Origin of the sequence: Tunturibacter psychrotolerans (assembly GCF_040359615.1) — a bacterium.
Taxonomy (GTDB): Bacteria; Acidobacteriota; Terriglobia; order Terriglobales; family Acidobacteriaceae; genus Edaphobacter; species Edaphobacter psychrotolerans.
The window spans coordinates 1671362-1729032 of sequence record NZ_CP132942.1 but is presented as its reverse complement, the minus strand read 5'-3'; the positions used below and the strand labels follow the sequence as shown (position 1 = coordinate 1729032).

The window sequence follows — 57671 nt, the reverse complement described above, 5'->3', positions numbered from 1 at the left end:
CGAGGGAGAGATCTCCCATGGCCATGGCGTGGGTGTGATACCAGCGGGTGCCGGAGGGATTGGGCGTGAGGTGATAGCGCAATGTTGCTCCTAGCGCGATTAATGGAGAGCCTTCTTCGACTGCGCCGTCATTGAGCGAATCGGTGGCGAGGCCGTGCCAGTGGACGAGGTCTTGGTTTTTCGTAGAGTTGGTGACGTCGATGGTGGTGGGCTTGCCTTTTTTCAGGCGAAGCAGGGGGCCAGGGATTTGGCCGTTGTACGCGATGGTTGAAATCTGCACGCCGTGGCCGATGTCCAGAGTGCAGGGCTCGATGCGCAGGCGAAGATCGGCGGCGTGGGCTGCTGGCGCTGGTGCCGCCAATGCTCGACCGTTTCGTGCGACGATCGCATTGGCCAGGGACGTGCCTGTTGCAACTAAGAAACTTCTCCGGTTCATTCGAACTCGCTGCGTGGTTGGGATCGTTCTATCGGTGTTTAAAAGTAATAAGCTTCAGGGGGTGGGTTGTCCAGAACATTGAACACGCGCAATCACTGCGGTGCGAAGATCGCGCATGTTTTCAGGATTGCAGAGACCATTCGTGCGAATATTGGATCACTGCCCACATATTTATTAGAAGGATCGTCCCTTGAGATCAATCGCCGCTTGTCTGGTTTCCGTTGCTTTGACGTCGTCGCTCTTTGCCCAGCCTACCCAGTTGCCTGATGCTGATAAGACGATTGCTCGTGACATCTTTCGAGAGTTGATTGAGACGAACACGACGGACTCGGTTGGGAGCACGACGGTCGCGTCGGATGCGATGCGGAAGCGGCTGCTGGATGCCGGTTTTGCGGAGTCGGATGTGGTGGTGATGGGGCCGAATGACAGGAAAGGCAATATGGTGGCGCGATATCGCGGGCGTGCGGGCTCGACGCTGAAACCAGTGCTGATTATCGGGCATATCGATGTGGTCGAAGCAAAGCGTTCGGACTGGACGACTGATCCGTTTCAGTTTGTCGAGAAGGATGGGTACTTTTACGGGCGCGGGACGCAGGATATGAAAGATAGCGATGCGGCTGCGGTTGAGAGCTTTATCAGAATGAAGCGTGAGGGATTTGTCCCTGATCGCGACATCATTCTGGCTTTGACTGCGGATGAAGAAGGAGGCAAGTCGAACGGCGTGGATTGGCTGCTGAAGAATCATCGCGAACTTGTCGATGCGGCGTTTGCGTTGAATCCTGATGCGGGTGGGCCTGAGTTGGAGAAGGGCAAGGCTGTGAGCATGGGGGTTGAGGCAACGGAAAAACTTTATGCCGACTATCGTGTGTCTGCGACAAACCCAGGAGGGCATAGTTCCCTGCCGCGGCCTGACAATGCGATTTATCAGGTTGCGGATGCGTTGGGCAGATTAGAGAAGGCGCAGTTCCCTTTGGAGACGAATGAGGTGACGCGCGCTTACTTTGCGAGTAGCGCGAAGACGAAAGAGGGACAGCTGGCGGGAGATCTGAAGGCTCTGTCGGACGCGGTGCCGAATGCAGAGGCTGCGCAGCGGTTGTCGAAGGACGCGATCTATAACTCGTTGCTGCATACGACCTGCGTAGCGACGATGATGTCGGCGGGACATGCGCCGAATGCATTGCCGGGAAGCGCGGTGGCAAACGTAAATTGCCGCATATTTCCTGGGCATTCGCAGGAGGAGATTCGACAGGAGCTGATTCGGATCTTTGCCGATCCGACGCTGAAGGTGCAGTATGTCGACAACAGTGGCGAGGTGTTTGAAAAGGGGTCTGATCGTAAGTCGATGGCGCCGCCGCCGCTGGATCCAGTGGTGTTTCGGCCGCTCGACGCTGTGGTGAAGGCGATGTGGCCTGGTATTCCGGTGATTCCTGAGATGGAGACAGGCGCTTCCGACAGCGTATACACGATGAGTGTGGGGATTCCGAGTTATGGCTTCTCGGGTATGGGTTTGGACCGCGACGATGTTCGTGCGCATGGGCGGGATGAACGTATTCGCGCCATCGATTTTTATACCGGAGTTGAGTTCGAGTATTTGTATCTGAAGGCGCTTACTTCGGAATAACTTTGTTCGTCTACTTTTTTCTAGGGCGTGACGGGAAGCCGGCGTGTCTGAGGAGCCAAGCCTCTTGTTGCCGATAGACGGGAGTCGAGAGAACCATGCTGGTGGTGGGCATTCCGTAGGGGAGAAGGCGTTCGATGAGGGGCTCGAGCTGGTCAATAGACGAGAGCCTGACTTTGATGAGGAAGGCTTCTCCGCCTGTGATGTGATGGCACTCCTGCACGGCATCGATGGTGGGGAGAAATTTTAGGAACGGGCGATAGTGGGTGTTGTCGCAGGTGAGGCGGATGAAGGCCATGACCGGATAACCGAAGGCTTTCTCGTCGAGCAGGGCGCGGTAGCCGAGGATGACCTTGTCGGCTTCGAGTTGGTGGATTCGTTCGGCCACGGCAGATGGCGAAAGACCGACCTTGCGGCCGAGTTCTGCGTAAGAGATTCTGGCGTCCTCGGCGAGCATACGCACGATGTTGTAGTCGATGGGGTCAAGATCTTTAGCCATAGATATCGCCTCTTTGCGTGTAGGTGCATGACGCTACCGAGGTATCAAGTGTAATACGTTTTTAGCTTGATGTTTTCATCTGAATAATGACGGGGATTTCAACGCTTCAACTGATTATTGCGTTGTTTTCCGATTGTTTCGCATGGCTTGCCTCGTCGTGCTCCTCTATCCTTGCTGATTATGGTTGAACTGAATGGAAGATCGTTGACGATTGATGAAGTTGTTCGAGTTGCACGAGGGGGCGAGTCTGCCTCGATTGCGGGGAGTGCTTTGGGGCGGATGAAGATCTCGCGCGGCAAGGTGGAAGAGGCGCTTCGTGGCGAGACCGCAGTCTATGCGCTGAACACGGGTGTTGGGCTGCTGGCGAATGTGCGGCTCGAGGCGGATGGGATTGAGCAGATGCAGTTGAATCTGGTGCGTTCGCACTGCTGTGGCGTGGGGGAGCCGCTGCCTGCGGACGTTGTTCGGGCGATGATGCTGATCAGGGCAAACATTCTTGCGATGGGATTGTCGGGGATTCGGCCCGTAGTTGCGGAGAGGCTGTGCGACCTGCTTAACTCGGGCATTACTCCGGTTGTGCCGATGCGTGGCAGCGTTGGCGCGAGTGGGGATCTGGCGCCGCTTGCGCATATGGCGCTGGTGTTGATTGGCGAGGGTGAGGCATTTCTGTCGGGGGAGCGGGGGGCGGCTGCGGAGTGCCTGCAGCGTGTTGGGCTGGAGCCGTTGAAGCTTCAGGCGAAGGAAGGGATCTCGCTGCTGAACGGGACGCAGGCGATGCTGGCGATCGGATGTTTACAGCTACATGATCTCAATGAGTTGTTTCAGTCAGCGCAGATTGCGGCGGCTCTGACTCTGCAGGCGTTGCGTGGCACGTCGGCGGCGTACGATGAACGGCTTCATGCGGCACGTCCGCATCCGGGGCAGGTTCATAGTGCGGCTTCGCTTCGTGAGTTGCTTGCGGGATCGACGCGGCATCGGTCGAGTACGAGCGTTCAGGACGCTTATTGTTTGCGCTGTGTTCCGCAGGTGCATGGAGCGGTGTGGGACTCGCTGCGTCAGGCGGAGAGGGTCTTCGCAATTGAGTTGAATAGTGCGACGGACAATCCTTTGCTGCTCGAGGATGACTTTGTTTCGGGCGGTAACTTTCATGGAGCTCCGCTTGCGCTGGTCTTGGACCAGTTGGCAATTGCGATGTGCCAGTTGGCTGGGATTTCGGAGCGCAGGACAGAGAGGCTGATGAATCCTAGTCTCAATGAAGGGCTCCCTGCGTTTCTGGCGACGAAGCCGGGGGTTGAGTCGGGATTGATGATGGCACAGGTGACCTCTGCCGCGCTGGTCGCCGAGATGCGGGTTCTGGCTACGCCGGCCTCTGCTTGTTCGATCCCAACGAGCGGGAACCAAGAGGACTTTGTGAGCATGGGAATGACGGCTGCTTTGAAGTTGATGCAATCGGTGACGCACTGCAGGATGGTGTTGGCGATTGAATGGCTGACCGCGACGCGTGCGCTCGACCTTCGCGGAGATCGTTCCGTGTCGCCTATGCTGGATGCAGCTCGCAGTGCATTTCGCGTTGCGTGTCCCGAGTGGGAGGGAGATTGCGTGTTGTCCGGAGTTATGGCTGATGCAGATGAGTTTCTTGCGAAGATCGAATGGGCGTCGGCCCTGAATGTGCCGGAGGTGGCGCACGCATGAGTCCCTATAGCCCGATTCGTGCACCACGCGGAAACACACGTACGGCGCAAGGCTGGATTCAGGAAGCGGCCAAACGTATGTTGATGAACAACCTCGATCCGGAGGTGGCGGAGAAGCCAGAGGAGTTGATTGTCTATGGTGGGCGCGGGAAGGCGGCTCGCAACTGGGAGGCTTACCATACGCTGGTCAACACGCTCGATCGGCTGAAGAATCATGAGACGATGCTGGTGCAGTCGGGAAAAGCGGTGGCAGTGCTCGAGACACACCCGCTGGCTCCGCGAGTCTTGATCGCCAATTCGAATCTTGTGCCGCACTGGGCGAACTGGAACGAGTTCGACAAGCTGGATCGTGCTGGGTTGATGATGTATGGACAGATGACTGCGGGTTCGTGGATCTACATTGGTACGCAGGGAATTCTTCAAGGAACGTACGAGACTTTTCTGGGTGCGGCGCAGAAATACTTCAACGGCTCTCTCAAAGGGACGATTACACTCACTGCCGGTCTGGGTGGCATGGGAGGCGCGCAGCCTCTTGCGGTAAAGCTGGCGGGCGGTGTCAGCATCTGTATTGAAGTGGACGAGAGCCGGATTCAGCGTCGCATCGCTACGCGATATCTGGATGAGGTAGCGAGTTCGCTCGAAGATGCGATTTCGCGAGCGACGGCGGCACGCAAAGAGGGCCGCGCTGTTTCGATCGGGCTGCTGGGAAATGCTGCTGCGATCCTGCCGCAGATTGTGCGGAGCGGTTTTGTGCCTGATGTAGTTACAGATCAAACGAGCGCGCATGACCCTCTGTATGGCTACTGGCCGGTTGCCAGGGAGGATGAGGACCTGGCGGCGCAACGGAGCCGTGAACCGGAGCGCTATCTGGAGCGGGTGCGCATGGATATTGCTCAGCACGTCCAGGCAATTCTGGAGTTACAGCGGCGTGGCGCAGTTTGCTTCGACTACGGCAACAATCTGCGTGCGCAGGCCAAAATCGCCGGTGTGGCCGATGCTTTTGACTATCCCGGATTTGTTCCTGCGTTTATTCGTGATTCTTTTTGCGAGGGGCGAGGACCTTTTCGATGGGTTGCGCTCTCGGGCGATCCTGCCGATATTGCGGCAACCGATGCGGCGCTGCTCAAGCTCTTCCCCGACGATGCACGGCTGAATCAATGGCTGCCATGGGCTGGAGAGCATGTTGCGTATCAAGGGTTGCCGGCGCGCATCTGCTGGTTGGGCTACAGGGAACGCGATCAAGCGGGTCTGCTGTTCAATCAGATGGTGCAGGATGGCCGGCTGAAGGCTCCGATTGTGATTGGTCGCGATCATCTGGATGCGGGTTCGGTTGCGAGTCCTTATCGCGAGACGGAGGCGATGCTGGATGGTTCGGACGCTGTGTCGGATTGGGCACTCCTCAACTTTGCTACGGGGATTGCCAGCGGAGCGGGTTGGATGAGCTTTCATCATGGGGGTGGCGTTGGCATGGGATACAGTCAGCACGCCGGGCTTGTCGCTGTGGCTGATGGCAGTGAAGAGGCGGAGCAGCGGTTGCGGCTGTGCCTAACGAATGATCCAGCTATGGGGGTGATTCGACATGCCGATGCGGGATACGAGAAGGCGCGTAGAGTTGCAGGTGAGCGCGGACTCGACATGCCGAGCATTCAGACAACGGACACCGCCGAGGCGAGATGAGCGAGTTGCTTTTGACTGGAATCTCTCAGGCTGTGACTCCATTTGGCATGGGACCGAAGCATGGGGCGGCGATGGGGCAACTGCGGATGATTCAGCAGGCAGCGATTGCTGTCGATGCGGGCGTGATCTCGTGGATTGGACCCGAGCGTGATTGGCGCGGCAATGCTGAGTCGGTCATCGATCTTGCGAATCGTGCGGTTGTTCCAGGGCTCATTGACCCTCACACTCATGCTATTTGGGCGGGTGATCGGCTGGCCGACTTTGAAGCCCGAAGCGCTGGTGCGACCTACGAAGAGATTCTCGCAGCAGGTGGAGGGATCTGGCATACGATTCGTGAGACCGCGAAGAAGAGCAGTGAGGAGATGGCAGCGCTGGCGTTGCCTCGTGTTCAGGCGCTGCAGCGTTCAGGCGCTACGACCATCGAGGTGAAGTCGGGGTACGGTTACACACTCGAAGCGGAGTTGCGGATGCTGGAGGCGGTTCGCTTGCTGCAGCAACAGACTCATTGTCAGTTGGTACCTACGTTGCTGATCCACCTCTGTCCTGTAGAGCGTGCTGAACGCGAGGCTTATCGCGAGATGGTTTGCGCTGAACTGATACCTGAGGTTGCTCGTCGCGGACTTGCGCACACGGTCGACATTTTCGTTGAGCATCACGCATGGAGCGCTGAGGACGCGAGGATCGTGCTGGGTTGCGCGAAGGCCGCGGGCTTGAGTATTAAGCTGCATACGGAGCAGTTTCAACGGGTTGGTGGGCTGGAGATGGGATTGGAGATGGAAGCGCTGAGTGTCGATCATCTTGAGGTGTGCTCGCTGGAGCAGTGTGAGCTGATCGCGAAATCGAAGACGATTGCGACGATCCTTCCGGGAGTGAGTCTTCACCTGGGTCTTCCGACTGCGCCGGGTCGTGCGCTCATCGATGCGGGGGCGGCCGTAGCACTCGGCACGGATCTGAATCCTGGTTCCAGTCCGCTCTTTTCTACTGCGGCAGCAATGGGCCTCGCAGTGAGGTTGAATGGACTGACTGCGCCTGAGGCGTTGAGCGCGTCGACGGTGAATGCAGCGGCGGCGCTTGGGTTGTCGAATGTGGGGCGGCTGGAGGTTGGGATGCAAGCGAATTTGCTTGTGCTTGAGAGTTCGGATTGGCGGGACCTTCCTTACACGCTCGGACATAATGTGGTTCGCGAGGTCTGGGTTGCCGGGCGAAAGCAGGCTGCATGAGTGTGTCGTATCAGCCTGAGCTCCTTTACGTCGACGGACGCTTTCGCAACGACTATGAATTGGTTGTGGGGGATGACGGAAGAATCGTTTCCGTTGGGCCGGTGGTGTCCATGAAGAATTTAGAAGGCGTGGGCGGGTCTGATGTTCGGCGGTTGCCGGGTCGCGCTTTGTTGCCTGGGATGATTGATATTCATTCGCACTCGTTTCAGCGTGCGCTGAGAGGTAAGGCGGAGTCGAGGCGTCGGAGCGGACCTGACTTCTGGTCGTGGCGCAACATCATGTACCGCTGTGCGCTCGCGCTGACACCGGAAGAGATCTACGATGTTGCACGAATGGCGTTTCTCGAGATGACGCTTGTGGGGATTACTACCGTTGGGGAGTTTCACTATCTTCATCGGACTCCGAAGGGTGAAGCTTATGCCGATCCTAACCTACTGGCGAAACAGGTGATTCGTGCGGCCGAGAGCGTAGGGACACGGATTGCTCTGCTTCGGTGTGCGTATGTTCGTGCGGGCTTTGAGCTTCCGCCCGATGCAGGGCAGATACGTTTTCTCGAACCGGATGCGGAGAGATTCCTGATTGATTCAGAGACTTTACGGAATGAGATTGCGAAGATGCCGGCAACTGTGAGCTTTGGTCTTGCGCCGCACAGTGTGCGGGCAGTTCCGCGGGAGTATCTGAAGACTATCTCGGCCTGGGCTCATACGCATGCGATGCCTTTGCACATGCATGTGGCTGAACAGCCTGCGGAGATTGAGGCTTGCGTCGCTGAGTATAAAGCGACGCCGTTTGAGTTTCTCGATCAGCTTGGCCTGATGACGCATGACTTCACCGCTATTCATGCGATCCATCTGCAGGACGGCGAGATCGAGCGGATGGGGCGCGGGAAGATTACGGTGGGTGCTTGTCCTACAACGGAACGCAATCTTGGGGACGGGATTCTCGCTGCGGACGAGTTGATTGATGCGGGTGTGTCGATCGCCCTTGGGACGGATAGCCACACGCAGACGGATGCGCTGGAAAATGCGCGGGAGCTGGAATCTAATCTGCGCCTGCGCCACCTGCAGCGGGCGGTTCTCGATGGCCGGCAGGGTGAGGCTTTGCCGGCTCTTCTGTTCGACTTTGCGACTCGCGCTGGGGCACGATCGCTTCATGTAGAAGCTGGTGCGCTGGAGGTGGGGAAGGCTGCTGATTTCTTTACGGTGGACCTGTCGGATTCTTCCATCGCGGGAAGTCTGCCGGATGAGCTGCTGACGAACGTGGTCTTCAGCATGTCCCCGCGGGCTGTTTGTGATGTTGTCGTCGATGGCAAGGTCGTCATTGATGAGAGGCGGCATGTGCTCGAGGGTGAGATCATCGAGGCGTTTCGACGAGTGCAGACGCGGTTAGGGACGGAGTTATGATTCTGGCCGGAACATTGCTTCGGGAGCTGGTGGCTATTCCGAGCGTCTCCAGCATGAGCAATCGGGCGGTCGTTGAATGGATTCAGAGGGCACTTGAACCGCTTGGGTGGCATCATCGACTGTTTCGGTATGAGGATGCGGCTGGCGTGGAGAAGTTGAACCTTATTGTGTCGCCGGAACCGATGAGCGATGGGCGGATCGAGGCGGAACTTGCGATTGTGTGTCATACCGACACGGTTCCTTTTAGCGCGGAGTGGATAGAGGCAACCGACCTTCACGAAAAAGATGGGATGCTGCATGGGTGTGGGGCTTGCGATGTGAAAGGTTTTCTTGCGTGTATGCTGGCGGCAGTAGCCGGGATTAAGACGGATGAGCTGAATAAGCGACTATGTCTGGTGTTTACCTCGGATGAAGAGGTGGGTTGCCGGGGAGCGCGGCACCTTCTTTCGTGCGATGCAATTCACGCGAGATACGCGATCGTTGGAGAACCTACCTCACTCGCTCCTGCACGGGCGGGCAAAGGCTATTGTCTTGCTTCGATCAAGGTTACAGGGAGGGCCGCTCACAGTGCGTTCCCTGAGGCTGGGCGATCTGCGATCTTTGCTGCAGCGCGATTGCTGCGAGAGATTGAAGCACTGGCGCAGGAGCTAGTGCAGGATCGGAACTATGCCTTCTCGCCACCGTGGACGACCTTGAATGTTGGAGAGGTTCACGGAGGGACGGCCAAGAATGTTGTGCCGGCGGAGTGTTCCTTTTTATTGGAGTGGAGGCCCATTCCGACTCAGCGCCCGGAGGTTGTTCTTGAGCGGTTGCGAGGGATCATTGATCGGATGAAGGCAGAGGAGAGCCAGGAAGGAATTGAAATACAGGTTGAGGTCTTGAGGACGGATGAAGGGTTCGAGACCGGGGTCGATAGCGCTGTGATTCGTTCCGTTATGAGGGGATCCGATTCCGAAATCAAGACGATTGCCTTCGGGACCGAGGCTCCATGGCTGGCTCGAATGGGAGCTGAGGCTGTTGTGATTGGGCCGGGATCGATGCTCACCGCTCATAGTCCGCGGGAGTGTGTCCCGATCGCTGAACTTGACGCATGTGTGACGATGCTGCGCCGGGCCATTGGAGAGCTTTGCGGCTGAAAACAGAGCGTTGAGCCCGCTTGTGGATTCCTGAAGAGCTACGGGACTGCCTGAAGTAAAGCGGGACGTGTGGTGGCTACGTTTACTATCAGCTCGCCGAATAACGAGTTTGCCCAGGCGAACCAGCTTCTCGTGAATTTTGTGGCGTCGTCGCGATTGAAGCTCTCGTGCATGAAGCCTGATCCGGCGCTGGCATGTTTCAGCATGGCGAGGGCGTGAGCGATCTCTTTGTCCGATTGGCTTGTGAGTGCGTAGGTGGTGATGGCCATGGGCCAGATCATGTCTTTGCCTTCGTGAGGGCCACCGATTCCCTCACCTGCGCTTCCCTGAAAGAACCACGGATTGCGTTCGCTCCATACAAAACTTCTGGTGCGGGCGTAGAGAGCCTGATCGGGTGAACTTTGGATGTACGGAAGCGCGAGCAGACTTGGAATGTTGGCATCGTCCATCAAGAGCTGGCTACCGTAGCCGTCTACCTCGTAAGCCCAGATTGTGCCTTGGGGAGTTTGTGCCACGGCGTGTTTTTGCAACGCCTTGGCTACCTCAGATGATAAGGCGGTGGTTTCGTTTGCGAGAGCTGAATCGTGCAGAATCTCGTTGGCCATCTGCGCGACGTAGCCGAGGGTTGTGACGGCGAAGAGGTTGGATGGGACGAGGAACGGGAAGGTGCAGGCGTCATCTGACGGTCGGAAACCAGATGCGATGAGACCTACAGGCTGCACCGGAGCGCCGTATCCGCTGCAGGGCAATGTCTCGGTCGCGATCTTTGAGATTCGCTGGAAGTGGTAGGGTCCGAGACCTTGCTTCCGCTGTTGAACGCGCATAGTTTGGACTGCGAGCGTCATCGCGGAGCGCCAGGTCTCGTCGAAGGGAGAGGTATCTCCTGTTGCGCGCCAGTACCCGTAAGAGAGGCGCATTGGGTAGCAGAGCGAGTCAAGTTCCCACTTTCGCTCGCCTACGCCGCGCTTCATGTCGGTCGCGTCGGTCCTGCTCCACTCGAGCGGAGGTGCGTCGAGGTCGGCCATGAAGGCGTTTGCGTATGGGTCGATGAGGATGCACCTCGCTTGGCGACGAATGACGCCTTCGAGCATTCGGCGGAGTGCCACGTCTTTGGCAGCCAGCGGGAGATAGGGCCACACCTGAGCGGAAGAGTCGCGCAGCCACATCGCGGGAATATCGCCTGTGATGACTGCCGTGTCTGGTTTGCCTTCGAACGAGCCGAACTCGATGGTGGTATCCAGCGTGTTTGGGTAGCAGTTTTGAAAGAGCCACGCCAGTTCGGGGCCGCCGATTTTGCTGCTTACGTTTGTAAGGTAGGCTTCAACGGCTGTGCTGCGAAATTTTCTGTCCTGAGTGGCAGGGCGTTTGGAGGTGAAAGCAGGTGGCGCAGTGGTGGCCAAAGCTGTCGAAGGCCGTAGGGTGAGGGAGGCTGCGGCTCCTGCTGTCACTCGCAGCATCTCGCGGCGGCTGATTTCTTTATATGTCATTTTTGATCGACTGATTCTTGGATAATATAGGTGATCGAAGATACCGTGAGATCTAATATTTCACGAGGATGACTTTTTGATCGATAATTCGTCAATATTTTGATCATTACGTTCGATTCGGTTTAGTCTACGTCAATACACTGTTGCGAAGGCAGATACCGTCTGAGCAACTTCCACCTTTTGTGTTTGTGATTCAGTATCCACGGAGCTTCAGTGATTTCAAGAAGAACATTCCTCGGCGGCGTCTCGGCTGCCTGTGCGGTTAGTGCGACGGAGACAAGCGCATTCGGCAAAATCATTCCCGGTTCCAAAGCCACGAGTACCACGTTCGATGCGGCGTCGCTGGTTGATATCAGAATCGGGACCGGTGGGCATGGGCATACGTTTCCGGGAGCCACGGTGCCATTCGGTGCGGTTCAACTCAGTCCGGACACCTTCAACGATCAATGGGACTGGTGCTCGGGTTATCACATCTCAGACACCTCGATTATGGGCTTTAGCCACACCCATCTGAGCGGCACGGGTTGCGGGGATCTGCTCGATTTTCTTGTGATGCCCGGGACCGGTGAGTCGAAGATTGTGCCCGGTCCACGGAGTAATCCTGACGAGGGCTATAGGTCGCGGTTTGACCATGCGGACGAGCATGCCGAGCCTGGCTTCTATTCTGTGCTGCTGAAGGATTATGGGGTTCGCGCTGAGCTGACTGCGACGGAGCGCACGGGATTGCATCGTTACAGTTTTCCGGTTGGGGCGGATGCTCCGAAGTCTGGTCATATTATTGTCGACCTTGAACACAGTTACGCCTATAACGGGCAATCGGCCGTGGTCACGTCTTCGCTTGAGCGCACCGCACCGGATACGCTGGCTGGGGGGCGCACCACGAAGGCCTGGGGTGATGGGCGGCAGATCTACTTCACGATGAAGTTTTCTCAGCAGCCGACTCGGGTTGTCTTTTATCGGGAGGGGGTTGAAGTTCCGGCGGGGACACAGCCGCTGACGGGTAAATCACTGAAGTGCGTTCTGTTTTTCGATACGGCGAAGGATCCGGTGGTTTTGGTGAAGACTGGGATCTCCGGAGTGAGCGCTAAGTCAGCTGCGAACAATCTGAAAGTAGAGCTTCCGGGATGGGACTTCGAAAAAGTTCGCCGCGACGCACGCGAGAAGTGGAATCAACAACTCTCTCGCATCAGGATCAAGACGGAGCATGAGACGCATCAGAAAATTTTTTATGCGGCGCTATATCACGCTTGCGTTGGACCTTCGCTGTTCGATGATGCCGACGGGAGCTATCGCGGGATGGATAAACAAATCCATCAACTACAGAACGGCCAGCGGAACTATACCGCGTTTTCGCTGTGGGATACCTATCGCGCCGCTCATCCTCTGTATACGCTGATCGCGACGGATCGGGTGCCGGACTTTGCAAATGCTTTGATCCGCATGGCGGAAGAAAGTCCCGCCGGAATGCCGGTTTGGCCGCTGCAGGGCTGTGAGACCGGGACGATGACGGGCTATCACTCAGCCGCTGTGATCGCTGAGGCTTGCAATAAAGGCATCCCAGGTGTGGATTATGAACGCGCTTATAAGGTGATGATGAAACGTGCGATGGTGGATGACTATCGCGGTCTGGGTTATTACCGTTCGAAAGGCTACATCCCGTGCGATCTCGAAGAGGAGTCAGTCAGCAAGACGTTCGAGTATTGCTATGATGACTGGTCAATTGCGCACGTCGCGAAGAAGCTTGGCCATGCAGATGACGCGACGATGCTGGTTGAGCGCTCGCGCAACTATCGCAACTACTACGACCGCTCAATAAACTTTGCGCGGCCTAAGCTGGCGAATGGGGAATGGGCTGGGCCCTTCGATCCGATCGAGATGGGAACGACGAAGAAGTGGCGCGACTTTACTGAGTCGAACTCATGGCAGACTACGTTCGGGATTCAGCATGATGCGGCAGGGTTGATTGAAATACTCGGAGGACAGAAGCAGTTTCTCGAGAAGCTCGATGAGTTGTTCGATCAACCTTCGACACTGCCTGCAGATGCTCCGCCGGATATTGCGGGCCTAGTGGGCCAGTATGCGCACGGTAATGAGCCATCGCATCATATCGCCTATCTTTATTCGTATGCTGGCCAGCCGCACAAGACACAGGCACGGGTGCGTATGCTGATGGAGAAGATGTATGCCGCGCTTCCGGATGGATTGCAGGGCAACGAAGATGTGGGCCAGATGTCATCCTGGTACATTCTAAGTTCCCTGGGCTTTTATTCTGTTGACCCGGTGAGCGGCAACTATGTCTTCGGCACGCCGTTGTTCGATCAAGTGAGTGTGCAACTGGGCAAGGGCAAGCAGCTTGAGATTGTGGCGCGTCGCCATTCGCCGACAGATCAATACATTCAGTCCGTGACCTTCAATGGGAAACCGTATACAAAATCCTGGTTCAATCATCTGGATATTGTGAACGGGGCACGCATCGTCTTCGAGATGGGGGACAAGCCGAATCTCGCGTTTGGATCCCAACCAGCAGATGTGCCGCCATCTCTGACGCTTGAGAGCGCTTAATTTTATCAATCTTGTTCCAGCCCATTTGATGAGGCCTTGATGACGAAACTTCTGCTCTGCCTTCTTTTTATTGTGCCAACGGTTTTGGCACAGCCCAAGACGCTGTTCTACATGACTGATCATCCGGATTCGGTTCGCGATTTCATGGAGCATCAGACCAAGGTCGATATCATCGTCCCAACGTGGTACGGGGTGGATTCGAATGGACTGGTGTACGGCGAGCCAGATCCAGCTGTTATGCGCGTTGTGAAGCAGCGGCACATCGCTTCGTTTCCCATCATCGCTATCTTCGATAAGACCGGCGTCCACTCGTTGCTGACGAGCGATAAGGCACAGACGGCATTGATCGCATCGTTGATCTCTGAGTGCAAGCAGAATGGCTATGATGGCTTCCAGCTTGATTTCGAGAATATTTTGTGGACCGACCGTGATGCTCTGTCGGCAACTGTAAAACGCATCGCAGATGCCATGCACGGGGAACACCTGCAACTGCAGATTGCGGTAGTTCCCAACGCCCCCGGGCACCCGGGGCATAGCGCGTTCAGCAAATGGATCTTCGCGGACTGGCGTGGAGTGTTCGACCTAAAGGCGCTTAGTGACTCCGTCGATCTGATCTGCCTGATGACTTATGACCAACACACGCGATGGACTACACCTGGGCCAGTTGGGGGATGGGTGTGGACCAATGAGAACCTTGACTATGCGCTGAAGGTAGTACCGAGGGAGAAGTTGTCGCTCGGTATCGCACTCTATGGCTATCACTGGTATGCGGGTGATCCGGGGCTGAACGAGAAGGAACAGAAACCTAACATCACGGCGGATTACATTAGCGCGGCCGACGTACAGACACTCCGTGATACCTACGACGGCCATGAACAGTGGGATCCCGTGGATCACTCGGCTTATTTCTTCTTTTATCGGGACCAGATGCGCGAGTGGATCTTTTACACTGAAAAGCGCGGATTTTCCGATCGCTACAATCTGGCGAAGGAACAGCATCTACAGGGTATTTGTGCGTGGGTTCTCGGTCAGGAAGACAATGCTATTTGGAGTGTCCTGCCAGAGCGGCGATAACAATGAGTTCGGTATCGGTTAACTACTGCCGACACTTCCCTGTTCGTGTCCGCGATCTTCTAGATTTTCTTCCGACGAGGAGATTGATGTTGTTCTCTTCGTCGAAACAAAATCGATTACATTGACGATGCGGCTTGGTGATTGCGGCTCTAGTTTGTGGGGAGTTGAATGGAGTTCCAGCCTCCTCCGAGGGCCATCTGCAACTGGGTGCTTGCTACGATCCGCCGAGCAACCAAAGATGCGGCGGCTCTTTCATCTGTCAACTCGATGGTCTGATTTGTGAGCACTTCGAGGTAAGGGGCGAGTCCGCGCTTGTAGCGAAGCGTTGAGAGCTCTGTACTCTTTTTCGCTGCATCTACGGCTTTGTCCTGCACCGATGCCTCTTGTTCCAACACTCTCAAAGCCGAGAGTTGATCCTCTACATCGCGAAATGCGGAAAGCACCTGCTCGCGATAAAGAGCCGTGGCTTGCTCTCGCTGCGCAATTGCTAAGTCCATCTGGGCTCTTCTGCGACCCGCATCGAAGAGAATCTCATTGACCGATGGACCGGCGTTCCATTGCGTGCTGGTTGAGTTAAAGAGATTGCTGATGGTGGAGCTTTGTACGCCGCCTCCTGCGCCGAGAAAGACGGTGGGATAGTAGGCAGACTTCGCGACTCCAATGAGAGCATTCGCGGATGCAACGCGACGCTCGGCAGCCGCAATGTCCGGGCGGCGCTGCAGCAGCTCCGATGGGACGCCGGTGGGGATGCTAGGGGGATCGCCGACGACCGGGTGCTCTGCGATGTGAAAGCCAATCGCGGGTTCTCCTACGAGAACAGCGATTGCGTGTTCGAACTGTTCGCGCTGAACGCCGAGATCGATGAGCTGCGCCCTGGTCTCTTCCAGTTGTGCCTTTGCCTGCTGGACATCGCTGTCCGAGCTGAGGCCGCCTGTTAGCCTGTCCTCTGTGAGCTGAAGGGCCTCGGTATAGGCATCGATCGTTGATCGCAGAAGCTGCAATTGAAGATCAATTCCGCGAATCTGGAAGAAAGTGACAGCGAGGAGTCCCTGGAGGCTGAGCTGAGTGTTGGCGAGATCGGCAGAAGTAGCTTGTGCGCTTGCTGCGCTCGATTCGATCTGCCTGCGTATTCCTCCCCACAGGTCCGGCTCCCAAGAGATGCTCAGCGGAATGAGAAAATCCCAATAAGATTGGGCCGTATTTGCTAGTCTCAGAGGTGCGTTATTCGAGATTCGATTGCGTGATGCGCCGGCGCCTAGCGATACCGTCGGATAGAGCGCAGAACGATTTTCTCGAACAAGATCGTGAGCCTGATCGTATGCCTGGAGAGCGGCGGCGATGTTCTGGTTCGCAGTCGCGCATCGTTGCTCAAGATTGTTTAGTTCGTTGTCCTGATAGACTGCCCACCAAATTCCGCGGTCGACTCCATCGGCAGGCTTCGCGGAGGCCCAGTCGCCGTTGTGGCCTTCGTCCGAGAAAGCGGGAGGGGCCGGCATGGTTGGGACCTTATAGTTTGGCCCAACTTTGCAACCGCTTATCGCCATCGCGCCGAGCAGCGCACCAGGGACTAACAGATTGCGGACCTTCATCGTTTGCCCTCCGCAGCCTGATTCTGATTGCTGTTGGGGTTGACGACGCGAACTTCCTCTCCGTCGGTCAGCGAATCGGGTGGGTTGCCAATGATGTAGTCTCCAGGCTTGAGACCAGCTAAAACTTCGACAGTCGTACCGTAGTCACGGCCCGGCGTTATCCGCGCCATATGAACGTGATGATTTGTGTCGACGGTCGCGACGCGCAATCCGTCTGGTTCCAAGATCAATGCGCTCGCCGGAACGATCAGGACAGGCGCTGCGCTGGAAACGTTGAGATGCACCTCCGTATAACTTCCCGGCAACAGTTCGCCTGACCGGTTGTCCACATCTACTTCAGCGAGCAGCGTTCGCGTCGCGGGATCAACTGCGTCTGACGAACGCACCAGTTTGCCTTCAAAGGTGCGACCTGGGTACTGCGGCAGGGTCAGCTTCGCGATGATTCCGTTTTTTGCATCCGGCGAATAAATCTGCGGCACGTTGATAAATACGCGGAGCGTGCGTACCGCAGAGATATCGAAGATCTCCTTGTTTCCTGAGATTGCGCCGCCGGAAGTCGAGGTGCTTCCTGTCGCCGTGATGAGTTGTCCGATGTCTAGATTGCGTGCGGTAATCACGCCATCAAAGGGGGCTATGATGCGTTCGAAGGAGACTAGTTCTTCCAATCGCTGAACGTTCGCCGCAGCCGAAGCTACCTGAGTGTTTCTCGCCTCCAATGCCTGGGCTGCCGTGTCTGTGTCTTGTTGAGAGACAGCGTTGCGGCCTATGAGGTCGCCGTAGCGATCGGAGGTTACCTTTGCGATGCTGGCATTGCTCTTTGCCGTAGCGAGGTCTGCCTTCGCAGAGGCGAGCTCCTGATCCAACTCCGGAGTTTCAACTACCGCAAGCAACTCACCCTTGTGCACGGGCGTTCCGATGTCGTGATACCAAGCCTTTACATAGCCGGTTGTACGTGCGTAGATCGGCGCGAGGGTGAAGGCCTGCATATTGCCGGGAAGCACGATCTCGCGACCACCATGCTGCATGACGGGCTGCTCCAGAGTCACTGGAGGGGCTGAGGTGTTTTTGGTGTACGTCGTCAGCTCAGCGCTTGCATGCTTACGTGCGATGATTCCGAAGACCGCAACGACGATGGCTACAACCAGCAGGATCGCGACAAGAGAGAGTACCGACCCGCGCGAGACAGTTGGCGTCTCCTGTTTCGTCTGCTGAGCATCGCTGGCCGGCGCTCGCTCTTCGGCTGCGCTTCCGTCTCTGTTAATCCCTTGTATCTTCTGGTCATCGGCGTTCATTGCCATCTCTCCAAATGCGCTATTGGCGCGGTGTTCAGTAGGTTGAATGATCCCGGTTCACTCATATCGTCTCTTGCGTGTCTTCGATATCTTCCGCGACGGGGGGATCATTTCGATGCATAAACGAAAAGAAGACAGGAACGAAGGTTAGCGTTCCAAAGGTCGCCAGCAAGAGTCCGCCAATGACGGCTCGGCCAAGCGGCGCATTTTGTTCGCCTCCGTCTCCTAGCCCGAGTGCCATTGGTACCATGCCGATGATCATTGCAAGTGCCGTCATAATGACGGGGCGGAACCGCGTGAAACCAGCGGATAGAGCGGCGTCCAGAGGGCTCAGCCCAAGATCCATCTGCTCTTTTGCGAAGCTGACTACGAGAATCGAGTTTGCTGTCGCGACGCCAACGCACATGATTGCGCCAGTGAGCGCAGGGACGCTGATGTGGGTGCCGGTTAGAAACAGCAGCCATACGATTCCAGCCAGAGCACCAGGGAGCGCCGCGATGATGATGAACGGATCAAGCCAGCTCTGGAAGTTCACCACGATCAGCGCATAGACCAAGACGATCGAGAAGAGCAGCCCGAAGACCAATCCAGTAAAGGAGGTATGCATCGTCTGGATTTGTCCGCGAACATAGACTTCTGTTCCCCGAGGTAACTTGCCCTTGCTGTCTTTGACCAGCTGCTCAACTTTTGTTGAGACGCTTGCGAGGTCTGTTCCTTCGACCGCGCCATAGATGTCAATTACCGGCCGCGCGTTGTAGTGGCTTACAGTGCCTTGTTCGGTCCCTCTTCGAATTGAGGCAAGGTTTCCGAGAATCTGAGGTTGCTGTGTCGAGCCGTTTGTCGCAATTGGAAAGTTTTCAAGTTGCTGCAGATTCAGCACGTCGTATTGTGGGGTCTGTACAGCGACGTTATAGCTGACATGATTTTGAGGATTGAGATAAAACGTTGGATTGGTCTGGAAGCTGCCGCTAAGACTCGTAAGCACACTATTCGCGACGTCTCGCTGGCTGTAGCCGACCTGCTGCGCGCGGGTGCGGTCGACATCAATGGTCCATATTGGCAGATTGAACGGCTGTTGAATTCGCAGGTCGGTCGTTCCGGGGATACGGCTGATCTGCTGCATCATCTGTTCGGCCACAGCGCGATTTTGGACGACCTGCTGGCCGACTACCTGAATGTCAATCTGGGCCGGCAGACCGAAGTTCAGGATCTGGCTGACCATGTCGGTCGGCAGGTAGTAGAACTCTGTACCGGGAAACTGCTGCGTGAGCTTGTCACGCAGTTTATGAGTGTATTCGGCTGTCGGATGATGTTTTTCGTCAAGCGAGACCAGGATGTCTGCATCGGCGGTGCCGACGGGAGCTGAGTTCGAGTAAGAGAGATTTAAGCCGGAGTACGGGATGCCGATGTTATCGATGACCGAGGTTAGTTCGGCGGCGGGGATCTCCCGACGGATCACGTCTTCGATCTGGTCGCATAGCTTCGCGGTGTCTTCGATACGAGTGCCCGTGTGCGCACGAACGTGCAGTTTGAACTGCCCTCCGTCGACCGACGGGAAAAAGTCCTGCCCCAGCCACGGATAGAGAAGCACGAGAGAGCCGATCCAGAAAGCCGCGATCGAGAGAAGAAATGCAACCCGATACTCGAGACAGAAGCTCAATAAACCGTGATACCAGTTGCGCAGTTTTTCGAAGTAGCGCTCGAAGGCAAGTTGAAAGCGAACCAAAGGGTTGCGGCTGACGTGGGTCGAATGCGACTCCTCATGCGGCTTAAGCAGATATTTTGCCATCGTTGGAACGATGGTTCGCGAGAGAAAGTAGGACGCGAGCATTGCGAATACCACTGCCTCGGCTAGCGGAACAAACAGATATCGCGCCACTCCGCCCAGGAAGAACATGGGAACGAAGACGATGCATATCGAAATCGTCGAGACGAAAGCTGGAACTGCGATCTGAGCGGCTCCGTCGAGAATCGCTTGTTCGACCTCTTTGCCCTCTTCGAGATTTCGATTAATGTTCTCGATTTCGACGGTTGCGTCGTCGACGAGAATACCTACCGCCAGCGCCAGTCCACCGAGAGTCATAATGTTGATTGTTTCGCCAAGGGCGGCGAGCATCAGCAACGAACAGATCACCGACAACGGGATGGAGACGGCGATAATAATGGTGGAACGCCAGCTGCCGAGAAATATCAGGATCATCGCAGCTGTGAGACATGCGGCGATAAGGGCTTCGCGAACGACGCCGCTGATGGCACCACGAACAAAAACTGACTGGTCGGCGATCGGCTGTATTTTTAGAGCTGGGGGCAACTGAGCTGCTATCAGCGGAAGCTGAGCTCGCGTGTCGGAGATAATTTGTAACGTTGAGGCGTTCCCCGTTTTTTGCATCGTCATCAACGAGGCGCGCTGTCCGTCTACACGCACGATGTTGGTCTGAGGTGGAAACCCGTCGCGAACATTACCTACATCACGGATGTAAATAGTAGCGCCATTTACCGTCTTTATCGGCAGATTATTGAGAGCAGCGATGGAGCTTGGTGCACTGTTTGTTTCGATCTGGTAATCGATATGTCCCATCTTCATATCGCCGGCGGGCAAGATGATGTTCTGTGTAGAGATGGTGTTTACGATATCCGAAGCAGAGAGCCCATAGGCTTGCAGTTTTTGCGTATCGATATCTACCTGCACCTGGCGCTGCTTGCCTCCATAGGGGAAGGGCATGGAGGCGCCCTGAACCGTGGCCAGTTGTGTGCGGATGAAGTTGGTTCCGAAGTCGTACAGCTGTTGTTCACTGAGGCCACGGCCAGACAACCCAAGTTGCAAGATGGGTACGCTTGAGGCGCTGTATTGGATGACCAGAGGCGGCGTTGTGCCTTGCGGATACTGCCGAAGCGCTGTCTGTGAAATGGCGGTGACCTGCGCCACGGCCTGCGAGATATTTACCGACGGACGGAAGAAGATTTTTACGACAGAGACGCCACTCAGTGTTTGGGATTCGGTGTGTTCGATGTCGTTGACTACAGTCGTCAGGTTTCGTTCGAAGGGCAGCACAATTCTATCGCTCAGCTGCTCAGGCGACAGGCCCGCGTAGTTCCATACGACGGATACGACCGGAATATCGATGTTCGGAAAGATATCGACCGGCGTGCGCAGCATGACTACGGGCCCAATAATAAACAACAGCAGCGACAAGACGACAAAAGTGTAAGGTCTCCTAAGCGCGAGACGAACGATCCACATCAAAGCTCCTTGAGACGGTACTTTCTCGTGTCGCCGGTTGCAGGCTTGGCTCCACGAGAGTTGCTAATACAAACCAGCCGGCTGACACCATACACAGAACCGAGCGTTTAGAAATCTGATGCGGCCAAGCGATGCAGGACTCTAAAGATGCGCTTTAGGGCGTTTTGCGGAATGCCCTGTCTTCTTCTTTTTCGCGGGTTTCTGATAGTCCGATCGCCTCAGACCGCCGAATACGGCCTCTACGATTGCCTCGGACTCCGAGTCATTCAAGGAGCCGTGGCCGGCGAGCAGCCGAAAGATGATTGGTCCATAAATCATGTCGAGAACGACGTCTCCGTCGATAGTGCTCCGAATCTCGCCACGTTCCACGCCTCGCCGCCACATGATCTTCGCAGCGTCTCTTCGCGCGTAGAGGAATCGTTCTCGAAACGAGGCGAGAAATGCCGGATCACTCTGTCCTTCCGCAATAAACTGACAAAAAAGTCTTCCTAGCGTAGACGTGTAGAACGCGGTTAAAGACTTCAATTGCTCTGTAAAATCTTCTTCCGCAGATCCGGTATCCGGTACCGCTACCCGTTCCGTTGTGCCAGCCAGGTAGGCATCGAGGGCCACCATGCTCTTGTTGGGCCACCACTTATAGATCGTGGCCTTGCTAACCCCAGCCCGTCTTGCGATAGCCTCAGCTGTCACTTTGCGCAGTGACTCGCGTTCCAACAGCTGAAGCGTTGCTTTCAGGATGGCCGTCTTTGCCTCGAGACTGCGATGTCGGCCGCGCTTCTTTGGCTCATCCGCGTATTCGAGGTCTTGAAGTTGCCCCATGCTTGTTTTCTCGTAGGAAATTCGCAGGGCACAAATTCCAGATGTGCCAAGCCCATGTGCATCTTCGATTCAAATTCACCGATTCGAGACTCACAATGTTACGGCAATTATAAACTATACGTTCAGTATAGAAACAGGGCTATTTCGTTTGTCTTTGAGAATCGGCTGGCCGAAAGGCTGGTATATGTGGTGTCTATCGCAGACAAAAACTCCAGGGCTGTCCCCATTTTCGTCGCAAAAAGAACGAATGGAGACTGCCGCCTAACGGCGCCGCCCCGCAGGGAGCGGTCACCGAGTTGGTCGTCATGGATGCCTAGACGGTCAGCTTTTTCATGTAGTCAGCGTCGATCTTGAGAGATTCCATTGGCGGGAGGTCAAATTCCTCCTGCTCAACAAAGTAGTGCTTGATGTTTGCTTTCTTCGCCGCCTCGAAAACCGGGCGGTAATCGAGTGTTCCTCGCCCCAGCTCAGCAGCGGGAGGCGGTTCGAGTGCGGATGCTGGCTTCTCTGCGTGTTTGAAATCTTTGACGTGAAGCATTGAGATCCGAGAAGGATAACGGTGGAGATAATCCACTGGATTGGCGCCACCAACGATGACCCATCCGCAGTCCATTTCGAAAGTGACGAGTTCGGGATCGGTCAGGCGAACCATCTCGTCGAATGGGACAACCCCATCCTGTTTCGCAAACTCCATCGTGTGGTTGTGATAACCGAACTTCATGCCGGCGGCCTTCAGTTTTTCGCCGAACTTGTTGAATTGATCGGCGTTCCAGCGATAGTCGTCAAGGGTGAAGGAGGTGATCTGTGTTTGATACGACATGTCTTTCAGCCGTGATGGGTCTTTAATCCCCGGGAAGGCGCAGATGATGTACTGCACGCCAATCTCTTTGTTGAAAGCGACGATCTTGTCGAAGTCCTTTCTGAGACTCGTGTAGGGGTAGTGGGCGCTAACGCATTTCAGGCCCGCAGCCGACATCGCACTTTTGACTTGTTCTGACGAGTGGTCAAAGTAGCCCGCCGCCTCAACTTCCTGATAGCCGAGGGCGCCGATCTGTTTGAGTGTTCCCTCGTAATCCTTCGCCATCATCTCGCGAACGGAGTAGAGCTGAAGGCCGATCGGCAGACCAAAGGGCGATGCCATCAATCGATCACAGCGAAGGAGCGAGGAGCTATAGACCGCTGCGGCGGTGGCAGATTGGATAAAATTTCTACGTGTGTGACGAGTCATCGGGATCCTTTTTTCTGAAAGAAGTACGGTTGGCCTAGCTCGTTCGCTGTTGAGCTGTCCCATAACCTACTTTGTTCGATTCGCAGCGCAGTTCGGCTGCGTGTACGGCCAGCAAGGACCACGGTACATCAATATTTGATTTTCGGGTATCGTTCCCGAGACTACTGGCAGATCGAGGTACGAAAGAACGACGGCCGACCCTCCGAGTCCACCCTGAGGTCCCGGCCGCGAGTTAAGGTTACCGAAGACATCTCGTTTCGCCGGCGAGGTCTAACGGTTCTTACTGGAACAGATCATCGTCACTGGCTATGTATATTTTCTCCAAATGGAACTGCAATCTACAGGCTTTAGAACAATCAGAAGCCTGCTAGAGTCCTGTCATCGAAGTTATGCAGGCGCGGGAGAGAACACCAGTGCCACCTGATGAAAGTTTTTTATAGCCAATGCGTGCGATCCGATTCTGCAATCGACGATGAACTCCGTTACGTGAGGAAGGCGCCAGCGAGGCGTTGTGCTGCGAGTGCCAGATCGTTCTCGTTGACTGCAGCAAATGTGAAGACGAATTGCACGTGACCTGGGCGCTGGAGGTCAGAAGAGGCGGGCCAATAAAGGCGCTCTACCCGAACCCCGGCAGCAACCGCGCGGTCGAATGCATCTTGTTCAGAGAGTTCGATCTCGAAGTCAGCCAGGAAGTGCATACCTGCATTGTCTCCATAGACCGTGACTTTTCGCCCGAAGTGCTTTTGCAATGATTCGACAAGCACCGCGCGTCGGTTGCCGTAGATGATCCTCATCTTTCGGACGTAGGGTTCGAGATGTCCCTCGGTGAGGAAGTCCGTGAGGATGCGCTGGTCTATGGAAGAGCTTTGAAAGTCGCAGAGTAACTTGGCTCCTGTAAACATGTTCTGGAAGCCGGGGGGGACAACGAGATAGCCCAATCGCAAGGTGGGGAATAACAGTTTGGAAAAAGTTCCCACGTAGAGTACGGGGGCGTCCGGCACCATCCCCTGAATGGAGGGGAGGGGCCTTTCGTTGTACCGATACTCGCTATCGTAGTCGTCCTCCAAGATGAGAGCGCCGGTTTCTTTGGCCCATGCCAGAAGCTCCATCCGACGAGAGATGGAGAGGGAGACGCCTCGTGGATATTGATGCGAAGGCGTGACATAGACGAGTTTTATAGCTTTGTCGCTGTGCTTCTTGAGCTGCGATATTTGCATGCCGTTCCGGTCGACCGGGATCGGCAGCACCGTTGCTCCCTGGGAGGAGAAGATTCGTCCCGCGAAACGATACCCCGGAGCTTCCATCGCGGCGTAGTCCGATTGATCGAGGAAGATTCTTGCCGCAAAGTAAAGGGCCTGTTGCGATCCGCTGGTGATGATGATCTGACTGGGGTCGCATACGACGGCGCGCGACACACGCAGATAGTGAGCCACGGCTATCTTCAGGTCGGTACTGCCGCTCCACTCCTGCGTATATTGCAGAAGGCTTAGGGCACCCTCCTGCATGCGCCGAACCAAGAGTCGAGTCCAGAGCTTTATCGGAAAAGCGGCTACGTCGGGTCCGTGCGAATCCAACCGAATCATCTCGGGCGGGACGGGGGGACGGAGTGGCACGTCGAGGAGCTGGCCGTATCGGGAGAGCCGTTTGGGTATCTCACTCCGAATTTGCGGAACGAGAGCGATGTTCGAATTGGTGGCATACATGTCCCATTCCGGAAGTCTGGTAGAGACAAAGGTTCCGGAGCCGCGCCTGGTCTCGAGATATCCCTCCGAGATGAGTCGCTCGTAACACTCGGTGACGGTAATTCGCGAGACACCAAGGGATGCGGCGAGGGCCCTGGAGGCAGGTAGTTGGGTGCCAGCCTCAAACCGCCCCCCGATGATCCCATCGCGCAGGCCATCGTAGATCTGGCGATAGAGAGCTATCGGGGAGATCGGATCGAGTTTGAGAGCTACTTCCATGGCACAAGATTACCTGTCTTACGTCCTTGGCTGACAACTAGTTCCCGTCGACCGCCAGGTCCAGGCCGGATTTGGTGCGGGCCAGGGTACGGACAATTGACGCCGCGGCGGGCTCAATGGTTACCGAGCGGGCGTTGGTGGAGGCGAGTTGGAGGCCGTAGAGCAGGACTGCGGCGCGTTTTGAATCGATGCGGTTGCGAGCGAGGGCGGCGACGAGGAGGGAGATGGATACTTGGATGGACTCGACGTCTTCGAGGGGCGGGAGGTCGAGCTCGAGGGGAACGGCTTCGGGGAGATATTGGGGTGTTTCGGCTGCGGACGCCTGTGGCTTGGGGTGGTTTACGGGAAGAACTGTTGCATTTTCAACAAGATGCTTGTGTCGGCGGAGGAGGCGGGAGTGGAAGTAACAGAAGGCGGAGAGGCCTAAGGAGGGTGATTTGCAGCGGCGTCCGTTGGTTTTGATGTGGCGGCAGATGGCGGTTTCCATTTTTGCTCTCCTCGTCGTGCGGTTGTGTACCCCCCCTCCCCCACCCGGGTGTATTTTGGGGATAAGTGAAATGGATGCAATAACTTAGCGGCGGGGTATGCCGCTAAAATATTGCATCCATGTGGGTTACGGCTAAAATACTTGTTTTGTTGCAGTTAGGAAGAGGTCGTTTCACTTCCCTTCTCGTTGGGTCGCTGCAGGATGTGGAACGTTCGTGGTCCTTCCTGGTGTGTTGGTGGTTCGTTGTGAACGTTAAAAAGGAAGGGCTGCCACAGCTTTCGCCGCAGGCAGCCCTTGAATTCGATCTCTTATTTAATTGTAGCGAATTGGATATAACTCATACGCCAAATTTGGCAAAGATTTTTCAAATTATTTTTCGACGAGACTAAGGGCGCCGCGAGTGGTGCGATGATGGGTGCACCACAGCTCCAGGTGATCTCTCTTTTTTGGTAAGGGAAGCTTCGAAGACCTGGCTGACGAGGATTTCATGTTGCTAACACTGATGTCGCGCCATATTGGGAAAGTCTTTCTAATCCGATGCAAGGGCCGTATTGTCCTGGGCGAAGAGGTGAAGGCGCTGGAGGTAGCGCTGGAGGGTGGTGCGTGGGAGTTTTCGCAGCTGGTGGTGGAGCTGAGCGGAATAAGCCGGTTGGACAGTATTGGGCTGGGGCTACTGGTGCGCTACTCCGAACGGATGCGAAGACGCGGTGGGGATCTTCGGCTAGCTGGGTCGCCGCAGTTTCTTCTGGATCTGCTGAAGATGACAAAGGTATCAGCTTCTCTGGAGAGCTATGCGACGGAGGAGGAGGCGATCCAGTCTTATCTGAAGGAGCGGCCAGCTGAGGCGGCGAAGAAGAGAGAGGGGCCGCGGGTGGTGGTGGTGGATGAGTCGGTGGATCTTTGTGTGTTTGTGAGAGCCGTGCTGACGCAGCATGGCTACGATGTGAGAGCGACTTGCTCGTTTCGCGATGCAAAGACCCTGCTGCAGACGGATGGCGTGGAGTACATTCTGGTGGGACCGAGCACACCGCATCTGTCGGCTGAGACGGTCGTGGAGACTTTGACCGCATTGGCGCCGAGGGCGAAGGCGCTACGGCTCGACCCGGAGTTCAAGATCCGCGACGTGCAGGAGGCGAGCGACGCTCTGCTTCAGTTGTTTGCGGCTGATGGGGTGTGAGGGTTATTTGTAACTTAACGCGAAAAGCCCACATCTCAAAATCGATGTGGGCTTTCGTTGTGGGTCCGACGATTTGCGGCTACTGTTTGTCTTAGTTGCCGTTTGCAGAGTTTAGAGCGCTGTTTGAACATTCCGTCGGTGCGTTGATTGGATTGCAGCGAGCGATGGCGTTGTCGGGAAGACTGACGGAGTAGCTGGTCCACGTGGATGGCTCAGAGGCGGGATAGTCTGTGCTGAGCAGTTGAGCGCCACTGGTGAGTGCGGTCTCGCGACGCGTAGTGTCGCCAGTACGAGCCTCTTTGGTGTCGGCATCGGTACGAGTACGTACGATGTAGCCTTTGCGAACCAGAGCGGCGATGGTCTCCTGGGTTCCGTCGTTCTCTTCGGTGAAGGCGCAGTCAGGCTGGCCGGGAACTGCGTTGGTGAAGATGATGCGTCCGTGTAGCCCGTCATGTCCTTCGAGGTAGACGGGGCCGACGGGGCGCTGGTCCATTAAGAAGACCACTTTGCCGCGAGCTTTCTTGAGGGTGGGCCACTGGTTCTGAAGCACGGCCTCTTCGAGTGTTTTGTGCTTTCCTCTGACCTGATCGGGCGTGATGATTTCTTTAGGTGAGAAGACCGAGCGAATCTCCGCGTCGAGTGCGTCGAATGTTGCTGAGGTGAATTTTTCGATGGGAGTGGCGTGGTATTTTTCCGGGAGATCGCTCTGCTTGGTTTCGAGCAGGATGTAGACGGGGACGTGCTGTGGGTGAGCCTTCGACCAGGTGCGAACGATCTGGAGGCACGCGATGAAGGGCTGGCATGTGCTGCGGTAGTCGAAGTCCTGAACGTGCATGACCTTGAAGCCGGGCTTGCTCATGCGACCCTGCGGATCGAAGTCAGGATCGGCTGGCAGGCCAGCGGCGGCAACGTTCGTGGGGCCGCTGGGGTGCGCGTAGAGGCCGCCCTTGGTGTCGGCGTAGATATCGAGCTCGATCTGACGGATGCCTGAGTTGAGTTGTTGGTCGAGAGGACGGTGGCGGTACTCGAACCCCTGGTACAGCTTGGGATTATTTTCGCTCATGAGTTTGGACTCGCTGGGTGCGATTCCGGCGTGATAGCTGTTGTGAGAACCGATGACCTGAATCTGGTTCATGCGGATGTTGTTGTCGGAAGGTGTCTGCGAGTGGGCGAAGGTTTGCGCTCCCAAGGCAAGGACTGAGGCGCAGAGCAAGGTGTATCGAACGTTCATCAAAAGAGGATCTCCGAAGAAGTTGTTTTGCAGAAGGGCCTCTGGCCCGGCGGAGGTGGCTGCCGGACCAGAGTTTTCCTGGGGAGGAAGTTAGAAGGCAAGACGAAGTGCGAGCTGCACCTGTCGTGAAGGATAGACGACTGCTGAGCTGTAGGCTCCGAAGCTTCCACCGTCAGTGACGGCGCTATCGGGATACTGGAAGTTTGTGGAGTTGAGAGCGTTGAAGGCTTCGACCCGGAACTCGAGCTTGCTGACGTCGGACCAGAGGGGAATCGATTTGTGGAGTGCGAGATCCAACTGGGCGAAGGCAGGTCCGCGCAGGCTGTTGCGTCCCGAGTTGCCAAAGTACTGGCTGGCGGTTGGGACGGCAACTTGACTGGCGACCAGCGTTCCGGTGAGTGTGCTGCTTCCCTTCTTCCAGCTCGACTTCGGCGCGTAGACCGCGTTCGGCGTACTGACGAGATTTGGACGAACCGAATAAGTGGCGCTGGCGCTAGAGACGACGACGCCGGAGTTTGGAGTGTAGGTGAGGTTGATAGGGAGACCGCTGGTGACGACGTTGATTGCAGAAAGCTGCCAGCCGCCTAAGGTTGCCTGCTGCCAAGCGGGAGCACCTTGGCCGAACATTCTTCCCCTGCCGAAGGGAAGGTCGGCGATGATGGAGAGCGTGTCGTTGAAGGGCTGATCGTAGCTGGAGCGACCGCGATCGGCAGCGGGGTTGTAGAGATTGACGACGGCCGAGTCGCCGCCGAAGGTTTCGAGATCGGCTGATGCGTTGTTGATCGCTCGGGACCAGGTGAAGGAGTTGATGAGGTAGATTCCGTTGCTGTAGCGGCGCTCGAGTTTAGTTTGAAGCGAGTTGTAGATGAGGTAGCCCTGGGGAAGTGCGGTGAGGATGTTGGTGAAGTTCGCGATGGGGCGGCGCGCTTGTTGTGAGAGGCAGGTTGAGGCGATGGTGTCGCAACTTACGGGCTCAGTGGAACCCTGGTTGAAGTCGGCGAGAACGGGGACGTGAACGCCGTGGCTTCCGACGTAGGAGACTTCGAGGGTTGTGTCCTTCATCACTTCGCGCTGCACGGTGACGTGATACGCCTGGACATAGGCTGCCTCGAAGTTGCGTGGAATGTAGCGGGTTTGCGCAGCAAGCGTGGAGAAGTTTTGCGCGGAGGCGAAGTTGGTCTGGTATCCCGACTGTGTGGTGCGGAAGCAGGTGGCGGGGTTTTGGGTGAGTGAGGTGCAGAGGGGTTGAGTTGCGCCAGCGACAAGAGTTGGTGGGGTTTGGTTGATGGTTGCATCTACGATGTAGGGACCGTTGTAGCCAAGAGTGCTTTCGCCACCGAAGCGGAAGTAATGCGCGTAGCCGATGCCGTAGCCGCCACGGAAGACTGTCTTGGGATCGATCTGGTAGGCAAAGCCGAAGCGCGGTGCGAGATCTTTTTTGTCGAGATTGATGAGGGACCTGTTGTAGAGCGAACCGCTGGAGGCCTGGACGAGAGTGTTGTTTGTCGGGTCGAAGTTGGCGAGATGGTTGTTCTGTTCCCAGTTCGGAGTTACGAGTTCGTAGCGTAGACCGAGGTTGAAGGTGAGCTTGTTGTTGAACTTGTAGTCGTCTTGTATGTAGCCCATGTACCAGCGACGCTCGTACTCGATGGTGGCGAGATTGTTTAGCTGATAGCTGTTGCGCGCGCCGAAGAGGAAGTCGGCGAGATTGTAGGCCTGCTCGTGCAGGATGTCGGGGGCGGTGGGTTTGGCGGGATTGGCGGCGGTTCCGTTGGCAGTGCCGGGTGTGTTGCGGCTGAATTGGCCAGCATAGAAGTCTTCTCCGTCCTGGGGATGGAAGTCGGAGATGGACTCGTTGAGGTAGCCGTATTCGAAGCCTACCTTGATGCTGTTACGACCTTTGAGAAAGCCGTAGTTGACCTTGGGGTTGGCAACGTAGGGACTGGTGAACTGCGGGTTCGTGGTCTGGCGACCGAACTGCGAGAAGCCTGTAACGGCCTGGCTGTTGAGACCACCGTTGACGCTGGGATCGCTTGGAATGTTGGGGATGTTGAAGTCTGCGAGCAGATTGTCGGCGCCGATGTTTACGGGAGATTTGCCGCTCTGCGTCCAGGTGAGTCCGAGGCGAAGCTGAAGAATGGAGTTGGAGGTGGGGGTGAAGTTGTAGCCGCCGGCTATCTGGCGTGTGTAGGCGTAGAGAGTTCCGTTACTGTTGCCGCCAGCAAGTCCTGGAATGTTTGGCGCAAGGAAGACGACTGACGAGCTTTGGCTGTAGCGCGCGAAGGCTGTTGATCGGGGGCTTATGTACGCGTCGACGCGAATGTCACCCTTGTTGCCGTTGTTGGTGTTGGCTGGGGTGGAGGTGAAGTTTTGGCCGCCAGGCGCGACGTTGGTGTTTGGTGCGGCGTCTGCTTGAAGGATGCTCAACACTTTGGCTGCGAAGGGGCTTTGGTCTCCGGCGGGAATGATGCCGTTTGGGTATTTTACGCCGGTGATCGGGTTGGACAAGGCGATGGGATTTCCGGCTGCGTCGGTGAAGATTCCCTTTGCCTGCGCGGCGGTGGGAACGACGGCGGTCTGGATGGTGCGATTGACTACTCGCAGGCCTTCGTAGTCGGCGAAGAAGAACAGCTTGTCTTTCTTGATCGGGCCACCGAGCGTACCGCCGAACTGATTCTGTACCAGCGTTGGCTTTACGCCAGAGCCGATGAATGGGCCGTATGCGTTCAGATCGGTATTGCGGAGATAGTCGTAGACGACTCCGTGGAATTGGTTGGTTCCGCTACGGATGGTAGCGTTGACGATTGCGCCGCCAGCCCGACCATACTCCGCGCTGTAGTTGTCGGTCTGTACTTTGAACTCCTGCACGGCGTCGGGCGAGGGAATGACGGCCTCATTGGAGAAGCCCTGGTTGGCGGTCTGGTATGCGTTGTTGTCGACTCCGTCGAGTTGAAAGTTGTTGGTCATGGAGTTCTGACCGTTGACGTTGTAGGAAGCATCGCGGGGCGGAGCGGAGAGGGTTTCAAGGAGCGATTTGCGAACTCCTGGGACGAGGGTCGAGAGGTCGGCGTAGGAGCGTCCGTTCAGGGGGAGGGTGACCGCCTCGCGAGTTTGAATCGTCTCGCCGCGATCACTGGTGTCGGTCTCGAGCAATGTCGCAGCACCTGATACTGTGACTGTCTGGTTGTCTGAGCCGACCTTTAAGGCGAGATCGACGCGCTGTCTTGCGCCTACGGTGACAACAAAGCGGTCTGTGTCCGACTTCTCGAATCCGTTTGCTTGTACGGTGACGGTGTACTCTCCGGGCTGGACGTTCGTGAATTCGTAGTCGCCATTTGCGTCAGTCTGACGGACACTCTGTACGCCCTTAGCCGGACTCAGCAGAGTCACCGACGCCGAGCCGATGGCGGCTCCGCTGGGATCCTTGACAGTGCCAAGTACGCTGGCTGAGTCAAACTGCGCTTTTGCCGGAGCAACCGCGAGAGCGAAGAGGGCCATTAGAACGGTGCACAGTGTCACGACATTTGACAGGAGAGCTTTGTGAGAAGAGAAGGGCGGCCTTTGATCTTGAGTGACAGGAAAATTGGGAAACATGCGATTGCTCCTCCGAATGACACATCTGGCGTGGGCCTCATATTGCCGATGACCCAAACTCTAGCCATGTCTTCGCGTTCTCAGGAGTCAATTCGCCGCAACACGAATGTTAAACGGGCGCACGCGGAGTGTTTTGAGCGATTTACCCTGTGTTTACAGGCATGTTGCGATTGCAATCCGGTCATCGTTTAACAGGAATTCTGCCCGTTTACCCTCTGGATATTCGTTTACAGGATGTTCATCGGTTGCGTGTGTACTTGAGACTGCGCCTCATGCCGGAGCACACTCTTCAAGTCGACCCCGAGCCAGTAGTTGGAAGTGACCCACGTTGGGAGTTGGTGGAGCGCATCGTAGCGTCTCCGTCGTTTATTCGTTCGCCGCGGCTCTGCAGCCTGCTGATGCACCTCTGTGAGTTGGCGCTTGCTGGGAGGTCGGACGATATTAACGAGCAGAGTATCGGAGAGGCGCTCTTTGAACGAGCTCGCAACTATGACCCGTCGATCGACGGCATCGTGCGTTCGCATGCCAGCCGCCTTCGTCAGCGGCTTGAGCAATATTTCAGCGAAGAGGGCGCGCACGAAACGATCCGCCTGACAATTCCGAAGGGGGGCTACACGCCCCTCTTTGAGGCCCATTCACGGCCACTGTTACGGAGTGAGAGTGCAGTCTCCTCTCCTCAGCCTACTTCTGTCGAAGATCTTCCTGACACTAGAACGAGTGCTCCAGTTGCAAATACGTATCGTCATCTCTTCTGGGCTACCAGTATTGCCTTGATTGCTGCTTGCAGTTTCATCGGCTTTCTGCTGGTCCATGCACACTCTGCGCAATCGTCACCAGGCAGCGTAGCGAAGCACCCACTTTGGAGCATGCTCTTCGGTACGGATCACTCGACTCTGATTGTTGCATCGGACACGGGGCTTACGAGCCTGGAGGCGTTCACTGGTAAAAACGTTAGCTTGGCCGAATATCTGAGTGGAGATTATCGCACCCACGCCACTCCACTCACCGGAACGACACCTGAGATTGCTGAGAAGATTGCGTCGAGGCGATATACCTCTATTGTCGATTTAGATATAGTCACCAAGCTGTATCAGATTCCTGGCGTGCCAATCAATCGCATGCAACTTCGGTACGCGCGCGACCTTCGACCGAACGATCTAAAGGATGAACCGGTTATTCTGCTTGGTTCTGCCGAGGGCACTCCGTGGGTGGAGCTGTTCGAAGACAAGATGAACTTTGTGTTTGTGCATGATCATCAGAATCATCGGTTTGTCGTACTGAATCGTCTTCCGCACAGCAATGAACAAGCTCGCTACGAAGCAGACCTGAATGGTCCAGTTCACCGCGTGTACGGCGTGATCGCGCTGAGGCCAAATATGAAGGGTTCGGGAGATGTGCTGGTCCTTGAAGGGACCTCCATGGCAGGAACCGAATCGGCGGCGGACTTTGTCTTCGACGATTCGCGGTTGCTTCCTTTTCTTGCGACGATCAAGCAGAACAACGGTTCTCTTCCTTATTTCGAACTGCTTCTACAGTCGAATAACATGAATGGAAGTGCTTCGGGATCTGAGATCCTCTCCTATCGCACAACGGCGCGGTAGATCTCTTCTTAGCTGCCAGCCATCCATTCGCTAATGCGAGCGTGAAAGCTGCGGCTCATCGCGATTTTTTGGCCATCCACCAGCACAACCGTAAACTCCCCGCCGGGCTCGGTCCTCACTTCCTTTAGATACTGCAAATTAACGATGGCAGAACGATGCACACGCAGGAACATTTGTGGATCGAGCTTCTCCTCGAGATGGCTCATCGTCTCGCGCAGGAGGTGCTTCTCAGCTCCTGTGCAGATGCGCGCGTAGTTCTCTTCGGCTGCGATCCAACGGATATCCGAGACGGGAAGAAACAGGATGCGACCGCGAGATTTGAAGACGATGCGTGTCGTGTAAGCGGGAGGACTCTGTGTGCGGCCGTTGCTTCGCCCGGCATTTTGCTTTGAGAGGTTAATCTCATCACACGCACGTTGCACTGCCGAATGCAAACGCTCGGACGTGAAGGGCTTGAGTAGATAGTCGACTGCGTGTATCTCGAACGCACGCAACGCATAGCCGTCGTATGCGGTGGTGAAGATGATGCGAGGCACTACGGAGTCGCTGCCGACAGAGAGCTTGCCGATGATATCGAAGCCATCCATGCCAGGCATTCGAATATCGAGAAAAAGTAACTCCGGTCCAGTAGCACGCACCAAGTCGATCGTTTCGGAAGCTGTTGCTCCTTCACCGACAATTTCGATCTCAGGCTCGTCTCGAAGCAACTGGCGCAGCTTCTGCCTGGCCAAGACTTCATCGTCGGCTAAGATAGCGTGGATCATTATGCACCAAACCTTGTCAGCGTCTCTGCGGGGCTAACAGAGAACTGTAGTGGGAGGGTTATGGTTACTTCGACCTGATCTCTTGCGACCTCGCGTATGCGAAATGTGTGTTGATCTCCGTAGTGCAACTGGAGGCGGCTTTTAATGTTGGCCAGCCCAACGCCTTGACCTTCTGAAGGTTTAGACGAATTGGAATTCAGACCGGCGCCGTTGTTGAGAACACTCAGTGTCAGGCGCGAATCTTCGCGGGTTGCCTCGATGTGGAGGAGGCCATTGCGGTCTAGTCTGGAGAGGCCATGAGTGTAGGCGTTCTCGATGAGCGGCTGGAGGATCATTGCAGGCACAAGAGCATCGTGCAACTCAGGGTGTACCCATAGTTGCTGGTGGACACGGCCCGTGAATCTGCGCTCCTGCATCGCGAGATACATCTCCACAAACTCCATTTCGTCATTGAGACGAATGAATTGCACTTCGCCGCGCTCCAAGGTGATACGCAAGAGGCTGCCGAGTTGTTCCAGCATGGTGTCGGCGGCGGCGACGTCGGTCCGCATGAGGCTGGAGATGCTGTTCATAGTGTTGAAAAGAAAATGCGGATTCAATTGCATGCGGAGTGCGGCGATCTGGGCTTGGGCCAGTTGCACGGCCAATTGAGCGGCCGTAGCCTCTTTTTCACGGAATTTCTGGTAGTACCCTATGCCGCGAAACAAGGCGATTGCACACCAGAAGACGACCAAGTTGTCGACGAACTCCGCATCCAAATGAAACGCCAGCCTGGGCCAATAGGTCATGTGCGGGCGGTTGAGCGGAAGACGCGGAAAGCAAACTACCCAGATCATCTCCTCCACAACGCAGGCAACTATGCTGAGCGGGAGTACTTGCGTGAAGATGCAGAATGCGTTTGCTCGTTGAATCCAGGGCCCGCACCATCTCCACAGCAACCAGCAGATGACACCCCACAAAAAATACTGGACCCACCATGCTGCAAAAAGGATTCCTATGCCCATGCGATAACTCCATAGGCGCATGGTCATCAACTCCTGTAAGGCGAACAAGGTGCCGAGCAAGACAGATGCACCTACAAAGATTGCCGGATGCATGAAGAATGGTTGTGAGCGTGTGCGATTTATCGGCGGAAGGTTCAGGGAATCATCCTCGGCCTTCTTCCCTTGACGGATGGAATGGGAATGCAACCACACATTCTATTCCTACCTTGTCAGGAGGCTGGTACGTAAAGCAATTGACCAGCGTGCAGACCAGCCGTTGAGACTGCAAGTGCCGATGCAGGAAAGCGTTGCCGCCTGTCGCCGTCTTTATAGACGAAGAGGAGAGGCGTCCGGTGTTGCCGATACCAGGTATTTGCATCCGAGTCGAGCGCTTCGACCTGCGGCGTGCCCAGCTTTTTTGTAAGTGCCGCGAGGTCGTATCTGACCAGGCTCATCGCAGGCTCTCCACCCTGAAGAACGGCGGTTCTGAAGTGGAGGTAGGCGGCTTTGCTGTCTGCGGGGACGCCTTTGCCGTCTCGTGCGAGGGCGCCTAGTACCACTGAAGATTTCCAGTAACCTGCGTTCGCAGCGGTTTCAAGGAGGGATGGTCCCTGCTGTGGGGAGGTTGCAAACTCAGGATGGTTGACCATGAGCAAGCCGAGCGAGTGGATCGCTGGAATATATCCAGCGTCGGCGGATGGGCGCAAAAGAGCCTCAGCTTTGCGTAGATCGTGGGGATGGTCGACATCCACCGAGAAGAGTGTGGCGAGGTTGTAGGCGGCGACAGGATCGTGCAGTTGCGTGCCGGTTTTGTACCAGGTTTCGGCGGCGGCTTTGTCCTGCTTCACGCCGATCCCGAAATAATAGAGGTCGCCCAGATAACTGGCAGCTGCTCCCTCTCCTTTGCTGGCCGCTTCTCGAAAGAACTGCATGGCCAACTCTTCATCTTTGGCGACACCGAGGCCCCATACGTACACTACGCCGAGGTTCACTTTGGCTCTGATGAGGCCGGAGGCGGAGGCGAGTTGGTACCAGTGCAGGGCGCGAGCATGATCGACCGGAACACCTATGCCAGCCTGATAGAAGAAGCCGATCTCATTTTCTGCCTCAGGATCTCCAGCTTCGGCAGCTTTTTGGTACCAGTATGCGGCCTGCTTCGCATCCTGCGTTACTCCGTTGCCTGTAAAGTAAGCCGCGGCCAACTCAATTTGTTGAGAGGAGTATCCCTTTTGAGCATCTGCTTTTAGCTGAGTGATATCTGTTCCCTCGGCTGAAGCCACGTAACCTGCAAGTAGGATTACGCCGGCAGCGAGTAACAGGGCTCTTACGAGTTTTACGGAGATCAGGAGAGGGGTGCGAGTTATTCGAACCATGATTTCCTCCAGCTTGTGGGATCTCGCCATGTCTCTGGGGTCTTTCAACTAACTAGATCCCATGGAGCGCAGCCGGCGCTACGTAGACTTTCAGGATTACGGACAAGTGATCGGCGCAGTTCCACGATTATTGGGGATCTCGTCACGTGTAAAGGGCACTGCAACGACGTTGGCATGCTGTTGATCACCACCAAGAGCAACTCGTCACATAACTGGAACTATGTAATCGAACCGCTCCTTGTCTACTTGGTGCGAGGCGGAACAGTAGTTATCGTCTCCGCCGAATAATTTTGCTAACAATAAGTCACTGGCCTCGACACAGGAGCTTACGGTGCAACCATACATCCGGAATGTGTGCTGACTAGTGGACATGTGACGGATAGCAGCGCGAAGTGACGAAGCTAGCCAAGCCCGGGAAGAAGTGCATCAGAGATGACGCACTTGGGCGAGTTACAAGATGAACTACTAAATCCTCTCTCGGCGACGTCTTCCATCCACTGTCATCATTTCTCAGGGCACGGAGATTGGTCACCGGTAAATCGACCCGTGGATTCTGCCGTTTGTCACATTCTGTGCGGCGCTCGTCACAACGCTGTTGTTGACCGCGGAAGTGTCGGCACATAATGCACTGCACCGGGCTGCGGGTTGCGGATCTGCTTATTTTGCAAGACGATCGGTGCTCCCGGAGAGTGCAGCACAGTAGGCGGCATAAGCAGCACCTGCCTTCGCTACGAGTGACTCAAGTGTGACTTGAAGTCGACGGGATGAAGGCCTTCAGGCGTTCCATAGGTCGATGATTCGGAGTCGGATCGGAAGGTCGCCTGCGCACCACCACTTGAAGGGAGCCCAGCTATGTTGAGAAATATCTCAGTTCACGCATCGATTCTTTTCGTTCTGCTTTTTCTGCCTCTTTCTCTAAGTCATCTAACTGCACAGACCGATTCCGGCATTGTGTCGGGGTTAGCGGTCGATCAAAGCGGAGCCCTCGTCTCCGATGCGACGGTAACGCTCACCAACACGGGGACAAACGCTGAACGAACGGTAACTACAAATCACAGCGGCGAGTACACGTTTCCCCCTGTCGCGGCCGGTATCTATACGGTGAGGGCGGATGCTCCAGGCTTTCAGCGGTTCGAGGCGCGAGTCGAGGTCACGGTTGGTGGGCATGCAACGGTTCCGATAAAGTTTGCGCTTAGTGGCTCGCAACAGACTGTTACCGTAATTGACCAGGGCGGAACGACCGTCAATACGCAGACTCAAGAGGTGTCGCAGATCGTGAGTAGCGTTCAGGTCTCAGAGCTGCCAAGCCTTACTCGCAATCCTTATGATTTTGTCTCAATCTCGGGCAACATCAGTTCCGGAGATAAGGTAGCGCAGAGTGGTGCGACAAAGACCACCGGCGACCAGAATGACACGACGCGCGGCGTTGGATATTCGCTGAACGGCCAACGGTCGAGTGGGACAGAGATCCTGTTGGATGGGGTTGAGAATGTTGATTCGTACGTGACCGGCCCCGAAGTGACAGTACCGATCGATGCGGTGCAAGAGTATCGCATTACCACCAGCAACTTTGAGCCACAGTACGGACGCGCGTCAGGCGGAGTCGTCAGTGTTGTTACCAAATCGGGGACGAATCGATTTCATGGGGGTGCGTGGGAGTTCAATCGCCTCGCAGCCTATACGGCCAATACCGTTCAGAATGCGCAGAGTGGTGTGCCGAAGGGCGGCTACACGCGCAACCAGTTCGGCTACGATGTCGGCGGACCGATATTGAAAGATCGGCTGTTCTTCTTCCAAAGTACTGAGTGGGTGAGGGTGCGTAGCTCGGCTAATCAAATCTCGCTGGTGCCGACGCCACAATTTCTGGCGGCATCCGATTCGGCAACGCAGGCCTTCTTTGCGCAATACGGCTCTCCGGCTCCTGCTTTTACCCAGACTTTGAGCAAGGACAACGTTGTGGCCTCGGGCGTAACTCCAACTCCGGGTGGCCCCTTCGATCTTTTGCCTGGAAATACGCCGGTACTCGGAATAGCTCCGTTCGCTTCGCCCACCAATGCCGGAGGAGGCGATCCGCAGAACACGTATTACTTGATTGGCCGTGTAGATTTCAATGCGACCCCAAGAACTCAGATGTACGGGCGGTATGTGTTTTACAACGAGCTTGATGAGACAGGCGCGATGTTCAGTTCGCCATACTCGCAATATAACGTTGGCGCTTCCGAGCGGGATAACGCCGCTCTCTTTGGGCTGACCCATGAGTTTTCCGGCTCCCTTGTGTCGAGCACGAAGTTGAGCTTTACTCGGCACACGTTAAGTCAGCCGTTCGATACGTCGCAGCAAAACGCCCCTACCCTGTTTCTTTATAACAATGCGACGATTGGCGGAAATCTAGTGCAGTTTCCTGGTTTCTACAGTCAGTTTGAAGGAACGGGAGGACTTCCATCCGGAGGGCCACAGAATACTGTTCAGATCAGCCAGGACATTGATTGGACGAAGGGTCAACACTCGTTCAAGGCCGGTACTCAATTGCTCTATATACAGAACAACATCACCTATGGCGCCTATGCGCAGGCAGTCGAGGGGATCGGGACCAGCGCGCCAACGGGCCTGGATAACTTTTTGAACGGTACGCTCTCGATTTTTGAGGGTGCCGTTGACCCACAAGGAGCGCTGCCTTGCGTACGAAACTATGCGACTGGCAATCTGATTCAGACGCCGCAATGCCAGATCACTCTACCCGCATCACAGCCGAACTTTGCCCGGAGCGACCGGTTCAAGGATTGGGCGGTGTACGCGCAGGATGCGTGGAAACTCACTCCGCGCTTCACGCTCAACTATGGCGTGCGCTACGAGTACTACGGGATTCAACACAACAACAAGCAGGACCTCGATGCAAACTTCTATTACGGGCCAGGCGCATCGCTTCAAGCGCAGATTCGCAGTGGTCAGGTGTTCACGGTTCCGGATAGTCCCATTGGTAAATTGTGGAATCCGCAGTACGGCACTGTTGGACCTCGTGTCGGCTTTGCGTACGACATCAATGGCAATGGCAAGACAAGTCTTCGTGGCGGATACGGCGTAGCTTACGAGAGAAACTTTGGAAATATAACGTTCAATGTGATCCAGAACCCGCCCAACTACGCCGTGGTTCAGATCACTACACCGTCGCCGATAACGACAAACAACGCCGGTCCCATTGGCGGCTCGAGTGGAACGGTTCCGCTTCCTCCAACCAGCTTGAGAAATGTAGATGAGAATATTCGAACGGCGGCGACGCAGTTCTATAGCCTGACGGTAGAAAGGCAGCTTGCGAATAACGTCGTTGCATCCATCGCTTACGTCGGTTCACGGGGGACACATCTTTACGACGTTAAGGGCTACAACATGCTTGGCGCCGGTAACGTCTATCTCGGCGACCCCGTGCAGGATGCCAGCGGCAACTTCATTTACTCGCGGCTTAACAACCAATATGGATCGATCAACAACCGTGGCAGCGCGGGGGATTCTTACTACAACGGCTTGAACATCGGCTTTCAAATGACAGATCTCGAGCGCACGGGGCTCATTATCACAGCGAACTATACAGTCGCGCACTCGACTGACAATTTGAGCTCGACATTCTCTGAGAGCAATAGCTCGGTCAACGGCATTGGCAACCTTGGCTATCTCGATCCGTTCAATCCTGGGCTGGACCATGGGGCATCGGACTTCGACATTCGGCAGCGATTCGTTCTTGCACCGATTTACAGGACCCAGTGGTTTAAAGATAGTCACTCCTTTGCCGGGAGACTGCTGGGAGGATACGAGGTCACGGGTATTTACACTGTCCGCACTGGCACGCCATTCTCGGTCTCAGATAGCAGCAACTCGCTGAATCGCAGCGCCGGGGTGGGTATACCTCGCTATACGCCGGGCACAACCATCTCGAACTATAGTTTCACTAAGGCGATAGATAAGAATGCTTCCGGTGCGAACCTATACGACCTTGTCTCTTTACCGGCAGCGGTAAGTTACGGAAATCAGGCTTTGGGTGGGATATCTGACTTCGGGCCATATCCTGCTGCGATGACTCATCGGAACGCGTTCTCCGGGCCTGGTGCGTGGAACTTCGATCTTGCGGCAAGTAAAAACATTCCGGTCAGAGAAGGTATCGAGGTTGAGTTGAGAGCAGAAGGCTTTGATATCTTCAACCACCATAACCTTTACATTACTGAGTCCAATAACGACGTTGCCAATTACGGCTACGATGGAGCAACCATCCCTATCCAGGCAAAGAAAGGTGGCGTCAATGGCGGCGCGAACGATGAACGTCGCTTTGGTCAGTTTGCTCTGAAGATTAAGTTCTAATCGCTGCGCTGCTGGTCCGTTTATCGCCAATTGGCGACGACATGAGGGAGCGGCCACTGTACTTCACAGTGGCCGCTTTGCTTGTCCAACGGGTAATGGTAATGGTCGGCGCGATGGTGGTGTTGCGCCTGCGACAGCTAAACAAAGAGAGACTCAAAGATTTACGGCAGTCGATAACTCGCGCCCTGCATCATACCCCGTTTACGAATCGCTCACGGTCGCCTAGGATAAACTCACTTCGAAAAACCACTGGGCCCTGCACTCTCTTCACGACGGAGGCATTGTCTGGCCGATCAATCCTCAGAACATCCGCCCGTTCCGCCCAAAGGGCCGGAGGGAACTACTCCCCCAGCAAAGGACACAGCCTCTGCCGGCAAGATAAATTGGGCAGTTTTGCGCCGGCCCTCCGTCATCAGCGTCTTCATCCTTGTTGCACTTTGGAACATCTCCATCGCCACCGATTGGCCCGCTGGTTATCTTGAGGAAGAGGGCTTCTGGCGCGACACGATAGGAGGCATCCACGATATCAATCTCCACCTGCAGCTTCGCTTCTATCAGTTGCTCACTCGTCACCGTCCCGACCCCTTCCAGCCTGATCACGTGAGCCTCGTCTACATCGACGATGACACGCACTGGACGACTCTCTTCGGCGAGCAGCCCACCAGCCGCGCGTTTCTCGCCCGCGTTGTCAGGAACGCCGCCAATCCGGACACCAAGGCAGACGTGATCGGCCTCGACGTCGAACTGCTCTCGCCACGAAACTTCCCCGAGGGCAGGGACATCGGCTCCCGCGACACGGACAACGACGCACTTCTCGGCGCGATCCAATATGCGTCCAGCAAAGGCGTCCCGGTGATTCTCGGCAATGTCTACGCGGTAGAGGATGGTCGCCGCATCGACCTGCCCAACATCTTCACGCGGGCAGACCTGCTCGCCTCCCCTCACCTTGACTGTGCGCGCGTCTCGTGTCCCGGCTTCGGCTACCTCAACCTACCCGAAGACAAACGAGAGATCCCGCTCATCACGAAAATTCCACCAGCAGATCCTCAGCTTCCGCCTTACCTCGATTCCTTCGCCCTGACAGTTGCGCGCGCCTACCGCGGTCCGATCGAAGCAGCAAAATATCCGATTCTCAATCCGCGTGATCATCCCGACAACGCGCCGGTGTTCGGCACCTTCCTGCCCGAAACCCAAAGCAAGAACCGCAAGGATCCGCAGTCGTCTGAAAAAGAGTTCCCGCAGATCTCTATCACGGGGCTGGCAAACGGCGATCTCCCGGCCATGCAGGCTTGTTCCAAACGCATCGTCCTGATTGGAGGACACTGGCACGAACGGCAGGGCTACCTGGGCTGGGTCGACCAGCACCTCAGTCCCGCAGGCTACATCTCCGGCCTCGCACTCCACGCCAACTACATCGAATCGCTCCTGCAGCACAAGTTCACCCGCGAACTCAACATATGGATCAACGTTCTGCTCGACCTCATCGTCGGGCTGATCATTTATCTCTGCTTCGAAGCCGTGTCCACCGGGTGGAGGATCATCGTCCTGCTCGTCGTCTTCTTCGTGCCACTCATCGCTGCCTATTTATTCCTCGGCCTCGCCAACATCTACTTGGACTTTTTGCTCCCTATCGAGCTATATTTTTTGCATCTTCTCTACGAAATTGTCGAGAAACACTTCTGTTTGAAGCGACACGAAGCCAAACAGAATGCAGTTACGTCCGGACATGATCCACTCCCAGCAGCCGGAGGGAAACCGTGATGAAGACACCCCGCACTACCGCCGTCCTATTTTTCGGCTGTGTCGTCTTGCTGTCTCTCCCTGCACATGCGCAGCAGACCAAGGCCGCTTCAACGACGCAAACCACCGCAGCCGCCCAGCAATCCAAGTCGACGGCCGTCCACGCGAATCCGGACAAACGCCAGATTCTCGTTAAGTCCGGCACGCTCTCTCTGCTCTCCAGCAGCGAGGCGGACCTCGTAACGGGAGACGACGCCGGCCATCCCATTACGCTCACGTTCCTCTGTGACAAGAACACCAAAGAAGACAAGGCCTCCAAGGGCGACCCTGTCAATATCCTCTACGTTGCTAATGGCCACAGCAACCTTGCCCTCGTCATTCATCTCATTCAGTCCTCCGGTGATACGAAGGGTAGCCCGGATGAGGTAGGCGGTGTCGCCAAAGCCGAGCCAGCCAGAGCCACAGGAATTTCAGGCGAGATCGGTGGCGTCGCGAGCGCTAGCCCTCCGCCTCCTGCCTACTCGCTCTCCCCCTTTGAGGCTCAATCCCTGCAAAAGAAGCTCGAAGGAGATTTCGGCCTTACTGTCGCTGACAGTGATACCAAGCCAGCCTACGGCCGTATCGTTACTCTGAAGAATCACGATCTCGCGGCCTCACTCTCGAGTGACATTACCCCTTGGAATATCTACGTCAACGGAGACATCCAGACCGACCTCTATGGAACCAACACGACCACAACGATCGGGAGTTCTTCTTCCTTCAAGAACGTATTCCCAACGTTGACTCACAAACCTCCGTCAGAAGAGGCGCCCAAATACGTTTTCACACCCGGCGACACCCTCGAAGTGGTTGATGTCGAAGTTGACGGCAATTCGGTCCTTCTTAAACTCGCCGCCGAACGCCCGGCACATGGTGTCTCCTCCGGTGGGTTCGGTGCAGTCGCCTCCACCACCCAGCGGCGCGTCTATTCCACGCTCGCATTCCCCATCACTTCCGACGACACCCCACCCGCCTCCACGGTCGAACAGCAGATCGCACAGCTCCTCGACCGCAAGTCGCCCTCCGTTTACAGCGCGGGCGAAGGCACTACGGTTGGCACTCACACGCCAGCCGCCGCCAGTGCTGCGGGTGCGGCTGCAGCTCCGGCCGCGTCTGCTGCCGCACCCGCTGCTCCAGCAACCATCGCCGTCGGCCAAACTCAGAAGCAGGTCATCGAGGCTTTGGGCAACCCCCAGAGGGTCATCAAGATGAACGGGCGCGAGATTTACGTCTACAAGGACCTAGAGGTTACCTTCGTTAAAGGCAAGGTCACCGATGTCCAGTAGGTGGATGCATTCGGCGCCACGGAAAAACGCCGGATACGGATGCCAAATCATGTCACTGATATTCTATTCGGAATTACCGGATTAATCTCGTCATCTCGCGGCGCTGCAAGCCCTTAAAGGCTGGCCGTTACGTCTACCCAGGTGTTGGAGCGGGCGGATCTGATCACGGCGTCGATGATGTGAGCTGAACGCAACCCATCATTAAAAGTAGGCAGGCCTTCACGCGCTTCCCCTCTGATGCTCGCATAGGTGTCAGCAACAAAGTTCTCAAAGCACTGAGCATACCCTTGTGAATGACCAGCAGGCAGTGTGGACAAACGGCGTTGCTCGGATGATCCATACGAGGGATCCCTTTGAAGTATTTCTGCGCTAGCTTCTCCTCCGAGCCAGATCGTTTCCGGGTTTTCCTGGTCAAACACCGCAGAACGACGCTCCCCATCAAACTCAAACCAAAGCCGATTTTTTCTCCCTGCAGAAACCTGGGAGATCAGGACGGAACCTAACACCCCGGATCGCGTCTTGAAGATGACGGTGGCAGCATCTTCTGTATCCACCTTTCGCGTTTGACCTGCATCGCTGCTTTTCTGGAAACTAACTTCTGATTTGACGGGTCGTTCTGGCACGGTAATCGAAGTGGCAGCGGTGAGGGAGGTGATCCTCTCCCCGCTTACGAACTCCATCAAGTCGCACCAATGCGAACCGATATCGGCGAAGGCCCGAGACGGTCCTCCTGTTGCGGCTTCTACTCGCCAACTTGTTGCAAGTGGAGATAGAAGCCAATCCTGGAGATAGCTGCCATGGAGAAGTTGCCAACGGCCAAACTCGCCTGCGGTAACCCGCGAACGGATCTCACGAACGAGAGGGTGGAATCGGTACACATAAGGCACCGTTGCAACTCGCTGCCGCTGATGCGCGAGTTCTGTGAGCCTTTGGGCAACCGAAATCGAGGTGGCAAGCGGCTTCTCGCAGATGACGTGTGCGTTCGCAGTAATTGCTGCTTCGACATGCTCCGCATGCATTGCGTTGGGAGTGCAGACGTGGACGACATCCGGGGCAATCGTGGTAAGGTCAGCGGGTGTAAGAATCGGTTCCGTGTGCCAACGCCGAGCCATTTCGACGGATCGCTCCGGAGTGGACGCCATCGCGCCGACCAACGTGGCTCCGCATAAGAGTGCAGATCGCCGATGAACCTCTCCTATCATTCCTGTTCCGAGAATCGCGATACGCAGGGGCTTAGAATTGATGTTTTCTTCCAGGTTAATCACAAGGACTCCAGGTTCGGCGCTGGCTTTGACTGTAGCTTACTGGAAGATAAAAGAACACAACTCAGCATTTGCTGAGGTTATTGGATTCGACGTCAAGATCGGCAAGAAGACCGTTACTTTTTCTTCCAGAGCGTAATTTTCAACCCACCATAAATGTTGAATGGAGTTCCTGGAGCCTGGAAGGACGAGGAGCGAATGGGAATGGAGTCATCGTCGGAGCCGTAGGGGGTACCAAACGGCTGTGCCACAAAGTGATTGTTGTTATCGAAGGGGGTCGTTCCTAGTTGCGCCCCGGTCGAGTAGTGCTTATCGAGAAGATTGTTCATCTGCACGAACAGTTGAACGTAATCAGTTGCCTGGAATCGCGCGCCAAAGCTGGCAATCCCGTACCCAGCTGATTTGCCCGGTCCCAGATAGTACACTCCGTCCGGTTGGTCCAGGTTGTTTTCGTTACCTCGTGCGAAAGAAGACCCAACCGCGAGAATATCCAGTTCCGCCGTCAGCTTAGACGAAGGCCTGTATTGGCCATAGAGCTTGAATATGTTGCGCGGGACCTGTGGGATGAAGTCTCCAGGTACGATGTGGATGTTGTCATCGATACCAGGTTGACCCGCTAACGCACTGTCGTTTGTGCTGTTGCTACCGCCATCGATAGTCTGGGGGCTTTGATAGGTAGCGTTCAGGAAGGTGTAGTTACTGCCTACACTCCAATGCGGCCAGTCTTCGGAAATCTCCAATTCGATGCCGTCCCGACGTGTTTTACCGAAATTGAGGAAATAGCCGAAACCGGTTTGTTCAGACGCGACAAAAAGTAAGTCGTTATAGTTCTGACCGAAGAAATAATCGGCGCTCCAGTGCAGCGAGAGACTCTCGTTACTGCGGATACCCACTTCGAAGGTCCGCGAGACAACCTGTTTCAGCGGAGGATCACTCACCAGTGCGTTCGGTAAGTTGCAAGGCTCGGTTGGATCGGCGCAGCCGAGCTCGATCGACGTTGGAGAGCGGCTTGCCTCGCTATAGTTGAAATAGGCATTGAACAAGTGGGAAGGCTTATAAGTCAGGCCGGCTGCGGGGTTGAACCGCTGAAATACATTGTTGCTCGTGAGATTACCGCGCGCTGCCGAAATCGGCAGATAATCCAGATTGTCGAGCGACGTGTGATTGTAGCGGCCAGAGAGTGTAAAGGCCCAGGGGCCATAGGTGAAGGTATCAGTGGCATATACGCTGGGTGTATTTACCGTCCCGTGCAGCAGCACCTGGCTATCTACGGGGTCCCCGTCCAAGAACGTCGTGCCATCCAGAAAGATTGGGACGAGAGTAAAGGACACGTTATCGGGGTTCAGGTATCCGAGCTGAGTAAGTTGATGGTAAGTCGAGGTGCCGCGATCCCAGCTGGCTCCGACGGCGAGCCTGTTATGTTTTGTCTTCCACGCGACCAGACCGGAGAGACCATAGCTGTTCTGTTTATCCATAGTTCGCGTGATAACACCATTGCAAGTGGAGGATGGATCGCCTCCAGTGTCGTTTTGAAGCGTCTGTGCAAGGCAAAGCCAGTAAGGGAATGGTTCGGTGGTTGCGTCGCCTGCGATTGGGAAGTTGGTGTATCCAGCAGCGGTGAGTGCGTCGATATCGTCGGGGCCTAGATCGTAAAGGTCCTGACTGAACGAATCGTCGTTCAAGTCGCCATTGGAGCTGTCAGTGCGGACGTAACGATAGTATGCATTGCCAGAGAATGTCAGGTTTTCTGTCTGCGCGCGGGTGACGTTGAGGATCAACGACGGAGAACGGTCCCACGTGATATCGGGAATCGTATTGACGCCGCTATAGTTCGTCTTCAGGAATCGGAAGTCTGAGGTTCCGTTGCCGGTCATCCAATTGTTGGCATAGGCTCCGCTCAGGACGACACTCGTCTTCGTATCCGTCCAGCCCACCTTGACGAACGACTGCCGGATCTCGGAGGGCGAAAATTGTCGCCATCCATCTTCGCGATAGAGATTGCCTGCCAAATAATAGTTGAAGCCTTTGGGCAATACACCCCCCAGCTCTCCTTCACCGGCGCGTCTACCGAATTTACCGCCGGTGATCTGCACTGACCCTCCCTTGGTGTTAAGGCCGTCCTTAGTCTTCACCGAGATCGCGCCGCCCAATGTGTTCAGTCCATAAACCGGATCAGAACCAGGAATCAACGCCATGTCCCATATGGCCACTTTGGGAATCAGATCCCACGCGACGATATCGCCAAAGGGTTGATTCTGGCGTACGCCGTCCAAGTAAACGGAAAGCCCTTCCGGCGTCCCCAACAGGGGAGAAGCAGTATACCCGCGATAATTAATGTCCGGCTGATAGGGGTTGCCCGCATTCTCGTTGATGTAAACGCTGGTTAGCCGCTTGTTCATGAGATCCGCGAGGTCGAGTGAATTGCTGTCCTCAAGGTTTTTTGCGGTCAATGCTTGCACTGGAACGGGAATCTCGTCGACAGACTGGTTGGCCTGTCCGATCGGCGTCGGAGAAAAGACGGTGACACTACTCGACGCGCCCTGGATGAGAAGAGTAATCGCCTGCGAGACAGGCTTCGCCGAGGATATCTCGATTGTGACAGACCGGGGGGTGAATCCAGCCCTTGAGATATCCAGGCGGTAGCGTCCAAATGTTAGACCATCCAAAGAGTATGCGCCCCGAGCATCTGTTTGAAAGGTACGGTTGGTACCCGGGCCGGCTACATGACCGGTGGCTTGTAAAGCCGCGCCGGAAGGATCGTTGACCTGGAGCCGGATCTTGCCGGTGCTCTGTGCGTAGCTGGTCTGAGCCGCAACGAGGAGAAAGCTTATCAGGACAAGACGGATCAACTTGAATCGAGTACCGGAAAGCATAGGCGCAAGGAACAAATATTGTGATGTGGGCACGAGTCTCCCGCTCTTAGGTGTTGAAGAGCCCGAAGATTCGACGGGCATCTGTCGATTTTCTTTCATTGATTGAATATTCCGTTTCCAGACGTTTCGTTCAGACTTTTATTCGAGTCTTTTGCGTCGACCTCTTTACACTCCATTGACAGGCGGAGATCGAACGAGAAAGCGTGAACAAAATGCCACCGATCGGAATATAAAGGGTATGACCAGTCATGCTGAACCCGCCCACAGACTTGCTCGACGTTATGCCATTTCCGCGCTCGACTTTGTCCGAGTCGCCGGGAAGAGCCTCTGAGATCGAGTCCGAGATCCTGGGCCTTTTTGAGCGATTTCGGGTTCCGCTTCTTCGCTACGTGATATCGATAGGGCTTTCTCCACATGATGGAGAGGAGATTATTCAGGAGGTATTTCTCTCACTTTTCCGGCATCTGCAATCGGAAAAATCTCGACACAATCTGCGTGGATGGATCTTCCGTGTCGCACACAACCTTGCCTTGAAGCAACGCACCGCCAGCCAGCGATGGTACAAGATGACGTCGAACGACGTGGACATTGCATTTCAACAATCCGACCCCTCCCCGAATCCCGAAGAACAGGTATTGTTTGGGCAAAAGCGCGCCCGTTTGCTGGCTGTTCTTCAAGCTCTCCCGGAGAACGACCGACATTGTCTTTGCTTGCGCGCGGAAGGACTTCGTTATCGTGAGATAGCCGCGGTGCTCGGTATATCTCTAGGATCTGTATCGATATCGCTGACGCGATCGCTCGCACGTCTGTCGCGTGCGGAGGGGAGATAACCAATGTGGAGAGAAGATTCTCACCCCAAAGAGGAAGAGCTTCTTCTGCTCGTGGATGGCGAACTATCAACGCGCCGCGCATCTAGAATTCGTGCGCATCTCACTGCTTGTTGGGACTGCCGCGCTCGGGTGACTGAAATCGAACAGACCATAACCGGTTTTGTACGAACTCATCGCCAGAGTATCGATCCCATGCTGCCGCCGGCCGCTGAATCTGGCGCACAGTTGAGGTATCAATTAGCCGAACTTGCGTCGCGGCCTCTACCTGACTCCTGGCGACGATTTTTCCATCCCGGTCCTGTTATTCGATTTGGCGTGTACGGGACTATCACCGCCATACTTACCATTTTGGGTGGCGAGGCCATCTACCATCGTTTTACTCCGCGAGTACCCGATCCAGCGACCGCGACGCTTGCCCTTAGGGCAATCCCCGATCGAAATCTCACTCCCGGCGCAGCACGGCAGGTTGCAATCAAGGACATCTGCTCGGTGGCTCACGAAGAGGTTATCAAGCCCGTTTCATTGTCCTTACGTCAGCAGGTGTTTCATGAATACGGAATAATCAATCCCAATCCGGACGACTATGAGATCGATTATTTGATTGCCCCTGAGCTGGGAGGTCTCGAAGACATTCAGAACCTCTGGCCGGAACCCAACACATCCCCCACATGGAATTCCCACGCTAAAGACGCACTAGAGGAACGGCTTCACGAATTGGTCTGTTCTGGAAAGCTCGACGTGGCCACCGCTCAACACGACATTTCAACTAACTGGATCGCGGCCTACAAAAAGTATCTCCCTGCGGAGGCTGGTTTTCCGGAGGGCGTTAATTCTTCGCAAAACAGGCTTACGTCCCTTGCTGCATTTTGACCGTCGGCGACATCGATTCAGTGTTCGACGCACGTCGGCTTAGGAGTGCATCTCTTCCATAAACCCACCGATGAGCCTGGCGCATTCTTCCAGGAAGGTTCGGTCGTCTGGCCCAAACGCACTGAGGTCATGGCTATCGATGTCGATCTCGCCAACGACTTTATCTCGAACTCGAATCGGAACAACAATCTCTGACTTAGTCTCGATAGAGCAAGAGAGATAACGGGGATCGGCGGAGACATCATCCACGATCACTGTCTTGGCCTGGGCCACCGCAGCACCGCAGATGCCCTCTGTAACGGGGATGCGAACGTGGTCAGTCGGTGCCCCGTCAAATGGCCCCAGGACAAGAACATTCGCGTCGTTCGGATCCAGCATGTAGAAACCAACCCAGTTGTAGTAAGGCAGTCGCGTCGCGATCAGGCGGACGGTGAACTCCTGCAAAGTAAGAACATCGTGCGAGGTCGTGCTGGATCTCTCAATCTCGCTGAGGATCTCTTGAAACGCTTGATGAGCCATGTGTCTATTGTCTCTCAAGCAGACTTTACGAACTGGAGTGCCACTGAGTTCATGCAGTACCTGAGCCCCGTCGGGCGCGGTCCATCATCAAAGACGTGGCCAAGATGCGCGTCGCAACGCGGGCACGAGACGGCAGTACGCTCCATTCCCAGTGAAGAATCGGAGTTTTCTTTGACATTCTCTTTGGCGATGGCCTGCCAGAAGCTAGGCCAACCGGTCCCAGACTCAAACTTCGTCTCCGAACTGAAGTTCGGCGTTCCGCAGCAGATGCAGTGATATAAGCCATTCTCGTGGTTGTCCCAATATTTGCCGCTATATGGCCGCTCGGTTCCCGCAAGCCGCGTGACAGAGTAGGCGTCGGGGGTGAGCTGCTGCTTCCACTCGGCATCGGGCTTAATAATGGTTCGGACAGTAACGACACCCTGGCGCTGTCCTGAATCGGAGAACTGGACGATTCTAATGTCTTTCGGCGTTTGATCCTTCGCCTCTACGGGCTGTGTTCTGTATCGCGAGTGGAGTATGACACCCACCACAGCAGCTGCACTCGCGCCAAGAAAGACGCGGCGAGGCATCTTGTTTCTATCTTTGTCTTGATACTGAGTCTCTTCGGCCATTAACTACTCCTGTTAATAGTTAGACGTACTGGATGACGGGACTGCTTACCCGAAGGTAAACGCAAAGGCCTGCACCCCGGGATCGAGGAACTCGATCGTGAAGGAGTGGTCGGTGAGTTACAGGCTCTGGCCAGGATTGGAGGGCGGGATGATGACCCCTGGGAAGACAAACGGGCCCCAGAACTTGACGCCGTTCAAATCAAGGCAGAAGACTTCTTCCAAGAAGTCGAGTCGCGTGGACTGCGAGAGCTGCACTCATCTACGAAAAGCCAGACTCCTTCCGCTAAACTAGAAGTTGCCCCACGGAAAGCCGCATGCCAGCCGAAATCATCCTCCAGCAAACTCCGGACGCGACCGCCCTCCTCGACAGGCGCGAGCAGCTTGCCACCGTCCGCACGACGCTCGCTGAGCGCGAATCCGAGCTCGCCCAAATCCGAGCCCAGCTCAAGACCTTCGAAGGTCGTTACCTCCGCCAAGTCGGCATTCTCTACGCCGAACTCGACGACCTCGAAGCGCGCATCGCCGAGCGAGAAGTCGATCTCTATGACTCCGACGCCGCCCGGCGCCGAGCCGAAGAAACCCGCCAGCGCGCAGAGGAAACACACGATGCCGCATTCGGTGATGCCCGCGAAGCCGAAGAGTTCGACCCGCCGCCCAGCCTCAAAACCCTCTTCCGCGATGTCGCCAAGCGCATCCACCCGGACTTCGCGCGTGACAACGCCGAGCAGAAGCACTTTACCCTGCTGATGGCCCGCGCAAACCAGGCCTACGGTCGCGGCGACACAGAAACCCTGCAGCGCCTTCTTGACGATCACCGCGAAATCAATGCCTCTATCGCTGGCGAAGGCGCCGCCGCCGAGCTTCTCCGCATCTCGCGCCAGATTCAGCATGCAGAGCGCGACATCGCCTCCCTCGATGCCGAGCGGCAAACGCTACTCGCCGGCGAAATCGCTCAACTGTATCTCGACGCCGAAGCCGCCGCCCGCGAGCACCGCGACCTGCTCACCGAGCTCGCTGCCAACCTCCGCGAGCAGATCGTCGACGCCAACCGCCGCTTCGATCTCATTGACCGCCAGATCAGCGCGCACGGAAGATAAAGATGGAAGATAAAGCCAAAGCCGGGCTGCAACACATCCCTACCAGCGGCGCTCTGTCGCTCCATTCCACGCGCTCGAGCATCATTGCCCGCGGCCGACGCGATGCAGCCAACGCCGCCTCTAACCCTCACTACCGGCAGGCCGTCACTGACTACAACGCCCGCAACTTCACCGAAGCTGCAACCAGCTTCCGACTCGCCGCCGAGCAGGGCCATGCCGAGGCGCAATATCTCCTTAGCACGATGTTCGACGCAGGTCAGGGTCTGCCGCAAGACGACACCCAAGCCGCCTACTGGGAGCGCAAAGCCGCAGAGCAAGGCCACGCCTACGCTCAAGCCAACCTCAGCTTCCGCTACTACGCAGCCAATAACTTTGCTGACGCTTTCGCATGGTGCCAACGCGCTGCTCATAGTAACCTCGCCTGGGCGCAATACAACCTAGGCCTCATGTATCGAAAAGGGGAAGGGGTTCCGCAGAGCAACACAGATGCTGCCCATTGGTATCGCTTGGCGGCCGCCCAGAACTATCCTGAAGCCCAGCAGAAGCTAGCGGATCTCTACTACACAGGCCAAGGCGTCCTGCTCAGCCATGCACTGGCCGCCGCGTGGTATCGGAAGGCCGCCGATCACGGCAACGCCGAAGCCCAATTCCAACTCAGTCACCTCTACGCCATCGGGCGGGGCGTAGAGCACGACTACACCCAATCCCGCCACTGGATTCGTCAGGCCGCTATGCAAGGCCACGAACAGGCGCTCCGCGAACTAAAGCGCCGCGAGTACCGCGACCCATAATCCACGCGATCAACAAGCGATGGTGTTCAGCGCCGCCCAAGCCGCGACGTCTCCTTGTTTCCGATGCCTGTAGATTTCGGCGTTTACAAGTTGTTTCGTCCTTGATAGGTCGGCTTCTCTAGTTTTGGTGCAATTCATCATAAGTGCATTGTGTGAGCAGGTTCGCTAATGTCAAGGCATACTTCTTTTAGTAAGGGCCTTTGCGTTCCAGTTGTAGGTTGCGTGCCTGTTGCCCTTCACCGGGTTTGTATTCGCAGTCTGGTGAGCTTGTATATGGAAGCTTGGAAGTGGTTTACAGGCGCGATGAGCGCAGCCGGCTGATTGGCTTCGCCTCGAGGCCGTCATGCTGCTAGCACCTTCTCTAACAATCAAACCATCGGTGCTTCCAGCGGCGGTGCCATCTGGAGCAACGGCACACTCACGGTCAGCAATAGCATCTTCTCGGGCAATTTGGGGGCGACCAACGGCGGAGCCATCCTCAATAGCAGCGGCACGAACACGGCGACGGCAACAGCAGCTTCTTCCTCAACAATTCGGTTGCAATTGCGTCGCAGGGCAACGCTGCGAGCTTCACAGGTGGCGCGATTCAGAATAGCGGCGGCACGCTCATCGTAAGTAATAGCATCCTCTCGGGAAACGGGAGCGGCGCGGGTGTCGGGGTCGATCAAACCGGGGGAACCCTCAATGTGAGCTACAACGTCTTCTATCAAAATCTCGCCTCTGGCGGGGGCGAGAGCGACTGCGTAGACTGTAGCAGCAATCTCGGAGCCATCGACGCCAATCCGCAACTCGCCGCGCCGGGCAACTACGGCGGCACAACGCAAACGATGTTGCCGCTGCCGGGCAGTCCAACGATTTGCGCAGGCAGTTACTCACTGGCGACGAGTGGTACAACACAGCTCACTACGGACCAGCGCGGCTTTCCTCTGGCATCGGCGAGCTGCAGCAATGGCGGTGCGGACGTTGGGGCCGTGCAGACGAACTACCTGATGGTCAACACGACCGCCGATAACAGCGACGCCTCCTGTGGTGCTACCTGTTCGCTGCGTGACGCGATTCAGCAGGCCGAGAGTGCGGGCACGGGAGACTTTGCCTTCGCCTCCAGCGCCGTCGGAACCATACCCTCGGCAGTACGTTGCCGACGAATCTGACTGTCTCCGGTGGTGGATCCGCCACCGTGGGAAGTGTGTGTCGGTCAGGTCGGGCGCGCAAGTCTTTCTCTCCGGCTTGACCATCGCAAACGGAAACGCGAATAGCGGGGGAGGCATCCTGAACAGCGGCACGCTCACGGTGACCAGCAGCGCCTTCACCAGCAACTCCACTCCCGGCAACCTTGGCGGGGCCATCGAGAACAGTGGCACGCTGACGGTCGCCAATAGCACCTTCAGCGGAAACTCCTCCGGCAACGAGGGCGGCGCTGGCGGCGAGCTCTATAAGACGGAAACCTTGATGGTGAGCAACAGCACCTTCGTGGGCAACTCCTCGGCCAACGGCGGCGGGGTGGGCGTCTTCGACGGCACGGCTACGATCGCGAACAGTATCTTTGCGCACAACACCAGCGCCAGCGCCGGAGCGGCGGTCTTAACTCCCGAGTTTGTCGTCGACGCCTACAACAATCTCTTCTTCGCGAATATCGATAGTGGCAACGGCAGCGAGAGCGACTGCTTCAACTGCACGATCAACAGTGGCAGCATCAGTGTGGATCCCATGCTCGCCGCTCTGGGCAACTATGGTGGAACGACGCAGACGAATGCTGCCGCCACCAGGGAGCGCGGCGATCTGCGCGGGGCTGAAATCTCGGCGGTCGATGCGAGTGGCAATCCCCTCACCGCCGACCAACGTGGATTTACCCTGGGCGTTTCCAGTTCGACCTACTGCTCTGTTACCACCGTGGACGCGGGCGCGGTGCAGACCGATTACACGTCCATCCAGTTCACGAACATTCCTGGTGGAGGAGCGTATTCCGCTATTCAAAACGCGGCGGCCAACCGTCTGCCGATCATTTCGGGAGAACAGCCAGGACGTCGGCAGTGTGCCTGTGACGCTGACGGACGCTTCGCACACGAGCACAGGGCTGGGTCCAGAAACGACGGTCGCCAACACGGGCGCCACCCATCCACACTGACGCTGAGGCCGACGACCGTGCCATCGCCGACGGCGGACGTGGCGTATAGCCAGACGCTGAGTGCCAGCGGTGGTTCTGGAACCTACACCTATGCGTCGACCTCTGGCTCCTTGCCGACAGGGTTTATGTTGAGCCGGTCGGGAGTGATTGGCGGAATTTCCACGACCACTAACCCTTCAGCAGTCTGAAGGTATCTTGAGTCCCGTCCCCTTCATCCCTTACTCTCTTATTGCTCTGGTTCACTGCACACACTGCACACCAACCCCATCACGGCGCAACGCTTCTGGATGAAGGGCGGTGCAGTAGAACCGTGAGCGCAGAGGTATCGCTGCCTGGGGCATCGCAGCGCGCGTGGAGGGCGATCATGCAGGTCCCTCCCGCAAAACGGGGTAGCGGCAACAACAGATCGAACTTTGCCGAGAAGCGGACTTTCATGCTTCTGGTCAAATTGCCTCGAGTTACCAAAATTGTATGCCGGTGTGTTCACTTTCCACTTGCCGAAGCTCAATGAGAAATCGGCCCAACGAAGCAGATTCGGATCCACGTCTACTGTCGCACACAGTTCCCGCCTCTGCTCTCCGCAGTCTCCTTCGATCTCTGCCAAGAGTGCCGTGGGGCGTCGGTGGTAAAACGTGAAACGGCTTAATCGGCCACATCGGTACCTCTTTGACCGGATCCGCCAAGTTCAAACAGATAGATGCGTCCACTGAGCGCATTCTGAACGGCTACAATTGTCCATCGTCGAAGTCGCCATTTCATGGTTGGGGGTTAAAACTCGCCAGATGGGTCTTTTAGCGAATTTAAAAATCCGAACCAAGATACTAGTAGCTTTGCTCCCGCTGGCCTTCATGGTTATTGTGGCAGCGTTCTACGCGTCGGTCGAGATGAATAAAATCGACAGCCGGTATAGCGATCTGATAGCCAAAGATGTCAGAGCCCTCCACAATTTAACTGTCGCGCGGGTGTTGAGCAACCGATTCGCCCAGCTCGTCTATCAGGAGATTGCTGAGCCTGATCCTGACAGAATGCGAGTGATCGACGTAGAGCTCGATAGGACGGCGGCCGAATTTCACTCTTCCGTCGCATTGAGCAACGCAGAAACTTCAGGCATGAGTCAGAAGATCGATGCGATCTCCGCCCTATTTGACCAAGCGGTATCCGACTCCGGCCCAATTCGGGCTGCGGCCTTAAGTGGCAACAATGACAAGGCTATGAAGCTGGCGCGCGAAACATTTGAACCCGAGTTTCGCAGGGAACGCCAATCGCTGACTGACCTAGCTGATGAAGTTCACGCGGGCCTCGACCAACAGTCCGATCAACTCACCCTCAAAACTCATCGAACAATTCTGATCACCTGGATCGTAATCATTTTCGGACTCGCTGCATCTTTCACGATTGCTCTCTCGATAGTGCAGATTGAAGTGGTTAAGGTTGTCTTGTCATTCCGGACTCGCATTCTTGACGTTGCGCAGGGACGACTTGACCTACCCATAGCAAATCTCAACCGTACCAATGAAATTGGTGAGATGAGCCGAGCCTTGCAGACTTTGCAGATCGCTGCTCGCGAGCGGGAGATTTTGCGCTGGATAAAATCGGAGGTGGCGACTACGACTGAGCGACTACAGTCGGCGGAAGATTTTCCGGCGTTCGCCAGCGCCCTACTATCGCGAATCTCCGAGACGTTAGATCTGCTGTACGGAGCGTTCTACCTGGCCGACGATAGTCGCACGCACTTCGCTCGAGTTGGGGCATTTGCAACAGATGTCTCGACCGAATTGCGAGAGTTCTCTCTCGGCGAGGGCCTGGCGGGGCAAGCGGCTGCTGAGCACCGAACGCTTCGGATTGTCTCCGAAACGAACAAACTTCTCAGCGTAAGCACAGGGGCTGGTACAGTAAGCCCGGCTTGCATACTGTTTATCCCGGTGATGAACCAGGACGACGTCCTGGCGATCATCGAACTGGCATCGTCCGCCCCTGTGTCGGAGCAACAGCAGGCACTGTTGGACGCGCTATTACCGACCGTCGCCCTCAATACGAAGATACTCTCCAGCAAACTTGTAACCAGGAAGCTGCTGGAACACACCCAGGTACAGGCCGCGGACCTTGAGGTGGCTAAAGAGGCGGCCGAAGCTGCCACCAAAGCCAAGTCTGATTTTCTGGCCAACATGAGCCACGAGATCCGGACACCGATGAACGCCATCATCGGGATGACCCACCTCGCATTGAAGACAGATCTTTCTCCAAAACAGTCAGACTATCTGACCAAGGTGAAGTTCGCCGCACACTCACTGCTTGGAATCATTAACGACATTCTGGACTTCTCCAAAATCGAGGCAGGCAAACTCGATATTGAAAAGACAGATTTCCGGTTAGAAGACGTGCTCGACAATTTATCGACGATCGTCAGTCAAAAAGCGCAGGACAAAAACCTCGAGTTCCTAATCGCAGCGCAGCATGACATCCCGCCCAACCTGATTGGCGATCCCCTTCGACTCGGGCAAATCCTGATCAACCTGGTGAACAATGCCGTCAAGTTTACGGAACGCGGCGAGGTGTTGGTAACGGTTGCGATGGAGGACCAGATAGCCGATCGGGTCAAGGTGAAATTCTCCGTCCGAGACAGCGGTATCGGGATGACATCGGAACAGATCTCGAGACTGTTCCAGGCATTCGCGCAGGCGGACACCTCAACTACGAGAAAATATGGCGGCACCGGGCTTGGTCTCTCCATCTCAAAACGGCTGGTCGAAATGATGGAGGGTTCCATCTGGGCAGAGGGTGAGCCTGGGGTGGGGAGTACCTTCCATTTCACTTCTTGGTTCGGAGTTGGATCGGAGGACAAACAAAGACGATTGATAGTTGATTTGGCTGGGATCCGGGCCCTGGTCGTTGACGATAACGAGCAGGCTCGCGAGATACTCACCGAGGCGCTTCGCGTATTTGCACTCCGCGCTGAATCGGTTTCGTCCGGTGAGGACGCGGTGAGGGAAATTGCTGCCGCAGATTCTACTGACCCGTATCGCCTGGTACTGATGGATTGGCATATGCCGGGACTGGACGGACTGCAGGCCAGCCGCGTTATCAAGCGCAACCAACGTCTGCAGAATATTCCCAAAATCGTGATGGTCACCGCCT

General features: G+C 56.0%; 40 protein-coding genes and 1 pseudogene (2 of these 41 running past the window's edge). 21 read left to right on the top strand and 20 right to left on the bottom strand.

Annotated elements, in window-relative coordinates; genetic code table 11:
• Positions 1–436, bottom strand: partial view of a multicopper oxidase family protein gene (locus RBB77_RS07035; protein ID WP_353065928.1) — the 5' portion only. 962 nt of this gene lie to the left of the window's left edge; the window shows 436 of its 1398 coding nt (coding positions 1–436); the start codon lies at positions 434–436; its stop codon lies beyond the left edge, outside the window.
• A gap of 190 nt (positions 437–626) precedes the next feature.
• On the opposite strand from RBB77_RS07035, the gene RBB77_RS07030 reads away from it, so the two are divergent.
• Positions 627–2057 (top strand): M20/M25/M40 family metallo-hydrolase, encoded by a 1431-nt coding sequence (locus RBB77_RS07030; RefSeq protein ID WP_353065926.1) that lies wholly within the window; start codon positions 627–629, stop codon positions 2055–2057.
• A 10-nt stretch (positions 2058–2067) separates the two neighbouring features.
• On the opposite strand, the gene RBB77_RS07025 is transcribed toward RBB77_RS07030, so the two are convergent.
• Positions 2068–2553 (bottom strand): Lrp/AsnC family transcriptional regulator, encoded by a 486-nt coding sequence (locus RBB77_RS07025; RefSeq protein WP_353065924.1) that lies wholly within the window; start codon positions 2551–2553, stop codon positions 2068–2070.
• Positions 2554–2733: 180 nt separating this feature from the next.
• On the opposite strand from RBB77_RS07025, the gene hutH reads away from it, so the two are divergent.
• From hutH to argE, 5 genes are read left to right on the top strand one after another with little or no spacing between them, the layout of a single operon-like run.
• The gene (hutH, locus tag RBB77_RS07020; RefSeq protein ID WP_353065922.1) at positions 2734–4245 is read left to right on the top strand and encodes a histidine ammonia-lyase; all 1512 of its coding nucleotides are present in this window, start codon (positions 2734–2736) and stop codon (positions 4243–4245) included.
• Positions 4242–5921, top strand: coding sequence for a urocanate hydratase (gene hutU / locus RBB77_RS07015; RefSeq protein WP_353065920.1), 1680 nt, complete (start codon positions 4242–4244; stop codon positions 5919–5921). The genes hutH and hutU overlap by 4 nt, the downstream gene beginning before the upstream one ends.
• Positions 5918–7141 (top strand): imidazolonepropionase, encoded by a 1224-nt coding sequence (gene hutI / locus RBB77_RS07010; protein ID WP_353065918.1) that lies wholly within the window; start codon positions 5918–5920, stop codon positions 7139–7141. Before hutU ends, hutI begins: the two co-directional genes overlap by 4 nt.
• Positions 7138–8544: a formimidoylglutamate deiminase gene (locus tag RBB77_RS07005; protein WP_353065915.1), complete on the top strand. Its 1407-nt coding sequence runs from the start codon at positions 7138–7140 to the stop codon at positions 8542–8544. Before hutI ends, RBB77_RS07005 begins: the two co-directional genes overlap by 4 nt.
• Positions 8541–9680 carry an acetylornithine deacetylase gene (argE, locus tag RBB77_RS07000; protein WP_353065913.1) on the top strand — a complete coding sequence of 380 codons (1140 nt, stop codon included), beginning with the start codon at positions 8541–8543 and terminating at the stop codon, positions 9678–9680. Before RBB77_RS07005 ends, argE begins: the two co-directional genes overlap by 4 nt.
• Before the next feature lie 38 nt (positions 9681–9718).
• Here the strand turns inward: argE and RBB77_RS06995 are convergent, their stop codons facing one another.
• Positions 9719–11167 (bottom strand): glycoside hydrolase family 125 protein, encoded by a 1449-nt coding sequence (locus tag RBB77_RS06995; RefSeq protein WP_353065911.1) that lies wholly within the window; start codon positions 11165–11167, stop codon positions 9719–9721.
• Between the two features lie 213 nt (positions 11168–11380).
• Between RBB77_RS06995 and RBB77_RS06990 the strand changes: the two genes are divergently transcribed.
• Together RBB77_RS06990 and RBB77_RS06985 are read left to right on the top strand one after the other, a co-directional pair.
• Positions 11381–13729 carry a GH92 family glycosyl hydrolase gene (locus RBB77_RS06990; protein WP_353065909.1) on the top strand — a complete coding sequence of 783 codons (2349 nt, stop codon included), beginning with the start codon at positions 11381–11383 and terminating at the stop codon, positions 13727–13729.
• Positions 13730–13768: 39 nt separating this feature from the next.
• Positions 13769–14803, top strand: coding sequence for a glycosyl hydrolase family 18 protein (locus RBB77_RS06985; protein ID WP_353065907.1), 1035 nt, complete (start codon positions 13769–13771; stop codon positions 14801–14803).
• Positions 14804–14952: 149 nt separating this feature from the next.
• Here RBB77_RS06985 and RBB77_RS06980 read toward each other — a convergent pair whose 3' ends face one another.
• From RBB77_RS06980 to RBB77_RS06950, 7 genes are all read right to left on the bottom strand, one after another.
• The gene (locus RBB77_RS06980) at positions 14953–16392 is read right to left on the bottom strand and encodes an efflux transporter outer membrane subunit (RefSeq protein ID WP_353065905.1); all 1440 of its coding nucleotides are present in this window, start codon (positions 16390–16392) and stop codon (positions 14953–14955) included.
• Positions 16389–17684, bottom strand: coding sequence for an efflux RND transporter periplasmic adaptor subunit (locus tag RBB77_RS06975; protein WP_353065903.1), 1296 nt, complete (start codon positions 17682–17684; stop codon positions 16389–16391). Before RBB77_RS06975 ends, RBB77_RS06980 begins: the two co-directional genes overlap by 4 nt.
• Positions 17685–17745: 61 nt before the next feature.
• On the bottom strand, positions 17746–20925 hold the full coding sequence (locus tag RBB77_RS06970; RefSeq protein WP_353065901.1) for an efflux RND transporter permease subunit: 3180 nt from the start codon (positions 20923–20925) through the stop codon (positions 17746–17748).
• A gap of 141 nt (positions 20926–21066) precedes the next feature.
• Positions 21067–21744 carry a TetR/AcrR family transcriptional regulator gene (locus RBB77_RS06965; RefSeq protein ID WP_353065899.1) on the bottom strand — a complete coding sequence of 226 codons (678 nt, stop codon included), beginning with the start codon at positions 21742–21744 and terminating at the stop codon, positions 21067–21069.
• 313 nt (positions 21745–22057) lie between these two features.
• A complete protein-coding gene (locus tag RBB77_RS06960; protein WP_353065897.1) occupies positions 22058–22885 on the bottom strand; it encodes a sugar phosphate isomerase/epimerase family protein in 828 nt (275 codons plus the stop codon).
• Between the two features lie 569 nt (positions 22886–23454).
• On the bottom strand, positions 23455–24933 hold the full coding sequence (locus tag RBB77_RS06955) for a PLP-dependent aminotransferase family protein (RefSeq protein WP_353065895.1): 1479 nt from the start codon (positions 24931–24933) through the stop codon (positions 23455–23457).
• A gap of 37 nt (positions 24934–24970) precedes the next feature.
• On the bottom strand, positions 24971–25420 hold the full coding sequence (locus RBB77_RS06950; protein ID WP_353065893.1) for a hypothetical protein: 450 nt from the start codon (positions 25418–25420) through the stop codon (positions 24971–24973).
• Positions 25421–25907: 487 nt separating this feature from the next.
• Between RBB77_RS06950 and RBB77_RS06945 the strand changes: the two genes are divergently transcribed.
• Positions 25908–26597: an STAS domain-containing protein gene (locus RBB77_RS06945; protein WP_353065891.1), complete on the top strand. Its 690-nt coding sequence runs from the start codon at positions 25908–25910 to the stop codon at positions 26595–26597.
• Positions 26598–26688: 91 nt separating this feature from the next.
• Here RBB77_RS06945 and RBB77_RS06940 read toward each other — a convergent pair whose 3' ends face one another.
• The gene (locus RBB77_RS06940) at positions 26689–27828 is read right to left on the bottom strand and encodes a phosphatidylinositol-specific phospholipase C1-like protein (RefSeq protein ID WP_353065889.1); all 1140 of its coding nucleotides are present in this window, start codon (positions 27826–27828) and stop codon (positions 26689–26691) included.
• A 90-nt stretch (positions 27829–27918) separates the two neighbouring features.
• Positions 27919–31422 carry a TonB-dependent receptor gene (locus RBB77_RS06935; protein WP_353065887.1) on the bottom strand — a complete coding sequence of 1168 codons (3504 nt, stop codon included), beginning with the start codon at positions 31420–31422 and terminating at the stop codon, positions 27919–27921.
• 251 nt (positions 31423–31673) lie between these two features.
• On the opposite strand from RBB77_RS06935, the gene RBB77_RS06930 reads away from it, so the two are divergent.
• Positions 31674–33023 carry a hypothetical protein gene (locus tag RBB77_RS06930; RefSeq protein ID WP_353065885.1) on the top strand — a complete coding sequence of 450 codons (1350 nt, stop codon included), beginning with the start codon at positions 31674–31676 and terminating at the stop codon, positions 33021–33023.
• An 8-nt stretch (positions 33024–33031) separates the two neighbouring features.
• Here the strand turns inward: RBB77_RS06930 and RBB77_RS06925 are convergent, their stop codons facing one another.
• The 3 genes from RBB77_RS06925 to RBB77_RS06915 form a co-directional block, all read right to left on the bottom strand.
• Positions 33032–33787 (bottom strand): LytR/AlgR family response regulator transcription factor, encoded by a 756-nt coding sequence (locus RBB77_RS06925; protein WP_353065883.1) that lies wholly within the window; start codon positions 33785–33787, stop codon positions 33032–33034.
• Positions 33787–34623 (bottom strand): sensor histidine kinase, encoded by an 837-nt coding sequence (locus tag RBB77_RS06920; protein WP_353065881.1) that lies wholly within the window; start codon positions 34621–34623, stop codon positions 33787–33789. The genes RBB77_RS06925 and RBB77_RS06920 overlap by 1 nt, the downstream gene beginning before the upstream one ends.
• A gap of 377 nt (positions 34624–35000) precedes the next feature.
• Positions 35001–36143, bottom strand: coding sequence for a tetratricopeptide repeat protein (locus RBB77_RS06915; RefSeq protein ID WP_353065879.1), 1143 nt, complete (start codon positions 36141–36143; stop codon positions 35001–35003).
• A gap of 852 nt (positions 36144–36995) precedes the next feature.
• Here RBB77_RS06915 and RBB77_RS06910 point away from each other — a divergent pair.
• The 3 genes from RBB77_RS06910 (at position 36996) to RBB77_RS06900 (ending at position 43555) form a co-directional block, all read left to right on the top strand.
• Entirely contained in the window at positions 36996–40490 is a 3495-nt protein-coding gene (locus RBB77_RS06910; protein WP_353065877.1) for a TonB-dependent receptor, read from the top strand.
• A gap of 393 nt (positions 40491–40883) precedes the next feature.
• Positions 40884–42251, top strand: a complete 1368-nt coding sequence (locus RBB77_RS06905) for a CHASE2 domain-containing protein (protein ID WP_353065875.1) — start codon at positions 40884–40886, stop codon at positions 42249–42251.
• Entirely contained in the window at positions 42251–43555 is a 1305-nt protein-coding gene (locus tag RBB77_RS06900; RefSeq protein ID WP_353065873.1) for a hypothetical protein, read from the top strand. The genes RBB77_RS06905 and RBB77_RS06900 overlap by 1 nt, the downstream gene beginning before the upstream one ends.
• A 113-nt stretch (positions 43556–43668) precedes the next feature.
• Here RBB77_RS06900 and RBB77_RS06895 read toward each other — a convergent pair whose 3' ends face one another.
• Positions 43669–44820 carry a Gfo/Idh/MocA family protein gene (locus tag RBB77_RS06895; RefSeq protein ID WP_353065871.1) on the bottom strand — a complete coding sequence of 384 codons (1152 nt, stop codon included), beginning with the start codon at positions 44818–44820 and terminating at the stop codon, positions 43669–43671.
• A gap of 113 nt (positions 44821–44933) precedes the next feature.
• Positions 44934–47666 (bottom strand): TonB-dependent receptor, encoded by a 2733-nt coding sequence (locus RBB77_RS06890; protein WP_353065869.1) that lies wholly within the window; start codon positions 47664–47666, stop codon positions 44934–44936.
• Between the two features lie 272 nt (positions 47667–47938).
• On the opposite strand from RBB77_RS06890, the gene RBB77_RS06885 reads away from it, so the two are divergent.
• Both RBB77_RS06885 and RBB77_RS06880 read left to right on the top strand, forming a co-directional pair.
• Positions 47939–48520: an RNA polymerase sigma factor gene (locus tag RBB77_RS06885; protein WP_353065867.1), complete on the top strand. Its 582-nt coding sequence runs from the start codon at positions 47939–47941 to the stop codon at positions 48518–48520.
• A gap of 3 nt (positions 48521–48523) precedes the next feature.
• Positions 48524–49390 carry an anti-sigma factor family protein gene (locus RBB77_RS06880; protein ID WP_353065865.1) on the top strand — a complete coding sequence of 289 codons (867 nt, stop codon included), beginning with the start codon at positions 48524–48526 and terminating at the stop codon, positions 49388–49390.
• A gap of 39 nt (positions 49391–49429) precedes the next feature.
• On the opposite strand, the gene RBB77_RS06875 is transcribed toward RBB77_RS06880, so the two are convergent.
• The 3 genes and pseudogenes from RBB77_RS06875 to RBB77_RS06865 all read right to left on the bottom strand — a co-directional run.
• On the bottom strand, positions 49430–49909 hold the full coding sequence (locus RBB77_RS06875; protein ID WP_353065863.1) for a GAF domain-containing protein: 480 nt from the start codon (positions 49907–49909) through the stop codon (positions 49430–49432).
• A gap of 14 nt (positions 49910–49923) precedes the next feature.
• Complete coding sequence (gene msrB, locus RBB77_RS06870; protein ID WP_353065861.1) at positions 49924–50523, bottom strand: peptide-methionine (R)-S-oxide reductase MsrB; 600 nt, start codon at positions 50521–50523, stop codon at positions 49924–49926.
• Positions 50524–50568: 45 nt separating this feature from the next.
• Positions 50569–50631, bottom strand: a pseudogene (locus RBB77_RS06865) (hypothetical protein); the annotation flags it as partial.
• A 206-nt stretch (positions 50632–50837) separates the two neighbouring features.
• Here RBB77_RS06865 and RBB77_RS06860 point away from each other — a divergent pair.
• The 6 genes from RBB77_RS06860 to RBB77_RS06835 all read left to right on the top strand — a co-directional run.
• The gene (locus tag RBB77_RS06860; protein ID WP_353065859.1) at positions 50838–51620 is read left to right on the top strand and encodes a hypothetical protein; all 783 of its coding nucleotides are present in this window, start codon (positions 50838–50840) and stop codon (positions 51618–51620) included.
• 2 nt (positions 51621–51622) lie between these two features.
• Complete coding sequence (locus RBB77_RS06855) at positions 51623–52411, top strand: tetratricopeptide repeat protein (protein ID WP_353065857.1); 789 nt, start codon at positions 51623–51625, stop codon at positions 52409–52411.
• 321 nt (positions 52412–52732) lie between these two features.
• Positions 52733–53026: a hypothetical protein gene (locus RBB77_RS06850; RefSeq protein ID WP_353065855.1), complete on the top strand. Its 294-nt coding sequence runs from the start codon at positions 52733–52735 to the stop codon at positions 53024–53026.
• A 71-nt stretch (positions 53027–53097) separates the two neighbouring features.
• Positions 53098–53562, top strand: a complete 465-nt coding sequence (locus tag RBB77_RS06845; RefSeq protein WP_353065853.1) for a CSLREA domain-containing protein — start codon at positions 53098–53100, stop codon at positions 53560–53562.
• Positions 53563–53599: 37 nt separating this feature from the next.
• Complete coding sequence (locus tag RBB77_RS06840) at positions 53600–54724, top strand: hypothetical protein (RefSeq protein ID WP_353065851.1); 1125 nt, start codon at positions 53600–53602, stop codon at positions 54722–54724.
• A 594-nt stretch (positions 54725–55318) separates the two neighbouring features.
• Positions 55319–57671, top strand: partial view of a response regulator gene (locus RBB77_RS06835; RefSeq protein ID WP_353064478.1) — the 5' portion only. Its footprint extends 1232 nt past the window's final position; the window shows 2353 of its 3585 coding nt (coding positions 1–2353); its start codon is at positions 55319–55321; its stop codon lies beyond the right edge, outside the window.

Excerpts from the sequence above, each read along its gene's own strand:
- RBB77_RS07025 (WP_353065924.1), bottom strand. The coding sequence starts at position 2,553 with ATGGCTAAAGATCTTGACCCCATCGACTACAACATCGTGCGTATGCTC.
- hutH (WP_353065922.1), top strand. The coding sequence starts at position 2,734 with ATGGTTGAACTGAATGGAAGATCGTTGACGATTGATGAAGTTGTTCGA.
- hutU (WP_353065920.1), top strand. The coding sequence starts at position 4,242 with ATGAGTCCCTATAGCCCGATTCGTGCACCACGCGGAAACACACGTACG.
- hutI (WP_353065918.1), top strand. The coding sequence starts at position 5,918 with ATGAGCGAGTTGCTTTTGACTGGAATCTCTCAGGCTGTGACTCCATTT.
- RBB77_RS07005 (WP_353065915.1), top strand. The coding sequence starts at position 7,138 with ATGAGTGTGTCGTATCAGCCTGAGCTCCTTTACGTCGACGGACGCTTT.
- argE (WP_353065913.1), top strand. The coding sequence starts at position 8,541 with ATGATTCTGGCCGGAACATTGCTTCGGGAGCTGGTGGCTATTCCGAGC.
- RBB77_RS06995 (WP_353065911.1), bottom strand. The coding sequence starts at position 11,167 with ATGACATATAAAGAAATCAGCCGCCGCGAGATGCTGCGAGTGACAGCA.
- RBB77_RS06985 (WP_353065907.1), top strand. The coding sequence starts at position 13,769 with ATGACGAAACTTCTGCTCTGCCTTCTTTTTATTGTGCCAACGGTTTTG.
- RBB77_RS06980 (WP_353065905.1), bottom strand. The coding sequence starts at position 16,392 with ATGAAGGTCCGCAATCTGTTAGTCCCTGGTGCGCTGCTCGGCGCGATG.
- RBB77_RS06975 (WP_353065903.1), bottom strand. The coding sequence starts at position 17,684 with ATGAACGCCGATGACCAGAAGATACAAGGGATTAACAGAGACGGAAGC.
- RBB77_RS06970 (WP_353065901.1), bottom strand. The coding sequence starts at position 20,925 with ATGTGGATCGTTCGTCTCGCGCTTAGGAGACCTTACACTTTTGTCGTC.
- RBB77_RS06965 (WP_353065899.1), bottom strand. The coding sequence starts at position 21,744 with ATGGGGCAACTTCAAGACCTCGAATACGCGGATGAGCCAAAGAAGCGC.
- RBB77_RS06960 (WP_353065897.1), bottom strand. The coding sequence starts at position 22,885 with ATGGCATCGCCCTTTGGTCTGCCGATCGGCCTTCAGCTCTACTCCGTT.
- RBB77_RS06955 (WP_353065895.1), bottom strand. The coding sequence starts at position 24,933 with ATGGAAGTAGCTCTCAAACTCGATCCGATCTCCCCGATAGCTCTCTAT.
- RBB77_RS06950 (WP_353065893.1), bottom strand. The coding sequence starts at position 25,420 with ATGGAAACCGCCATCTGCCGCCACATCAAAACCAACGGACGCCGCTGC.
- RBB77_RS06945 (WP_353065891.1), top strand. The coding sequence starts at position 25,908 with ATGTTGCTAACACTGATGTCGCGCCATATTGGGAAAGTCTTTCTAATC.
- RBB77_RS06940 (WP_353065889.1), bottom strand. The coding sequence starts at position 27,828 with ATGAACGTTCGATACACCTTGCTCTGCGCCTCAGTCCTTGCCTTGGGA.
- RBB77_RS06935 (WP_353065887.1), bottom strand. The coding sequence starts at position 31,422 with ATGTTTCCCAATTTTCCTGTCACTCAAGATCAAAGGCCGCCCTTCTCT.
- RBB77_RS06925 (WP_353065883.1), bottom strand. The coding sequence starts at position 33,787 with ATGATCCACGCTATCTTAGCCGACGATGAAGTCTTGGCCAGGCAGAAG.
- RBB77_RS06920 (WP_353065881.1), bottom strand. The coding sequence starts at position 34,623 with ATGATCTGGGTAGTTTGCTTTCCGCGTCTTCCGCTCAACCGCCCGCAC.
- RBB77_RS06915 (WP_353065879.1), bottom strand. The coding sequence starts at position 36,143 with ATGGTTCGAATAACTCGCACCCCTCTCCTGATCTCCGTAAAACTCGTA.
- RBB77_RS06910 (WP_353065877.1), top strand. The coding sequence starts at position 36,996 with ATGTTGAGAAATATCTCAGTTCACGCATCGATTCTTTTCGTTCTGCTT.
- RBB77_RS06900 (WP_353065873.1), top strand. The coding sequence starts at position 42,251 with ATGAAGACACCCCGCACTACCGCCGTCCTATTTTTCGGCTGTGTCGTC.
- RBB77_RS06885 (WP_353065867.1), top strand. The coding sequence starts at position 47,939 with ATGCTGAACCCGCCCACAGACTTGCTCGACGTTATGCCATTTCCGCGC.
- RBB77_RS06880 (WP_353065865.1), top strand. The coding sequence starts at position 48,524 with ATGTGGAGAGAAGATTCTCACCCCAAAGAGGAAGAGCTTCTTCTGCTC.
- RBB77_RS06875 (WP_353065863.1), bottom strand. The coding sequence starts at position 49,909 with ATGGCTCATCAAGCGTTTCAAGAGATCCTCAGCGAGATTGAGAGATCC.
- msrB (WP_353065861.1), bottom strand. The coding sequence starts at position 50,523 with ATGGCCGAAGAGACTCAGTATCAAGACAAAGATAGAAACAAGATGCCT.
- RBB77_RS06860 (WP_353065859.1), top strand. The coding sequence starts at position 50,838 with ATGCCAGCCGAAATCATCCTCCAGCAAACTCCGGACGCGACCGCCCTC.
- RBB77_RS06855 (WP_353065857.1), top strand. The coding sequence starts at position 51,623 with ATGGAAGATAAAGCCAAAGCCGGGCTGCAACACATCCCTACCAGCGGC.